The organism is Dokdonella immobilis, from assembly GCF_900115085.1.
Lineage (GTDB): Bacteria > Pseudomonadota > Gammaproteobacteria > Xanthomonadales > Rhodanobacteraceae > Dokdonella > Dokdonella immobilis.
In genome coordinates this window covers 1-41,972 of record NZ_FOVF01000036.1, presented here as the reverse complement: position 1 = coordinate 41,972, position 41,972 = coordinate 1, and the positions used below count along the sequence as shown (strand labels likewise).

Sequence of the window (41,972 nt, the reverse complement as noted above, 5' to 3'; positions counted from 1 at the left end):
CGAATGCTGCCCGCAGGGCGAGCGCCATGGAGGGTGCGAGTTCAGGTGCCGCAGGCGGATGAGGGGCATTGGCTCTGGCTTTGGCCTTTGCCTTTGCTTTTGCTTTTCGCTCTGGCGCGCAGGATGCGCGCTAACCGGGCCCCGTAAGCGGTGGCGGCCGGGCGAAGGAAAGGCCCGCAGGGTGGGCGCGAGGGATCGCGCCCAGTTCGCTGCCAGCACACGGAGGTGCTGTCAGCGAACCCCCGTAGCCCGGCCGCGCAGTCGCAGGGCAGGATGCCCGGAGACCACCGCTTTGGGGTGGCCTTCTCTTTGCCTACTTTCTCTTGGCCACGCAAGAGAAAGTGGGTCGCTCGCCGCAGGCGAGTGAAAGCTTTGCTCTTAACTCCACGAATGCGCCGCGAAGCGATGCCCGATTGTGCGCAAAGCAGAGTCACTGGGTCCCTGCCTGCGCAGGGACGACGGACCAGGGAATTGAAACGTCCGGCAAGAACAGGACCTCAATCCTGCCCTACGCCCATGCCACGCAACCGCTGCGACGACGACCAAGCCTCCGTCAAGCGAGCCCCAGCCAGGGCCCGCTTGCCTGCAAGGAGAACCTAAGACTCAGCGGACGAGCTTGCCGTCGGCGTCGAGCACCTTGACCTCGCCGAGCTTGAGCTCGCGAACCGGTTTCTCGATCTTGGCCAGGTCGCCGACGATGACCCAGGTGAAGGTGTCAGGTCGGATCACTTCGCGGGCTGCGGCCTCGACATTGGCGTCCTTGAGGCCTTCGATCCTGGCCTTGGCGGTGCGGATGTAGTCGTCCGGACGATCGTAGAGCGCGTTCGCCGAGAGCACGCTGAGGACTGCGCCGGTGGTTTCGAGACTGCCGGGCAGGGAACGCACGCGCTGGGTCTTGATCCTCGCGATTTCGGCATCGGTCAGCGGTTTGTCGCCGACGACTTCACGCGCTTCCTTGAGGATCTCGGCGACCGACTCGGCGGTCTTGTCGGTCTGCACCGAGGCGTAGGTCATGAACGGACGTTGCCCGATCGCATCCTGCAGGAAGCTCGAGGCGCCGTAGGCCCAGCGCTTGTCCTCGCGCAGGTTCATGTTCAGGCGCGAGGTGAAGGTGCCGCCGAAGGCGCCGTTCATGGTCTGGATCTCGAGGTTGTTCGGCGCCTTGGTCGAGGGCGCGAGCGAGCCGGTCAGGATCAGGGTCTGCGGCGAATCGGGCCGGTCTACGAGGAACACGCGGACCTGCTTCTGCGCATCGACGTGGCCGATCGCCTTTTCGGGCACCGGCGTCTCGGCGACACGCCAGTCGCCGAATACCTTGTCGAGCTCGGCAGTGATCGCCGGCAGCGTCGTGTCGCCGGCGACCAGGATGCGCACGTTGTCCGGGCGGATGAAATCATGGTGGAAGCGGCGCAGGTCCTTGGCCTTGATCGAGCGGATCGAGGCTTCGGTACCGCTGCCGGTGAACGGAATGCCATAGGCATGCTGGTCGCCGTACAGGAGCGGTGGCAGGGTGCGCAGGGCGATGCCGGTCGGCTGGGTCTTCTCCTGGGCGATGTCGGACAGCCACTGGCCGCGGATGCGTTCGACGTCGGCTTCGCGGAAGGCCGGGTTGCGCACGATGTCGGCGAACAGTGCCAGCGAGGGCGCGAGTTGCGAGCTCAGGGCGTTGAGGCTGACCGCCGAGCTGTCGAGACCCGAACCGGCGCCAATGCGCGCACCGAGGCGTTCGCTGCGCCTGGCGATCTCGACCGAATCGAGCGTGTTGGTGCCTTCATCGAGCAGGGCCATGGCGAACGACGAAGTGCCGAGTTTGCGACCCTGGTCGCTGGCGTAGCCGGCGTCGAACTGCAGCTGCATCTGCACCACCGGAATCGTGTGGCGCTCGGCGAGGACCACTTCGATGCCGTTCTTCAGGCTGCCGCGCTGGATGTCCGGAAAGCCGAGATCGGGGAATTCGCTGACCTTCGGCACGCCCTCGCTGCGATCGACCGGGCTCTTCGTCGTGGCGAACTCGCGCTTCGCCGGGAGCACCGGCGCCGGCTTGCCGGGTGCGGCCGGCAGGCCGTTCGGCGCGGACTCGTCGACCGTCTCGTCGTCACCGAGCGGCAGAACGGTCAGCGTGTAGTCGCCTTTCGCGATCCAGCGATTGGCCGCGGCCTTGACGCTCTCGGGCGTAGCCGCCTGGATGCGTTCGAGATCGAGTTTGTAGGCGCCCGGATCGCCGCGATAGACCTGGGATTCGGCCAGCACGGTGGCCTTGCCGCCGAAGCCGCCGACCTTCTCGAGGCCGCGGATGAAGCCGGCCCGGCTCGACATGCGCGAGCGGGCCAGTTCCTCGTCGGTCGGGCCGTCCTTGAGGAAGGTTGCCCATTCCTCGGCGATCGCCTTTTCGACGCGGGCCGGATCGACGCCCTGCTTGACGTCGGCGGTCAGGTTGAACTGGCTGGCCAGGGCGAAAGCCTGCACGTCGACCGAAACGCTGTCGACCAGCTTGTCCTTGTAGACGAGGCGCTGGTACAGGCGCGAGGTCTTGCCGCCGCCCAGGGCATCGGCGGCCAGCTCGAGCAGCGGCTCATCGGCGTGGCCGAGCTCGGCGACGTTCCACTCGCGAATGATGCGCACCTGGGCGACATGGTCCTTCTGCTCGCCGCGCGTGGAGGTCGAGCGTGGCGCCACCCACGGCTGCTGGCGCGGCACCGGCGGTCCGGCCGGGATGTCGCCGAAATAGCGCAACAATTTTTCGCGGGCGACCTCCGCGGTGATGTCACCGGCCAGGACGATGGTCGTGTTGGCCGCGCCGTAGTAGTCGTTGAACCACTGCTTGACGTCGTCCAGCGAAGCGGCATCGAGATCGGCCATCGAGCCGATCGTGTCGTGCTGGTAGGGATGGTTGGCCGGAAACGCGTTGGCGAGGATCACTTCGTCGGTGCGGCCGTAGGGGCGGTTCTCGCCCTGGCGCTTTTCGTTCTGCACGACCCCGCGCTGGGTGTCGAGCTCCTTCTGGCCGATCGCGCCGAGCAGGTGGCCCATGCGGTCCGACTCCATCCACAGCGCCATGTCGAGTGCGGTGGTCGGCACGGTCTCGAAATAGTTGGTGCGGTCGAACCAGGTGGTGCCGTTCATGTCGGTCGCACCGACCTGCTCGAACGGTTCGAAATAGGTGCCCTTGTGGTTTTCCGAACCGGAGAACATCAAATGCTCGAACAGATGCGCGAAGCCGGTCTTGCCGGCCGGCTCGTCGGCCGAGCCGACGTGGTACCAGATGCTGACGGCGACGACCGGCGCCTTGTGGTCCTCGTGCACGACCGCGGTCAGGCCGTTCGGCAGCGTGAACCGCGTGAACGGGATATCGACGCTGTCGCTGGCGGCGGTTGCCGAGCCGACGAAGCCAAGCGTCAGCAGGGCGGCGTACAGAAACTTGCGCATGCGGGGTCCTCACAGGGGAGATCGACGAAGCCGGGCAGGCTACCCCGCGTGCGCGGCGGCCGGCAACCGTCGATGGTCACGGGCTCGGGTAGACTGGGGCCGCGGCATGAAAGTTCACCGCCGCGAACCATTGCGAGGAGGACGACATGAGCCAGTTCATGGTCACGGGCGCGAATCGCGGTATCGGGTTCGGTTTCGTCCAGCAACTGCTGGCGCGTGGCGATCGGGTAATTGCCGCCTGCCGGCACAGCGGGCGTGCCTCCGAACTGAACCGGCTCAGCGGCGAGTATCCGGGGCATCTCAAGGTCCTGCCGCTCGATGTCGCCGAGCCGCGTTCGATTGCCGAACTGGTGCGCGAAGTCGAGATGCTCGAGCTGCGCATCGACGTGCTGATCAACAACGCCGGCATGCTGATTCCCGGTGAAGCCTTCGGCGAGGTTCAGGCAAGATCCCTGGCCGACAGTTTCGCGACCAATGCGATGGGCCCGTTCCTGCTGACCCAGGCGCTGGCTCCGCGCCTGGCCGAGGGCGGCAAGGTCGTGGCGATCAGTTCGGGTCTCGGTTCGATCGCGCGCACGAGCCGCTTCGGCACGCCGAGCTACAACATCAGCAAGGCTGCGCTGAACATGGCCATGCGCCTGCTCGGCCACGCCCTGGCCGAACGCCGGATCGCGGTCCTCGCCCTCAGTCCGGGCTGGGTCAAGACCGACATGGGTGGCGAGACGGCCGAGCTCGAACCGGCCCGCTCCGTGGCCAACATGCTCGGCGTGATCGATGCGCTGGCCTTCGACGCGGACGCGGTCGGTCGATTCCTCAGCCACAGCGGCGAGGTGCTCCCCTGGTAGGCGTGCCGCGTCATCCATGAAAGGTTCATGAGGGTCCGTTAGGCTCGACCATTCGTGATCGTCGATCAGCGTCGCGATCCGCAGACAATCCAACCCGACAAGGAGAACAGCATGGCAATCGTTCGCAAGGGTCAGGCCGAGTGGAAAGGTGGCGTGCCGGAAGGCAGCGGCAGTGTCTCGGTGCAGAGTGGCGCATTCTCCGGTTCCTACGGCTTCAAGTCGCGCATGGAAGACGGTCCCGGCACCAATCCCGAGGAATTGATCGGCGCCGCGCATGCCGCCTGTTTCTCGATGGCCCTGTCGCTGGCCCTGGCCCAGGCCGGCCATGTTCCGACCCGCGTCCAGACCACGGCCAAGGTGCATCTCGACAAGCGCGATGGCGGCTACGTCATTCCATTGATCGAACTCGTCACCGAAGGCGAAGTGCCGGGGATCAGCGATGAGGAATTCCAGAAGCTGGCCACGGCGACCAAGAGTGGTTGCCCGGTATCCAAAGCGCTCTCTGCCGTCGAGATGAAATTGACGGCGAAATTGCTCTGAGCGCCGCGTCCGGCGCGCCGCATGGCCAGACCACTCGCCGCTGCCTCGCACCGTCGCATTCTTGTAGGAGCGGCTTCAGCCGCGATGCTCTTTCGTGCCGGTGAGGACGTCGGACGTGAATGCCTTTGCACATGAATGCCAAGGTGACGGCGCTCTTGCTCGCGCTTGATCAGGCTTCCAATTCAAGCACGGCCGCGACGCGCCCGATCAGACTCGGCCATGGTTCGCCCGGTGCGAGGCGGAACAGGCGGGCGCTCGGGTACCACGGGGTCGTTTCGCCCTGCTGGCCCCAGCGCCAGTCCGGGTCGCTGCCGAGCAGGATCCAGACCGGCTTGCCCATCGCGCCGGCGAGGTGGGCGACGGCGGTATCCACCGTGATGATCCGGTCGAGTTGTTCGATGAACGCCGCCGTGCGCGCGTAGCCGAGGATTTCCGGCTCGAGGTTGCCGAAGTCGGCCGAGCGGAGGATTTCGACTTCCTTGCCGCTGACCGGGAATTGCAGACTGTAGAAGCGCGCATTTGTGGTGCGCGTCAACGGCAGCAGGTCGGCCAGTTCCAACGAGCGCTGCCGATCTTCCTTGTGTCCGGGGCTGCCTCTCCAGACCAGGCCGATCAGGCGCTGTCCCGGCAGTGCGCGAACCTGCACATGGGCCGGCGCGTGCACGTACGGCGCCGTCATCGGCAGCGGATCGTCCAGGCCCAGCCGCACAGGCAGGCTCAACAGGGGCACGTAGCAGTCGAAACGATCGCGCGGGATTTCGCCCGGCCCGCGGCTTTCGTCGACGCCGTCCACCTCGGCGGCCAGTTCGATCAGCGGCTCGGGTCCGGCGTAGATCAACTCGCGGCAACGCATCCGCGCCAGCTTGAGGTAACGCCAGAACTGGATCTGGTCGCCATGGCCCTGTTCGCTGTGCACGAGCAGGCGCTGGTCGCGGATATCCTCGCCCTGCCACTGCGGTTGCGGACAACGCAGCGGGGGGTTTGCTCCCGGCAACTGCCAGCGCGACTCGTAGTCGCTCCAGCCCTGGGCAAAGCGGCCGAGCTTGAGCAGTATCAGACTTCGATTGAAGCGGGCCAGGGCGAACTGGCTGTCGATCGCCAGGGCGCGCTGCCAGGCATCGAGCGCGGCCTCGTATCGACCCAATCGCGCATGGGCCAGGGCCAGGCTGTTGAGCGCCGGGGCGTTGCCTGGATCGAGGGCAATCGCTCTCTGCAATGCATCGACGGCCGCCTGCCAGTCCTCGGCATCGCTCAGGGCCAGGCCGAGCTGGTGCTGCGCCTGGGCCAGTTGCGGTTGCGCTTCGGCGATGCGGCGATAGGCGGCAATGGCCTCTTCGAGCGCACCGCCGGCCTGCAGTCGGGTCGCCGCAGCGAGGGCTTCCTGCACGGGATCGGCCGGGGCCAGCAGCCGCAGCGCGGCCTCGGGCAACTCATAGGTGCTGGCCAGCAGGGGCGACTCGGCATCGAGCAGGACCGGTGCGCGATGCGGCAGGATCTGCACATCGAAGATCTCCTGCACCTCGCCACTGAACCGGAGCAGGCCGACCACCGCGCCGCTTTCGATATCGATCAGATGCACGCCGCACTGGCGCTCCTCGACCCGCGCAGTCAGCGGCAGGCCGGCGAACACGGCGCTTTCGCGTACCTGTGACAGGCCGACCAGGGCATAGCGATCGAGGAACGCGAGTCCGCGCGCGAAGCCGGGCACCTCGGCGACGGTCTCCATGCTTCCATCGGCGCCGAGGCGCATCAGTCGGCCTTCGCCCGAGGCCAGGAACCAGAGCTGGCCGCGGTGCCAGCGCGGCGAATGCGGCATGCACAGGCCATCGGCGATGACCGAATCGTCGGTCAGGTCCATGATCCGGCCGCCCTTGGCCTTGTCGCGGCGCCAGCTGCCTGGTTCGTTGCCATGACCGAGCATGCTCACGTAACGTGGATGTCCGTCGCGAACGCCGAGGCCGTTGAGGTGGCAGCGGTCGAGCAGGTCGTAGCGACTGATGAAGGGCGGCTTCCAGCGTGGCACGACGCTGCTGTCGGCGGCCAGGGTGCACAGGCAGGACATGCGCGTGTTGACCAGCCACAGCTCGCCGTCGCGGTCGTAGCCCATTTCGTGCACGTCGATATCGCCGGTGACGTGCGTGGCCCGATGCACGAACACGGCATCGGGCCGCTCCGGCCCGAGTCGCTTGGCGACAGCCGGCATGTTGCGGAAGAACTCGATGCGATGCGCCGCGCCGAGGGTCAGTCGGGCGCCATCGACGGCGATGCCCATCGGGCGGGGCATCGCAATGAAGTGCGTGTCGAGGCCTTCGGCCAGCGGTCGCAGCAGAACCAGCTGGCCGCTCTGGTAGGTCGAAACCGCCAGCGACACACCGGCCGCGCGCAGGAAGGCAGCGAAACTTTCGGTGTGCTGGCTGGCGAATTGATGCATGGTCCGGGTCCGATGCGGGCCCCGACTGACGGGCCGTCGGTCGTCGGTGGGCTCAGCGGCGAGGCGGCCCGGCGGCGAAGCGCTCGTCAGCGCAATCCATCGACGCAGACCGCCTGTTCGACAACTGCGAGCGGCCGATCAGCCAATCCCCGGCGCCACCTTGAACGGGCAGCCGGTCTTGGCCTTGACTTCGTCGAGCGCGACGCCCGGGTGCAGTTCGGTCAGGGTCAGGCCGCCGCCTTCGGCGACCTCGAACACGCACAGGTTGGTGATGATCTTGTCGACCACGGCCTTGCCGGTCAGCGGCAGCTCGCATTGCCTGAGGATCTTCGGCGAACCGTCCTTGGCCGTGTGCTCCATCAGCACGACCACGCGCTTGACCCCCGAGACCAGGTCCATCGCACCACCCGGGCCCTTGACCATCTTGCCCGGCACCATCCAGTTGGCGAGATCGCCGTTCTCGGAAACTTCGAGGCCGCCGAGGATCGACAGATCGATATGGCCGCCGCGGATCATCGCGAACGAATCGGCGCTCGAGAAGAAGCTGCTGCCGGGAATCGTCGAGATGGTCTGCTTGCCGGCGTTGATCAGGTCGGCGTCGACGGTTTCCTCGGTCGGGAACGGACCGATGCCGAGCAGGCCGTTCTCCGACTGCAAGGTGACCTGCACGCCGGGCGGGATGTAGTTGGCGACCAGGGTCGGAATGCCGATGCCGAGATTGACGCAGTAGCCATCGCGCAGCTCGCGCGCGGCGAGCTGGGCCATCAGCTCGCGGACCGGATTTTCCTTGCCGCTCGGCGCCGCGCCCGAGAGCGTGCGGAACTCGATGCGCTTCTCGTACTTCGCGCCCTGGATGATGCGATCGACATAGATGCCGGGGGTATGGATCTGGTCCGGATCGAGCTCGCCGGTCTCGACCAGTTCCTCGACCTCGGCCACCGTGATCTTGCCGCAGGTGGCGATCATCGGATTGAAGTTGCGCGCGGTCTTGCGATAGACCAGGTTGCCGAACTTGTCGCCCTTCCAGGCCTTGACCAGCGACACCTCGGCCTTGATCGCCGGCTCGAGCACGTAGTCGAGGCCATCGAACTGCTTGGTCTCCTTGCCTTCGGCGAGCTTGGTGCCGAATGCGGTGCGCGTGTAGAAGCCCGGGATGCCGGCGCCGCCGGCGCGCAGGCGTTCGGCCAGGGTGCCCTGCGGCACGAGTTCGAGCTCGAGTTCGCCGGCCAGCACCTGGCGTTCGAATTCCTTGTTCTCGCCGACATAGGAGGCGATCACCTTTTTCACCTGACGCGTCTTCAGCAGCGGGCCCATGCCGAAATCGTCGACGCCGGCATTGTTGCCGACGATGGTCAGGCCCTTGGTGCCGGCATCGAGCAGGCCCTGGATCAGGTTCTCGGGGATGCCGCAGAGGCCGAAACCGCCGGCAGCGATCGTCATGTTGTCGGACAGCAGTCCTTCGAGCGCCGCGCTCGCGTTTGCGTAGACTTTCTTCACGTCAGGGTCCTTTCGGGGTTGATGTCGGCGCGGCCGCCTGCCTGGGCAGGGGCGTTGGCAGCAACAGGGAACGATGCGGGGCAGCGTAGTACGAGGCGCAAGGCGGTTCAATGCGGCCTTTCGGACAATGGCGGCGCCGATCGCGGGGAGATCGCCCTTTCAGGGTACCGGGTTCCCCGTGATCGGGCGAGTCCGGCCGGCGCTTCGACGAATCCGCAACGCGCGACTCGCCGCGCCCGTCAATGGGTGCTCGTCAACGCGGCCGGCAATCTGTCCGGCACCTTGCCGGCGCTGCAGTCGCCGCGCCTGCAGAGCAGGCGCCGTATCGGCCGGTTGGCCTGGACCATCAGGTGGAACAATGCGTTCTGCTCGAAGGATCCATGCACGCCCTCGGCACCCGGGCCACGCGCGAACACGACGACATCCTCGCCGCCGTGGGTCTCGTCCTTCATCGGCACCGCAGATTCCTGCAGATAGTCGGGCTCGGTCGTGTCGACATCATCGAGATCGGGCCGCTGCACGGCTGCGGCGTCGTGGTGGGCCGGTGCGTGCGGAAAGCGTTTGGTTCCCGCCGGTTGTCGGTTGGATGCGGCGAGATGGCCCGGTCCGTTGGCGTAGCCGAGGGTCGTATAGCTCTGTCCGGCACCGTCGCGACGCAGGCTGGCGGCGGATGGCTCGTCCTCGTCGAAGCCGCGGACCTTGCCGAGGATCGGATTGCCGCGCTTCGGATAGCCGGCCATGGTCAGGGTGTGGCTGTGATCGGCCGTGACCAGGATCAGGGTGTCGTCGGCGTCGGTCGCCGTGGCCGCCGCGCGCACGGCATCGGAGAAGGCCACCGTTTCCTCGAGCGCGCGGTAGGCGTTGCCGCGATGATGGGCATGGTCGATGCGCCCACCTTCGATCATCAAAAAGAAGCCGTCGTGATCGCGTTTGAGCAGGGCGATGGCCTTGGCGGTCATCTCGGCCAGGGTCGGTTCGCCGGCGCCATCCGCGGCGCGGTCGTGCATGTAGTGCAGGTGTTCGGGTTCGAACAGACCGAGTACCGGCCCCGGGCGGGCCGGGTCGAGGGCGGCGAACTGGGTGGCGTTCCAGACGAAGCGCGCATCGGGAATCCGATTCCACTGCGCGATCAGGTCGCGGTCATCGCTGCGCTTGCCGTGCTGCTGCGGGTATTCGGGATCGGCCATCGCCGCCGGCAGGAATCCGCACCGGCCGCCGCCGAAGGCAACATCGATCTGGCCATGGGCGGCGTGCTCGACGAACTGGCGGGCGATGTCGATGCAACCCGCTGCGCGGGCCTTGTCCGGCATGGCCGAATCGAACTCCCAATCGCGATCCGGCGTGTGCGCATAGGTCGCTGCCGGTGTCGCATGGGTGATGCTCGTGGTCGTGACGATACCGGTGGCCAGACCCGCCGCCGAGGCCAGTTCGAGTGCGCTGAGAGCGGCCTGGCCCTGACTCGACGCGCAATCGCCACGGCGCACGTTCTGGGTGACCCCGACGACGCCGAAGCGGGTCTTGATGCCGGTCATGATCGCGCTCATCGTGCCGGCCGACTCCGGAGTCTGCGCATCGACTTCATAGGTGCGGCTTAGCGCGGTGTACGGGAATTCTTCGAAGGCGAGGCGATGCTCCTCGCCGCTGGCGCCGTTGCGCTGCCCCTCGAAGATGCGCGCTGCGGTGATCGTGGTCAGGCTCATGCCGTCGCCGAGAAACAGGATGATGTTCCTCGCGCTGCCGGCATGCTCGCCACGGGCCCGACGAGCGGCGAGCGCGCCATCCCTGAACCAGCGTTGGGGCGTCTCGGCGGCGTTGGCTTCGGTCGGAGTCGCCTGTTTCGGTCCGGCCTCTTTCGCCGCCAGGTCAGCCGGTTGCGACAGGGACAGGACCGAGGCCATCAGGATGGCAAGCGGGATCGGCTGGTTGGGCATGCGCACAGGATTCTGATCGAGGTCGCCTATTGTCGCCATCCACGATGGCCGTTCCGTGACATCGCGCGCAGCCTGTCGCGAGTCCTGTCGGCCGACTGTCGCATGCACTTTGGTACAAGGGCGCAAAGCGCCCGGGCCGTGCAGACTGCGGCCATCGAGCCATCAGGCTCCCGGGGAGGGGTCAGCCATGTCCACACGTTTGCGAATCCTTGCATTGTGCCTCGGCGTCTGCGCGGCCGGGTTGGTCCACGCGGCCTGTCGCGACAATGTCGTACTGGTGCACGGCAATACCGGCAGTCCCGGCGACTTCGTCAACACGACCAATACCCTGCTCGCCCGCGGTTACAGTCCGGCGCAGATCTTCCGGCCCGGCTGGGGCAGCAGCTGCGCCGCCTGCAACGACCATCTCGGCAGCGAGGAGACGCCGGTCGAAAACGCCATGATCGATGCGATCGCCTCTTCGTGTACGGGTCGCATCGACGTGATCGGACATTCAATGGGCGCGACCCTGGCTGCGCGCGTGATCGACCGGCTAGCCATGAAGAACTACGTCGACAGTTTCGTCGGCATCGCCGGCGCGTTCCGCGGCCTGCGCAGTTGCGGAACGTATCCGTTCAACGTCTGGACCAGCACCTGTGGCGCCTGGGGCCTGTCGGTCAACAGTCCGTTCCTCAACGGCATCGACGGACAGCGCTTCGGGTCGCGCGAGACATCGATCAAGTCCTGGTATGACGAGATCGTCTGTTCGACCGGCATCTGCACGGTCGGCGGCGTGCACTCTTCGCAAATCAGCGGCGAGAACGCGACGCTCACCTATGCCTGGGGCCACTACGGCCTGCTCTGGTACACGGCCTCGAAACAGGCCGACCTGATCCAATAGGGCTTCCAAACGGAACCGGCTCGCCGGCTCAGATCATCTTGCTCCAGCGCAGCTCCGCGATGCCGGCCGGCGGGGCGAAACTGTCGGCTCGGGCGCTTTCCCAGAACCGCTGGAAAACGGCATGGTGCGGCAGGCCATCGATCAGGGCGCCGGGCGACACGAACGCGTAGAGGCTGCCGAGTGAACGGATTTCCTTGCCCGAGACGCGGCGGATGATGTGCTCGGGGCCGAGTTCCCCCGGGTGCTTCAGGCCGGCCGCGGCGATCATCTCCTTCAGCGCGCGCAAGGTGTTCTGGTGGAAGTTCTTGACCCGCTCGGCCTTGTCCGGCACGCGCAACGCGGACCAGCGCCGCGGATCCTGGGTGGCCACGCCGGTCGGGCAGGTGTCGGTATGGCAGGTCTGCGACTGGATGCAGCCGAGCGCGAACATGAAGCCGCGCGCGGCGTTGCACCAGTCGGCGCCGAGCGCGAGCGTGCGCGCGATGTCGAAGGCAGTGATGATCTTGCCGGCCGCGCCGATGCGGATATCGTCACGCAGGTTGAGACCGACCAGGGTGTTGTGCACGAGCATGAGGCCCTCGCGCATCGGCACACCGACGTGGTCGATGAACTCCATCGGTGCCGCGCCGGTGCCGCCTTCGCCGCCGTCGACGACGATGAAGTCGGGCCTGATGCCGGTCGAGAGCATGGCCTTGGCGATGCCGAACCATTCCCAGGGGTGGCCGATCGCGAGCTTGAAGCCGGTCGGTTTGCCGCCCGACAGTTCGCGCAGGCGGGCGACGAAGCGGAGCAGTCCTTCCGGCGTATCGAAGGCGGAATGGCGGGCCGGCGAGATGCAGTCCTCGCCCTCCGGCACGCCGCGCGTTTCGGCGATCTCGCGGGTCACCTTGACCCCGGGCAGGACGCCACCGTGGCCGGGCTTGGCACCCTGCGAGAGCTTGATCTCGATCATCTTGACCTGATCGAGCACGGCGCGCTTGACGAACTTCTCCTCGCTGAAGACGCCGGCGCGTTCGCAGGCGCCGAAGTAGCCCGAGCCGAGCTCCCAGACCACGTCGCCACCATTCTCGCGATGATAGGAGGAAAGCGAGCCTTCGCCGGTGTCGTGATAGAAGTTGCCGCGTCGTGCGCCTTCATTCAACGCGCGGATCGCGTTCGGCGACAGCGAGCCGAAGCTCATCGCCGAGATGTTGAAGATGCTCGCCGAGTAGGGCTGGCTGCATTGCGTGCCGCCGATCGGCACGCGAAAGTCGTGGTCGTCGATTTCGGCCGGCAGGACCGAATGGTTGATCCATTCGTAGTTTCCGGCATACAGGTTCAACTCGCTGCCGAATGGCCGCGTTTCCTGCGCTTGTTTGGCGCGCTGGTAGACGATCGAGCGCTGGTCGTGCGAGAACGGCACCTCGTCGTTGTCGCCCTCGACCACGTACTGGCGCAGCATTGGCCGCACCGATTCCATCAGATAGCGGCCATGCGCCGTGATCGGATAGTTGCGGCGCAGGGTATGGCGCTGCTGGGTCAGGTCCCAGATGCCGATCAGGCTCAGCGCACCGGCAATCACGGCGATCCACGGCCAGATTCCGCCGGCACTCCAGAAGACGATGCCTGCCGCGCAGGCGGCCAGCGCAATCGCGAAGCACCAGTAGCGGGTCGGCAGCGGATTATTCACAGGGATTTCCGTTAGCGGCGGACGCGCCGAGGATAGCGGAATCGCCGTTGGAACCCCACGCCGCGCCGATCGGGTGCGATCCGTACGCGCGCGATCAGGAGTTCGGCAGCGACACGCCGAACAGGATGCGGTCCTGGTACGGTGAGCCGTACACGGTCACGGTTCGTCCGCGCGCCTCGATGTTGCGGCGGATCTCGTCCCAATGGGTCTGCTTGCAGATGAACACGATGTCGGTATCAAGGTCTGCCAGTTCGGTATCGAGGTCGGTGTCGTACTCGCCATCGAACGGATCGAGCTTGATCGGCCGCAGCGACAGCTTGTCGACTCTGGCCTGCAGATGCAGGTGGACGCCATAGCGGGCCATGTCCTCGACGAAGGCGACCTCGGTGACCGGGTACGGCACGCGCGCGCGGATCGCCTCGGCCCACTCGGCGGCATCCTTGTGGGTCGACCAGAAGGCGCTGGCCAGGCGCAGGCCGACAAGCAGCAGCACCCAGACGCCGATCCAGCGCATCGACGGAAAACCTCGATCGTCGCGGTGGATCTGCCGGGCCACGATCAGGGCCAGCGGCGTGAACAGCGGCAGCAGGTAGAGCGGCAGGCGCGAGCGCGCCAGGCAGAACACGACCAGCGGTATCAGTACCCAGAGAAACAGGATCAGGCCGACGGAATCCTCGCTGCGCGTCTGCGCACTCTTCCAGCTGCGCAACGAGGCGCCGAGCGAACGCAGCCAGCGCCACAGGCTCACTGTCCACGGCAGGCTGCCCAGGACCAGGGTCGGCAGGTAGATCTCCAGCCAGCCGTACCATTCGCCATGCCGGCCGAAATCCGACGTGGCGACACGGGCGACCAGTTCACGGCCGAGGAAATAATCGAGCAGGCCCGGGGTGCGGTGCACGACGATCGCATACCACGGCATGGCCACGGCGATGAACACGAGCAGGCCCGACCAATGGAACACCGAGGCCGCGCGCGGAGCCGGCAGCAGCCGGATGCAGGCCACCACGACCAGCAAGGGCAGCAGGGCCGGCGGGCCCTTGGTCATGAAGGCGACGCCGAAGGCCGCCCACATCAGCAGCACCCAGCGCCGGGATCGCTGCGGATCGTCGTACCGCGATTCGATCCAGCCCATCATGGCTACGCTGAGCGCGGCGCTGAGCAGGAAATCCGTCGTGATCATCTGTGCCGCCCCGAAGGGCAGGAACATCGTCGCGTAGATCAGCGCGGCCCTGTTTTCCTCGCCCGGCAGCCAGCGCCGCGCGATACGCCAGACCGCCCACACGCAGGCCAGGTAGGCCAGCGCCACCGGCAGGCGCGCAGCCCACGGGTTGTAGCCGAACGCGCCGATGCTGGCGCCGACCACCCAATAGGTCAGCGGGGGCTTGGTCCAGTGGCCGATATGCTCATTGCGCATCGGATGCAGCCAGTCACCGCTCTCGAGCATGTTCAGGGCGACATTGGTGTAGCGGCCCTCGTCCGGATCCCAGATCGAGCGCGTGCCGAGAAACGCGAAGGCCAGCAGCACGGTGATGGCGACGGTCAGCAGCAGGGACGGGGACATCGTGGCGCGCATGGAATGCATCCGGGTGAGAGGCGGCAAGGCAACCGAGGATGTCGGCGACGGGACCGGTCCGACCCATTCGCAGGCGCGCCGGACCGGCGCACACAGCGACCGCAGGCAGGTCGATGAGTTCCGCAGCGACTGCGATTCTAGCCGACCCGGCCGGCGGGCGAGAGGCCGGGCAGAATGCCGCAGGCATCTGCCGCGTTCCCGGCGCGCCCGCCCGCGCGTTCATTCGACGAACCGGGACACGGGAGCCGCTGCGCCGATATCGCCCTGCATGCGGCGAGATGACCGCCATGCGCAGGCGCGCCGTCGGGTCCGGCGCGTCCACGGCCGAAACGCTGCAGGCCTCACAAATCGAGCGCGCGAGCGTGATCGGGCTCATTGGGCGCGGTGGCGCGCTACCCTTGGCCGGCGTCCTGCGATCCGGACGCGTCCTTTCCGGGAGTTTCATCGATGAGCAACCAGGCCGGCACGTCGCCGCGGCATCTCTACCTGTGGGTCCTGCTGGCCATCGTCGCGGGTGGCCTGATCGGCCACTTCCTGCCGCAAACGGGGGTTGCCCTGAAACCACTCGGCGACGGCTTCATCGCCCTGATGAAGATGCTGATCGGGCCGATCATCTTCCTGACCGTGGTCATCGGCATCGCCGGCGTGGCCGACGTGAAGAAGGTTGGTCGGGTCGGGGTCAAGGCGATCCTCTACTTCGAGGTGGTATCGACCTTCGCGCTGGTGATCGGCCTGCTCGTCGTCAATACGCTCAAGCCCGGTGCCGGCTTCAACGTCGATCCGGCCACCCTCGATGCCGACGCCGTGGCCCGCTATGCGACCCAGGCCGCCGAACGCAGTGGCGTGCAGTTCCTCCTCGACATCATCCCGAAGACCTTCCTCGATGCCTTCAGCGGCAACGGCGACCTGCTCCAGGTCCTGCTGGTCGGCCTGCTGTTCGGCTTCGCCCTGATCGGCCTCGGCGAACGCGGCAAGCCGGTGCTCGTGCTGTTCCAGGACCTCTCGAAGGTGTTCTTCCGCATGATGGGCCTGATCATGCGGCTCGCCCCGATCGGCGCCGGCGGCGCGATGGCCTTCACGATCGGCAAGTACGGCGTCGACAGCCTCGGCCCGCTGGCGAAACTGATGGGCAGTTTCTACCTGACCTGCGTACTGTTCGTCGTGCTCGTGCTCGGCACGATCGCGCGCCTTGCCGGCTTCAGCATCTTCAGGTTCCTGCGCTACATCCGCGACGAGCTGCTGCTCGTGCTCGGTACCTCGTCGTCGGAATCGGTACTTGTGCCGATGATGGAAAAACTCGAACGCCTCGGGTGTTCGAAGTCGGTGGTCGGTCTGGTCATCCCGAGCGGCTACTCGTTCAACCTCGATGGCACCAACATCTACCTGACCATGGCCGCGATCTTCGTCGCCCAGGCCCTCAATGTCGATCTGACCCTCGGCCAGGAGCTGAGCCTGCTGCTGATCGCCATGCTGACCTCGAAGGGCGCCTCCGGCGTCACCGGCGCAGGTTTCATCACCCTGGCTGCGACGCTTACCGTCGTGCCGACCGTGCCAATCGCAGGCCTCGCCCTGATCCTCGGCATCGACCGCTTCATGAGCGAGGCACGCGCCCTGACCAATCTCGTCGGCAACGGTGTCGCGACTATCGTCGTCGCGCGCTGGGAAGGCGAAGTGGATGTCGCCGAGCTCAGGCGGCAACTCGATGCAGGCCCGGATGCCGGTATGGCTCCAGAGTCGGCGCTCACGGAGCCCGCCGCATGAACGGGGCCCGCGGCCGGCATCGCGCCCAACGCCGAGCCGTTGCAGTGTTCGCCGTCACGGCATGGCTGTGCGCAGCTTCGACGGTGCTTGCCGCCGGGCATGCATTTTCGGTCGCCAACACGCAGGTGATCGATCTGCCCGTCTCCGCCAGTGGCATCAGATATCAGCTCTACGTGCATGTGCCGCCGGCCTGCAAGGCCGCGAAAAAGAGTTGTCCGGCCGTCTATCTGCTGGATGCCGAGTACTCCTTTCCCCTGGTCGCGACGATCGTTACCCACCTGGCCGATCGCAACCGCATTCCGCCGTTGATCAGCGTCGCCATCGGCTATCCCGACAAGTCGCACTACCATCTCGACCGGACGCGCGACTACACCCCGTTCTTCCATGCCGAGGGTGGCTATGGCGCGGAAATGCAGAAGGTCTCGGGCGGTGGTCCGGCCTTCCTCAAGGTGATCCAGAGTGAAATCATTCCCTATGTCGAGAAGCATTTTCCGGCGTCGGCCGAACATCGCACGCTGGTTGGCCACTCCTACGGCGGCCTGTTCGCGACTTATGCCTGGATCGATGCGCCGTCCTCGTTCGAGAATTTCCTGATCGTCTCGCCTTCGTTGTGGTACGCGAACGGCAAGCCGTTGCAGGCCTTGGCCAAGGCCTGCCGGGACTCGCCGTTTGCCGACGAGCGCAAGCTCTTCCTGGCTGTCGGCAGTTTCGAGGAGCAGCCGGAGAACGAGCGCCGCATGGTCAGCGACCTGCGCGCCATGAACGAGGAACTGAATCGCTGCGTTGAGCGCAAGGTCGCCACCCGTATCGAGGTCTTCGACGACGAAACCCATGCGAGCATTTTTCCGACGGCTCTTTCGACCGGCTTGCGCGCATTCTTCCAGTGAAGCCGGGGCGCCCAACGATGATTCAGGACATGATTACGCCGATTCGAACCGCAGACCGGGAGGTCCCTCCATGCATCGATCCGTTATCTACCCATCGTCCATCCTGCTCGCAGCCTGTCTGCTCGGGAGTCTCCCGATGAGCGCGCATGCCGAACAGCCCAGCAATCCGGCTGCGCCAGCGCAACCGGATTGCAGTTCCGCCAAGCACCAGAGGCTGCGCATGTTGCTCGGCCAATGGACCGTGAGCGAAGACGCGAAAGTCGTCGGCCACAACACGCTGACGCCCGTGTTCGGCGATTGCGCCGTCCGCGAGGAATGGAAATCGGCGAGCGGCAACGACGGCACCAGCCTGACCTTCTACGATTCCCAACTCGACATCTACCGGCAGACCTGGATCGACAACCATGGCATCGTCCTCGAACTGAGCGGCGGCTTCGAGGGCGACAGCCTGGTTCTCGAAGGCGAGCGACCCTCGGGCAGGGATCCAAAGACGACCGTGCACCACCGCATTCGCTGGACGCCGAACGACGGCGGTGGATTCCAGCAGGTCTGGACGGTCAGCACGGATGGCGACAAGACCTGGAAGACGATCTTCGACGGCCGCTACGCGAAATAGCCCGGAGCCGGTCCGGCCTACTCATTCGATTGACCGATCGCTCGCGATGTCTGGTGCGTGTCGTCGATCAGGTCCCGAAATGCCGTGCCTGCTTGCGCCACTTGTTCAAACTCTCCTCTGGGGGCAAATCACCGGTTTAGGCGCACGCGCATCAAGGCCTGGCTGGCGCGACAGAAATCGTCGCGCTTGCGGTTCGCGATACCGATGCGCTTCCGTACATCAGTTCACCCACAGCGGGCAGGGCGGCGTAGCGGCCGGCATGCGTGGCTCGGGCGTAGTAGTGGATCTCGTGGACACCGGGCAGAACCTGCTCGCTGAAGAATCGCGCATGGCGGTCGTCGACATCCCGTTCGGCGAACCAGGGGCTGCCGCCATTCGAGCCTTTCGGCAGCTCAAGATCGGCGCCGCTCGCCAGTTCGAGGTCGACCGCGCGCAATCCACCCGGCAGGTCATCCGATATCGCGACGAAGTAGCGCAAGCGCGATGTGGACAGGCGCAGCGTAACGCGCACCCATTCCCCTTCGCGTACGCTCGATGCGGATATTTCCTTCCAGGCATGGCCACGAATGACGCTGTAGTGGCGTTCGAGCTGAAACCCGACCGCAGCCGGTGCGGAAGCTCGTGCATCGATGTCGTATCCGACCTCGGCGACCAGGCTGATCGGATCGCTCGCGTCCGCGTCGGTGCGCGCGGTCAGCTCGGAAGGCTTGCGTGAAAGCGCGTGTGACCACGTTGTCATGGATTGACCGTGCGCAATTTCGAGGCGTGTCGACGCGCCCGGCATCGACATTTCGACATGGATCGAAGCGTCGGTCGGCGACGGTGCGAGCGACGGGTTCGAGAATACCATCAGGCACTGTGCGCGGGTCTGCGAGTCCATGGCCGGTTCGCCGCCGCTGTAGAGGTCCATGAATCCGCGCTGGTATTCGGCACGAAGCCCGGCCGCATCCTCGGCGTGATCGAGGTCGCGCAAGGTGTCAAGGACGACGCACTGGTCGAGCATGGCCGTTTCGAACGGCCATTCCGGGTCGCTGCCTGCGCCGATCGATCGACTCATGCCGCGGCTCGGCCCGGCGTGCCGGAGCGCATCGACGAGCGCGTGGGTCTCTGTGGTCTTGAGCAAGCGGGTGGACAGTATCCGGGCAAGACGGGCGCGGCCACTCCAGCTGAGCCGATCGTGCGCCGACCAGAGCGCATCGAGCGTCCCGATCGGAACGGCGCCGGTCACCGATGCAGCGAAGGCGACTTCCTCTGCCACGAACCGATCGGCCCCAATCCTTTCCACAAGTTGCTGATCGTTCAGTCGCGTCGCGAGGGCAGAACGTGCGGACTTCACGATGTCGGCTGAAACGCCATAGCCCAGGGATTCGAGAAAATTCAATCCCTGGATCGAGTAGGTAGTGAGCATCAGGTTCGGTGGGCGGTGATTGCGCTCATCGTCGACCGCCAGGAAATGGAAGTTGCCGTCGTGGTCCTGGTACTTCCGGGCGTTCTGCAGCGTCGTGTCGATGACCTCGCGCGCATCGGGCCAGTCGCTGTCGGCAAAGCCATAACGGATGGCGACCGCGGCCGCGATCGCGCGACCGAGCATCGGTCCCCAGTACGGGTGGGCGTCGTCGCGCAATCCGACTGCCCAGGTCCTGACCAGTGCTGCGGTACTCCGGCTCGTCATGACGCGAATATTCGGGTCGATGGCGGCGGCGGGAATGGTTGGCAACTTGAGTCGCATGCCGCCTTCCGGAATCCAGCCGGCGACCGGAAGAGTTTCATGACGCAGTGTCGGAGACACTTCGATCGCGGCGACCACGCCGTGTTCGTCCCCGTTGCCCGATGCGGTGGCGCTGACCTCTATCCGGCCCGCCTCGCTCGGATTCGCAACGAGCGTAATCGATTGCTGCGCATTCGCTGCAAGCGTTCCGTTCCAGCGTCGGGCGGCATCGACGCCGGCCCCTTCTGCCTGCAGCCGAGCGTCGATGTGGACGTCATCGCGGCGCGCGCGAATGCTGGCGCGGAGCGTGGCCCGATCACCCACAAACACGCGTGCCGGACCATCGCTGCGGACTTCGATCGGCAGTGAGGCGCTGACCGTTGCCTCGGTCAGCGTGAACGCGTCGGCGTCATCGTTCGCCCAGGCGAGGATGCGCCAGCGCGTGAGGTTGTCCGGCAACCGGATGTCGAATGATCGATCGGCTCCAGGCTTCATCACGATGTCCGATTGCCAGAATGGCGACTCCGAAATGGTTCGACGCAAGGCGGCCGAACTCGAGACTTCGGATGCGATTCGCCCGCGTGAGCGCTCCATCCCCACACCCATATCGAAAAGGTCGGCGGGTTGAGGAGTCGATCCCGACACTACTTTCGTGTCGAGACGCTCGCCAAGCGCAAATTGGTAGCCGGGCACGAAGACCTCCGACAATGGAAAACCGGATTGCCTGCCAGGCTGCCGTTCCCACGCTCCGAGCCCGAACCAGAAAGGACGGTCCCACCTGTCGAGCCTTCCGAGCCACGCATCACCCGCGGGGTTCATCGCATCGGCGAGCGCTGGCGCGAGTGCCCGAACCGCATCGTCGACCACGCCCAATGTGACCTGCACGGATTCGGCGCGCGGATTGTGCAAGTGGACCTGGATGCGGTCGCCCGGCCTGACCTCGGTGCGATCGGTATTGATCACGACGGGTGTCGGTGCGGGCGCCCCGGAAGGGTGGATTTCCAGGCTCGCGATTTCCACCAGAGCGCCCTCGAATGCGCGGGGACCAAACGCCTCGTCGGCGGCATCGAGGACGACCGCCTTGATCGTCACGCCGGGAACCCAGCTGCGATCGATCGTCAGCGGAATCCGTGTCAGCTCGGAATCGACGTCAACGGTCCAGTGCTTGAGAACCCGGGCATGTTCGATGCTGACGAGCACCCTGGCCTTCGCGAACGGCTGCCGCAGGTCCAGATCGATGGTCGAGCCGAGGGCCGGATGCGGGTCGAGCGTCGTGAGGCTGGCCGCGCCTTCGGTATCTGGCGCCGGTCGCGAGCCCTCGAGCCAGGCGTAGCGATCGATCGATGACGGGGCAGCGTCGCCGCTGCGAGCGACAAACCGGTAGATGCCCGAGTGGCGGGGCCGGAACGGGCAATGCGTCGGCTGGCCAGCCTCGACGCGGCAGTGCGCGACGGCACGAAAGCGGGGTTCCTCTGCGTTGTCGTCGTCGATGCGCTCCTCGATATCGACATCAACCGAGGCATGCTCGGTCGACTCGCCGGTCGCCTTGATGACGATCGCCTCCAGTTCCGGGTCCCGGTCCGGACCGAGCACCGCGGGTGTGACCATCAGACCGACGAAGCGCGGGTAGCGACTGAAGATCAGGGCGGTGGTTGCGACCGTTCGAATGCTGGGAGAAATCGAAACACCCGCGCTCAGATCGAGTTTGCCGAACGGAATCGGTTGCCGCCGCGGTTCCTGCCCGGCGCGGGTCGTATCTGGTGCGCGCAACATGAGCGTGCGCTGGGCGTGGCCGTCGCGGTCGATCGACTCGAGCACGGGCTCCGCGTCGATCAGCGATTCGCCGGCGTCGCCGGCCGTATCCTGGAACGGATCGATGAAAGTGTACCCAGCGAAGCGCGGGTAGGCGCGTTCGAGCCGCATCGGCGAGAGCAACGAGCGAAACTCCGTTCGGGCGCCGACGGCAGGCCCGCCCGAGTAGTAGCCGGCCTCGGCATCGAGCTGGACCGGCTGATTTTCAAGGAGGATCGGCCGATCGGTCTTCAAGGCTGCCCAGAGCGCGTTGGCGTGATAGCTGGTCACGCGAAAGCAGGCGCCGAGCGCGTGGTCGGAATATCCGAGTGCGTCGTCGACATAGGCAAGGTTCGGGGAGAGGCAGTAGTCGCCGTCGTGAATCGATTTCGGCAAGGTGAGAGACCCGGCGAAACTGCCAAAGGCATCGAGCGTCGCGTCGAAGGTCGTGATCGCCGTCGTGTCGCCCCGCCGTGTCAGACGTAGCTTGAACGGGCCCGCGTTCGGCAGTGGCCGCAGATGGTTCCCGTTGCGCTGGCGAATCCACACCCGGTAGCGCACGAAATCGCCCGGACGATACAGAGGGCGATCGGAAACGCCCCATTCGGCGACTTCTCCATCACGGAGGACGTCGACGAATGGCTCGCCCGGGTCCAGCCAGGTCTTGCCGAGCGGGCTGGAAAACGGCATGACCGCGCGTTGGCCCCGACGCGTCACGCGCACCAGCGAATAGCCGCGGGCGGCGTCCTTGCCAAGGCCGGAGAGATCGAACTGTGCGACACCATCGTCGCCGGTTCGTGCGGTTGCGACGACCGAGCTCGAGTTCGGTCCGGTCAGGCGCAGCAGCTCGACCTTTGCATCTGCAACCGCGGTCGCGCCGCTCCAGTGCGTCACCCATACCAGGGCTTGATCGCGGGTACGGGCTGTCGTGACGTTGAACGCCGCATATGCGATCGCGTAGCTCGTCGGGGAGTAGTAGAGCCTGGAAGGAAGATCCAGCTTTCCGTCGACAAGCCCGCCGTGACGCGCGATGTCCGCAAGCGGCAGCGGTGGCGACAGTCGAACGGCCATGTTGCGGGTGCTCTCGGCCAACGTGGCCGAGCGCGATCCGAACTCGCGACCGCCAATTTCCCTGATGTCGACATTGAGCGCCGGCATGTTCACCATCGAGATCATCGGCGGCGGTCGGCTGCCCGGCAGGAGCAGCAGCCTTGGCGATTCCACAGCGAGCGAGGGAATGAAATCAGTCGAGGTGACGGCGATGCGATGCGGCCGAAGGATTCGCGCTCCTTCTGCCGAGACCAGCGAAGATGGAAGGTCGAACGACAAGAGGCTGTTCGGCGCATCCGATACGAGGCTGGCAATGGCGGCGGGACGACCGAGCTCCGTGACGGGCTTGCCGGACCATCTGGACGGTATTCCTTTGGCCGCCGCTTCATAGCGCAACCCGCGTGGGAGATGCGATCGCAACCATTCGTTGGCATCGGTCGACAACGGTTGCGAGAACCCCAGCGAGATCGGTTGCCCGGCAGGGCAGGCAATCGCGACTTCCTGGCTCGAATCGCTTGTAGCTGCAACGAAATGAGGCCGAAATTGCGGAACGGCCGATGACGACGACGATCTGCCTTCCTGATAGCCGTCGCCGCAGGCGACGTACCGAAGCCCGAACACCTCGTTGACGCCTGCCCGAAGCAGGATCTCATCCTGCAGGCCGGGCAGCGGCCCCTTGCTCGAGCGCAAGCCCGGCTTGATTCGCAACGACAGCGCATGGGATTTCGAATCGGTCGGTCGATAGTCGATCCGCCAGAGCCGGCTTTCCTCAGCGATTGGAATTTCGCGCGACTCCGTTAGCGGTATCAGCTTGAACGGCACCTGTTGATCGTCTTCGGCCAGGATCAGGGCAGTCGACAGCGCCATGGCCGAGACCGGCACGCTGACCCAGATGTTGATCACCGGGACACCCGCCTCCCAATGGTCGATCACGGCACCTCCTTCAGGGATTGAAGGTCGTTCGGTGTCGAAAACCCTGTCCTGCCGAGCGATCTCCCGGCCTTGCTGCGACCACAGTCCGCCGCGAATCGACAGTCGGTAGCGCGTGGCCTGTTCGAGCGCAGCACCCTGCTCCTGATGACAGGTCAATAGCGTATCGTCGGTCCAGGCCCAGCTGCAGTCGATCGGAGGAGTCACGACGATTGCGGATGGCGAGCCGCTGCCGAGCCAGGTCAGCATCGGTTCGCTGAAGGTGACCTGCAGGAATGAGGAGCCTGCGTTGACCTCGGTGATCGTCGGTGCCGGAGGTTCGGAAGCGCTGGTTTGCAGGCAGGCGAGGGCGCAAGTCAGCAACGCTGCAATCCATCGCGTTTTCGACATTGATCCATTCTCCAGATCGCACGATGGCGGCGAAGGTGCTTGCATGATGCACGCCGCAGTTGGAAGAGGCCAGCCAGCGCCAGCCGGAAGACATTCGAACGAGCCACGAACGGGCGACGCCGGTTGCGTCGACGAGCTCCCATCAGTGCGCGTGATCCTTGCTCGGGCGCCGGCATTCCAGGGTGTTCTGGACCCCCGTTGGCGCACAGAAAGGGATGCGGGATGGCGCGCAGGCATGGGTCGAGCAACGCCGGATGCCTCGGCTCGCACCTCTTGACTGACCGATCGATCGGTCAGTCAAGAGGTGCGAGCCGCCGTCCGAAACCCGCGAACAAGCAGGAAGGTGCCCGCCGTTTCAAGGGCTTCTTCGGGCCGCAAAGCTGGTCCGGCGTCATTGCGCGCGAGGTCATGACTGCACTGGCGACAGTGCCGTTCCTGACCCGCCGCCTGCTGGGCGCCGGTCTCTCGGATTCTATGGCCTCGCCGGATTACGGCAGGCACTGAACGGACCAGGACGCCATGCGTTCGGGCACGCCCGGGCTGACCGTGACGGACACCTGCCGGTCGCGGCCAAGCGGATGTCCGGCTTCGGGTCCCAGCCGAACTCGCTGGTCGGCGATGTGTGCCTCGCCGATGGCGACCATGGGTTCATGATGCGATCAATGCCGGTTGCTTCGTCGCCGGCGGGCCAATCCATTCGAAAACGCAGCGATAGGGTAGACCATCGCGCGGTGGCCGATCTCAGCCATCCGGCCGAGCCGATGCCTTCTGCCGGAGGGACGACTGCTGGAAGCGGGCTGCCGTTCCCTCGGGCAATCATGAATGCACGATGCGCGGCCGGTCGGAGACGATGAACTTCGCCGCTGTTTCCGGCCCTCGCAGACATCTTTGAGCCCGTTTTCGCGGAAAGTAGCGAAAAACGCGGGAAAAGCTTAGATTTGCCCGGCCAGACGGCCATCGCTTCACAGGGAGCGGTGCACTTAATGAGACCAGAGATGATGGCTACAAAAACCACTGCCAAGAAGAACACAAAAGCGAAAGCTGCTCCGAAGCCCGCCGCCACCGTCAAGCCGATCAAGGACGCTTTCGGGAAATCGGCCCTGATCGCGCATATTGCCGAGCTGGCCAGCGTCGAGGCGAAGCACGTCAAGGCCGTGCTCGCAGCGCTTGAAAACACGGTGCTTGGCGCCGTACACAAGAAGGGTGCGGGCACTTTCACCCTCCCCGGCCTGTTCAAGATCAACGCCGTCAAGGTGCCGGCCAAGCCGAAGCGCAAGGGCAAGAATCCCTTCACCGGTGAAGAGCAGGTCTTCGCAGCCAAGCCTGCCACCGTCAAGGTCAAGGTGCGGCCGCTGAAGAAGCTCAAGGACGCCGCCGTCTGAGTTGCCGCGGGTGTTTGCGTGGCATTGCCGCGCAAACACCCGCAACCGCAGCTACTTCCGCACCGGCGCATTCGAGTGACGTGCGTCGGCTCCGGGACTCGGGGCCTGTCGATTGCCCGAAGCGCTTCGATTGGGCGGGAGCGGGCAATCCGCACCGGTGTTACGGCGAGATCATCCCGATGGATTCGAGCCAGGCGCCCAGCAGGTCGGGCCAGCGGGTGATGGGGGATGCCGTGCGACGGAGCCCGAAGGCATGCCCGCCCTCGGTGTATACATGCATTTCCGCAGGGACACCGGCCTTTCTGAGCGCCGCGAAATAGACCAGCGAATTCTCGACCGGGTCGACCGGATCGTCCTGCGCATGCAGCAGGAACGTCGGTGGCGTTTTCGTGGTGACGGCAATGTCCGGATTGAGCGCGAAATCCTTCGCCGGCACGGCCAGATGTCCGGGATAGAGGGCCACGGCAAAATCCGGGCGGCAACTCTCCGCATCGGCTGCATCGACGGCCGGATAAAGGCGCTGCTCGAACTGCGTGCTCAAGGCAACGACCATGTGACCGCCCGCGGAGAAGCCAAGCACGCCGATCCGGTGCGGATCGATGTGCCATTCCTCGGCATGCAGGCGCACCAGGCCGAGCGCCCGCTGCGCGTCCTGCAATGCAGTCAGGCAGTTCCGGTAAGGACCTGATTTCGCGCAGGGCACGCGATATTTCAACAACACGCAGGTCATGCCGCTGGAAGTCACCCAGTCGCAGGCTTCGGTACCCTCGAGATCGATGGCCAGCACGTTGTAGCCACCGCCCGGGAACACGACCACGGCGGCGCCGGATTTGCGACGCTTCGGTGGGTAGACGGTCAGGGTCGGTTGCGAGACCTGCGCAACAAAGGTCCACGGCTTCCCGGCGACCAGCCGTTTGGCCGCCGGTCCCGAGGTTTCAGGCCCCTTGACGGGCTCCGCATCCGGAGCGGCGCCGGGCCAGATTTGCAGTTGGACATGCCCCGGCGAAGCCTGCCAGGCGGTCTGCGCTGCGCAGGGAATGGCAGACGACAGCCAAAAAAACAGACCGGCGGTCGCGCAGATTGATCTTAGTGACATGGTCCTTCCCTGGTCGACAGGTCGCGCACCGATCGCTGCCCTTGCAAGGAATTGTAGCTTGAGGAAACAACGCCGGCGCACGTCCTGTCTGGATCCGGTTCGCCGTGGCGTGCCAGAGATGACCTGGCAGCCGTCGACTCCGTGGCGACGCCCGGGGCCCGGAACCGGGCTTCGGTAACTTATCCAAATGTTCCCCAGGAAATGGAGGCGCGCAGAGCCGGCACGTCCCGCACTGCCAGCGATCCGCTGAATCCGCGCCGACGCGCCGACGCATCGCCGATCCCGAACGGCTACCGGCATCCCTGAGCCAGGGCCGCTCGGATCCTCACCTCATTGCGCAAGCCCGCGCGAGGTGCCTTCCCGTCGGGGTGAGCGAGGTCGTCCATACGGGCTATAGTGTACGGATGACGGACTTGCGCGGCTCGCTCGCAGGACGTGCTCCTTTCGGAGAAATGGACCCATGAGAACTCGTCCGTGTTGACCTACGTGTTCCTGCTGCTCGTCGCGGTCATGCTCGGTGCACTGGTCGTGCAGGTGAATCGACGCGCGCGTCAGCGCAATTTTCGGGCCTTTGCCGTGGCGACAGGCCGCACCCTGCAGCTTGAGTCGTGCGGCGGCACCAAGACGACCAGTCTGTACGAGTACCTTTATGCGCTGGCCACGGCACTTCGCACGCAGGCGGAACTGCACAATCTCGAACTGCACCCGGGTGAATTCAGTCAGGTCGTGAGCGACGCCATCGATTCAGCTTACCTGCTCAAGCGGGATCAGCCGAACACGGAGGTTGGGCGAGGGACCCTTGGGCTGTTCGCATCGTGCCTGGACGGCATCATGAGCAGCACGCCGTCCGGCCAGGTCAACCGCGGCGACGAGGCGCATTTCGTCGGCACCGCAGGTGGGCTGACCCTGCTCGCGAGCGCGGAATGGCATCCCGAATCGAATGCGGACCTGGTCACCTGCGCGCTGTCGGAATGCGCTCCACCGAAAGGCATGATCGAGTACTGGCGCGGCGCGGACCCGGCCCATCGGGAGCAGGTCGAAGCGGCCTTTGAACGCGTTGTTCGCACGGCTCTCGACCCGGCCACGGCTGCCTATGTCAGGCACAAGGTCTTCACCGACCTGCCGGACGCCGCCCGAGCGGCCGGCTGACATCCGGCACTGAGGGGACGCATTGCCGGCTGCATGTTCGTGGCCACGGCGTGATCGAAGCGTACCAGCGAGTCAAATCGGCGCACTTGCCCTGCATCGATCGGACATGGGCCTCGCCTAACCGCTCGGTGATGGATCCAGACTGCACCTCGAATTCGGACACCTGATCGGCGCTCGCGAAACTCGATGGCGCGGAAATGGCGCGCCCGGAGGGATTCGAACCCCCGACCACTGCCTTCGGAGGGCAGTACTCTATCCAGCTGAGCTACGGGCGCGCGGTGCGGAGCGCTTCGGGACGGGGCGGCAAAGCCAGCCGCGGCCGAAGCGGGCCAAGATTATAGCCCAGCTCGGCGCGGGATCGCGAAAGCCGTCCAGTTCGGCGCGCAATGACACGAGTGCCTCCCGCATATGCGTGCCGAGCCATCCCCACGACCGGGCGACGCAAGAGCGGGTGACCTGGCCGCGGGGCACGAGTCTCCGGGCCATGCCCTGCCCGAGGTCGTTCGAGGGACGGCGCACCGGTGCGGGTCTCCACGCCCGAATTCGGCTTCGTCAGCGACGGGTTCAGGTCCGCTGCGGCGGATCAATCCCCGAGCAGCGCCGATGCATGCGACGCCGCCATCCATTCCTCGTTGGTCGGTTCGACTGCAACGACGCTGGCGCTGTCGGCGCCCGAGATGATCGCGGCGTGGGCGGCATTCGCGGCGGCATCGAGGCGGATGCCGAACAGGCCCAGTTCGGCGCAGACGCGCTCGCGGATCACCGCATTGTGCTCGCCGATACCGGCGGTGAAGACGAGCAGGTCGATGCCGCCGAGGATCGCGGCGAGCGCGCCGATCTCGCGGACGATGCGGCGCACGTAGAGCTCGAGGGCCATCTTCGAGCGCGGGTTGGTCGCCTCGGTCGCCAGCAGCACGCGCGGATCGGAGGACACGCCGGAAACGCCGAGCAGGCCCGATTCGCGGTACAGCAGCTGGGCCATGCGCTGAGTGCTGAAACGGCCGGTCTCCATCAGCGACAGGACCACGCCCGGATCGAGCGCCCCGCAGCGCGTGCCCATCATCAGGCCGTCGAGCGCGGAAAAACCCATGGTCGTGGCGACGCTGCGCAGGTTGCGCATGGCGCAGAGGCTGGCGCCGCTGCCGAGATGGGCGACCAGGGTGCGGCCGCGGGCCAGCTCACCATGGCGTTTGCGCAGGGCGATCGCCTGGTACTCGTAGGACAGCCCGTGGAAACCGTAGCGGCGCAGGCCACTCTCCCAGGCGTCGTAGGGCAGCGGCAGCAACTGCTCGACCATCGGCACGGTCTGGTGGAAGCCGGTATCGAAACAGGCGACCTGGGGCACGTGCGGGTGCGAGGAAAGCAGCGAATCGATCGCTTCGAGGATGAACGGCTGGTGCAGCGGCGCGAGCGGAATCAGCCGACGCAAGTCGGCGAGCACGGCGGCGGTGAGGCGGGTCGGCTTGAAATAGTGGCTGCCGCCGTGCACGACCCGGTGCGCGACCGCATGCAGGCCCCCCGCCGGCACGTGGTTCGCGATGACCCCGCGGATGTGCTCGAGGGCGGCATGGAACGGCCGTTCCTCGTCGAGGACGAGTGCGTTCGGCTGCGTTTGCTGCGAATCAACATAGGTCGTCGAGGTTCCGCCGATGCCCTCGATGCGGCCGCGCCAGTGCGGCTGCAGCGGCGGCTTGCGGTGGGCGGCGTCAAACAGGGCGAACCTCAGACTCGACGAGCCTGCATTGAGGACGAGGATGGAGGATGCGGGTCGGTTCATGGCGGATGCGCTCGATAGTGCTGCGCGACAAGGACGGCCACCGCGCACGAGGCAATGCGGGTCTCGCCCGAGTCGGCGCGGCTGGTCAGGATGATCGGCACGCGCGCGCCGAGGACGATGCCGGCACTGGCCGCGCCGCCGAGGAATTCAAGCTGCTTGGCCATCATGTTGCCGCTTTCGAGGTCGGGTACGACGAGGATGTCGGCCTGCCCGGCGACCGGCGAGACGATGCCCTTGATACGCGCGGCGGCCATCGAAATCGCGTTGTCCATGGCCAGCGGTCCGTCGAGGATGCCGCCGGTGATCTGGCCGCGGTCGGCCATCTTGCACAGGGCCGCCGCATCGAGTGTCGCCGGCATGCGCGGATTGACCGTCTCGACCGCGGCGAGGATCGCCACGCGCGGCTCGTGCACGCCGATGATGCGGGCCAGGTCGATCGCGTTGCGCACGATGTCGGCCTTGGCCTCAAGGTCGGGCGCGATGTTGATCGCCGCGTCGGTGATGATGAACGGGCGCGGATAGCCCGGCGTCTGCATCAGGTAGCACTGCGAGAAGCGCCGGGCCGTGCGCAGGCCGAGTTCGCGATCGAGCGCGGCACCGATGAACTCGTCGGTGTGCAGGCTGCCCTTCATCAATGCATCGACCTTGCCGGCGCGGGCCAGTTCGACTGCACGCGCCGCGGCCGCGTGGCTGTGCTCGACATCCTCGATCTCGACATCGGCCAGGTCGAGGCCGGCGGCTTCGGCGGTGGCTTCGAGCCGGGACCGTGGCCCGACCAGCACAGGCACGATCAGGTTCGCGTCGCGCGCCTCGAGCGCGGCCGACAGCGAGGCTTCGTCGCAGGGATGGACGATCGCGCAGCGCACGGCCGGCAGGTCGCGCACCGCATCGAGCAGGCGGCGCACGCCGTCGCCATCGCTCAGGCGCACGTCGGGCAGGGTCGCCCGGCGACGCACGATTTTCTCTTCAGGCGCGATCACGCTGGCCTCGCCGGTGATCACTTCACGGCCGTCCTGGTTGATGCAGCGGCAGGCCAGGATCAGCTTGCGGGTGGCTTCGTCGCGTGCGCTCACTTCGACCGAGATCTTCAGGGTGTCGCCAATCCGGACCGGGGCGAGGAAGCGCAGGGTCTGGCCCAGATAGATCGTGCCGGGCCCGGGCAGGCGCGTGCCGAGCAGGGCCGAGATCAGCGCGCCACCCCACATGCCGTGGGCGATGACACCATGGAAGCGCGTCGAGGAGGCGAACTCGGCATCGACATGCTGCGGGTTGTCATCGCCGGAAAGGACCGCGAACAGTTGCACGTCGCTGGCGCTCAGCGTGCGCTCGATGCAGGCGCGATCGCCGATCGCGATTTCGGCAAAGGTGCGATTGCGCACGTAGCGCAGGTCGTCTTCGGGGAAGCGATCCCCGGTTGGCACGGGGGGCTTCGGTGCGGTCGTCATGGCGCAGGCATCTCCATGGGTACGATCCTCGCCCCAATGTGAGCCGGCGTCCAGCACGTGGCGGTTGAGCCGGCGGCTTCGTGCAGTTCGCGGCAGACGCGGTCGCGCCGCTTCAATGGCACAACAGCACCGGCAATGCTGCGTGCTGGAGCACGTGGCGTGTCGCGCCGCCGATGATCCATTCACTGAAGCGGCCGCGACCGTACATGCCCATGATCAGCAGGTCGGCCGACAGTGCCGTGCATTCGGCGAGCAGCCGCGCACCTGCCTCGTCGCTGCCGGCGCTGAAGGCGCGGCTTTCGAAGGCGATGCCGTGGCGGGCCAGATAGCCGTCGAGATCGAGCGGCGGTTTCCAGGCGATTTCGCGTGCGGCGCGCTTTTGTTCGCCTTCGAGCACGACGACGCGCCTGGCCCGCTTGAGCAGCGGCAACGCGGCGCGCAGCGCACGGGTCGCTTCGGCCGAACCGTTCCAGGCGAAAACGAGGGTGTCCAGCGCCAGCGCGTCGACCGGCCCCGCGGGCACCATGATCGCCGGCAGGGCCGTGGCGAAGATCAGGCTGGCAATGTCGCTCGCCGAACCCCAGGGATACTCGTCGTCGTGACCGAGCACGAACAGGTCATGCCAGGTTGCGATATCGGCCATCGCGTCGGGCAGGTAATCCTCGGCGACATGCCAGGCCGCATTGGCGACACCCATGGAATGCGCCCAGGCGACGAATCCGTCGCCGCTCTGGCGAGCCTCCGCGGCAATCGCCTCGGCATTGGCGAGGACGGTGGAAACGAGATCGGGCGTGCTGAAGCGCGGAATCGCCTGCAGCAGCGAAGGGTAGACATAGGTGCCGGTGACCGCGGCACCGATCCGGGCGGCGAGCCTGACGCCGAACTCGACGCTGCTGGTCCGGCTGCGGCATTGGCAGGTATTGATCAGGATGTTTTGCATGGGGTGCGTCCGCAAGGTTCAAATCGTCAGACTGCAGCCTAGAGCCGGGCCGTCGCCGGAGGCCTGATCCAGATCAAGTTCGGGCGTTGTCGCATGAACGCCGACGGCATGCCCGCCGGATGATCCAGATCAACACGGCGGCCCTGCGCGGCACCGAGAATGGCGCCATCCTGCCAACGGAGTCTCCGCATGAACCGCACCGAAGCCGCTTCCCCCTCCGTCCGCGACAGCGCCGATCCCTACTGCTGGCGCGAAACCCTCGACAACGGGACGCAAATCACGATCCGCGCGATCCGCACTGAAGATGGCCCGCTGGAGCGCGAATTCATCGCCGGTCTTTCACCCGAGACGCGACGCATGCGCTTTCTCGGCCAGATCGGCGAGCCGAGCGATGACCTGATCCGAAGCCTGACCGATCTCGACTTCAGCCACGACATGGCCCTGATCGCGACGGTCGAACAACGTGGCCAGACCGTCGAGGTCGGCGTGAGCCGCTATGCGACCGGGGAGGATCGCAGCGTCGGTGAGTGCGCGATCGTGGTCGCCGACGACTGGCAGCACCGCGGCATCGGCACCCTGCTGATGCAGCGCCTGATCGAGGTGGCGCGCGGCCGCGGCATGAAGCGGCTGTTCTCGATCGATGACTCGGAGAACGCCAGGATGCGCGAGCTTGCCGAAGAGCTCGGCTTCAAGCGCCATTTCGATCCCGGCAATCCGCACGAGGTCGTGCACAGCCTCGACCTCGGCTGAGTCCCCAACACGATCCCGGGGACGCTCGCGAACGCCTGAAACATTCCGCCCGCACACTCCTGCGGCCGCAACGTGCGGAGTGGGCCGGGGCGAGGCGTGCAGTGAAGATCCTCATGCTGTCGGACGTGTATGTTCCGCGCGTGAACGAGGTGTCGACTTCGATCCGCACGTTTTGCCGCGAACTCGTCGGTGCCGGGCACGAGGTCACGGTCGTCGCTCCCGACTACGGTGGCAGCGTCGGCGCAGACGAATTCGAAGTCATCCGCCTGGGCTCGCGGCGGATTGCCTTCGACCCCGAGGACCGCCTGATCAAGGCCGGCGCCGTGCGCGCCCTGCTACCGCGCCTGGCCGAATGCCACTGAGATGTGATCCATGTGCACACGCCCTTCCGGGCCCACCAGCTCGGCGTGCGCCTGGCGCGATTGACCGGGCGGCCGATCCTCGAGAGCTACCACACCTATTTCGAGCAATACGTCGCCAACTACCTGCCGTGGGTGCCGAACCGGCTTGGCCGCTACGCCGTTCGCGGTTTTTCCCGGCGCCTCGGCCGCCAGGTCGACCACCTGCTCGTGCCATCGCGGCAGATGGCCGACGTGCTCGAGGGCTACGGCATCACGACGCCAGCGACGATCCTGCCGACCGGCATCCGCCTCGAGGAATTCGAGGGTGGCGACGGTGCCCGCTTCCGTCGCGAGCAGGGCATCGACGCAGGCGCGCCGGTACTGCTCACCGTCGGACGCCTGGCCATCGAGAAGAATGTCGCCTTCCTGCTCGAGGTGCTGGCGCGGCTGACTCCGGAATTCCCGCGTCTGCTGTTCGTGATCGCCGGTGAAGGTCCCGATGCCGGCCGCCTCGCCGAACTCGTCGCGACGCGCGGCCTCGCCGCCAACGTGCGCTTCGTCGGCAATCTCGATCGCCGCACCGGCCTGCTCGATTGCTATCGTGCCGCCGATCTGTTCGTCTTCGCCTCGGGCACCGAGACCCAGGGTCTGGTCCTGATCGAGGCCATGGCCCTGGGCCTGCCGATCGTGTCGACCGCCGTGATGGGCAGCGCGACGGTGCTGGCCGAGGCACGCTGTGCACGCATCAGTACCGAGGATGTCGACGAATTCGCCGGCCATGTCGCACCGTTGCTGCGCAATCCGGATCAGCGCCTGGCCCTCGCCCAGGCCGGCCCCGATGATGCCCGCGCCTGGGCCGCCCCGGCCCTCATGCAAAAGGCCGTGGCCCTGTACCGGCGTCTCGCCGATCGTGCTGGCGGCGCCCTCGAGGCCGCCCCGGTCGTCCCCGAGTCCCGGGCCGCGGAGCAGCGCCGGATCAGCCGCTGACTTCGCGCTCGAATCGCCGAATGTCGGCCCGTTGACATGGATCAAGATGGGCGCGGCCATGCCACGGCAAGATTCGCCCATGGCTACCCAGACCCTCATTCATCCCCAACTCGCCCGGGCCCCCGTGTTCGATGCGGAGCTGATCGCGCGCTATGACATCAACGGTCCGCGCTACACCTCGTATCCGACCGCGCCACATTTCCACGAGCGCTTTTCCGAAGCCGATCTGCGCAGCATCGCGCACGCCTCGAACGAGGATCCGATCCCGCGCGCGCTCTCGGTGTATGTGCACATCCCGTTCTGCCTGAGTCCGTGCTTCTACTGCGGCTGCACGCGCATCATCACGCGTGACCGCGGTCGCGCGGACGGCTATCTCGAGCATCTGTTGCGCGAGATCGAGATGACCGCGCCGATGTTCGATGCCGATCGCCCGGTCAACCAGCTGCATCTTGGTGGAGGTACGCCGAATTTCCTCGATGCCGGGCAGATGCGGCGCTTGCTGGATGGCCTGACCAAGGGCTTCACGCTCTCCGACGCGCCCGAGCGCGAATTTGGCATCGAGGTCGATCCGCGCTACTGCGATGCCGACACCGTGCGCATGCTGGCCGAGGTCGGCTTCAACCGCATCTCGCTGGGTATCCAGGATTTCGATAGCGACGTGCAGCAGGCGGTCAACCGCGTGCAGAGCGTCGAGCAGACGCGTGCAGTCGTCGAGGCGGCCCGCGAGCATGGCTTCCGCTCGGTCAGCGTCGACCTGATCCACGGTCTGCCGAAGCAGACGACGGAGAAGTTCGCGAAGACGCTCGAGCACGTCATCGCCCTGCATCCGGACCGCGTCGCGACCTATTCCTACGCGCACATGCCCGAGCGCTTTCGTGCGCAGAACCAGATCAATGCAGCCGACCTGCCCGACGCGGCCACGCGCCTGGCCCTGATCGGGCAGACCACGGATACGCTGATCCGGGCCGGCTATCGCTATATCGGTCTCGATCATTTCGCCCTGCCCGAAGACGACCTGTCGCGCGCCCAGCGCCTGGGCACGATGCAACGCAATTTCCAGGGCTACTCGACACATGGCGATTGCGATCTGATCGGCCTCGGCATGAGCTCGATCGGTCATGTCGGGCGCAGTTTCCACCAGAACGCGCGCACTCTCCTGGAATACTACGCGGCCATCGACGACGGCCATCTGCCGGTCCGGCGCGGGATGTTCCTGACCGATGACGACCTGGTCCGGGCCGACGTCATCCAGCAGCTCATGTGCCATGGCGACCTCGACATGGAGGCATTCCAGCAGCGTTACGGCGTGGCGTTCCGCGAGTACTTCGCGGACGAGCTGGTGCGACTGGCCGCCCTGCAGAAGGACGGCCTGGTCGACATCCTGCCGCAGGGTCTGCAGGTCACGTCCCGCGGCCGCTTCCTGCTGCGCATCATCGCCATGTGCTTCGATGCCTACCTCGGCAAGGACCGCGGAATGCCCGGAGCCAACCCGCCGAGCTATTCGAAGGCCCTGTAGGCGAATAGCCAGACCGATTCCCGGATTGCCGGTGTGTCCGGCGCGCCCGACGGCGACCGGCATGCGACAATGATCCGACCATGCCGAGCCCAAGCCCCATCGTCAACCTGCGGGAGTTGCGCCAGTCCTGCGCCGACTGCGCCCTGAGCCAGCTGTGCTTGCCGGCCTCGATCGGTGGTGACGATCTCGAGCGCCTGGACCATGTGGTCAAGCAGCGCGTGCCCCTCGAGCGGGGCGCCATCGTCTTTCATGAAGGCGCCCATCACCCGGCCCTGTTCATCGTGCGCTCGGGCTCCCTGAAAACCTACACGACGCTTCCGGAAGGCGACGTGCAGATCCTCGGTTTCCATATCGCCGGCGAACTGGTCGGCCTCGATGGTCTGGCCGGCAACGGTTTTCGCTGTTCGGCCGAAGCGCTCGAACATTCGAGCCTGTGCGAGGTGCCGTTCGATGCCCTGAGCGCGGTCGCGGCCAAGGTGCCGGGCCTGCAGCACCAGCTGTTCCGCGTCATGAGCCGGGAATTCGGACGCGAGCAGCAACATCCGGTCATGATGGGGCGCAAACAGGCGATGTCGCGCCTGGCCATCTTCCTGCGCAGCCTTTCCGAGCGCCTGCAAGGCCTCGGCCACGACCCCTACCAGCTCTCCCTCAGCATGTCGCGCCAGGAACTGGCCAACTATCTCGGGCTCGTCATCGAAACGGTCAGCCGCTTGTTCTCGCGCATGCAGACGCTCGGCGTGCTCAAGGTCGATCGGCGCCACGTCCATATCCTCGATCCTGCCGCCCTGGCCACACTGGCCGAGAAGCCCGACGAGGATTAGGGCCGCGGACCCGAAATTCGCCACGCTTCGCGTAGGAGCGCCTTCAGGCGCGATGCTAACAACGAAGCAGCAACGCGAGGGCGGCCATCGAAGCCCGCGCAAACCACCACGTTATCCGTAGGAGCGCCTTCAGGCGCGATGCTCTTTGCAAGGGCGAGAAAGACATCGCGCCTGAAGGCGCTCCTACGACCAACAATCAGAGCAACAATTTGACCCAGGGCCCGCCGCGCCCGACCCACTACGGCGCGCAATCGAACGGCAGCCAGCCATGAAGCCATGGGGCGTGGCCGATCAGCAGCGGCGAGGCCAGGGTCAGGGCCGCGCAGGCCAGCAGGAAATAGCCGGCCGACTGCCGCAGGCGCGGCTTCGAGGAAAGTTGCAACAACCGCGGTGCGCCCCAGGATGTCGCCAGCATCGCCGGCAGCGTACCGAGTCCGAACGCGGCCATGACGGCCGCCGATTGCAGCGGTTGCGCACTGAGCGCGGCGACCAGCAGGATCGTGTAGACGAAGCCGCAGGGCATCCAGCCCCAGAGTGCACCGAACGCCATTGCCCGAGGCAGGCTGGTCACCGGCATCAGGCGCCGGCCGAGCGGGGCCAGCTTCGGCCACAGCTTCCTGCCGAGCGAGGAGCCCGGATCGCGCAGGACGCCGAGCATGACCAGCGCCGCCAGCAGCAGCGCCGCCGCGCTGGCGAAACGCAGGGCCAGGCGTACGCGTTCGATGTCGAGCAGGGCGATCAGGGCGCCGCCGACGGTGCCGATCAGCAGGCCGGCCAGGGTGTAGGAAAGTATCCGGCCGAGCTGGTAGCCGAGCAGCAGCGAACGGCGCGGTCGTCCATTGGCGTCCTTGGCCGTGGCCACGCCGAGCGCCATCGAAATGCCCCCACACATCAGCATGCAGTGGCCGCTGGCCAGCAGGCCGAGCGCCAGTGCGGCGACGATGGTCAGCGAGCCGCTCACGATTCCCGCTCTTCGGTGCTGGTCTCGGCGTCCTCGCTGAGCGGTGTCAGCGCCGGCGTATCGAGATCGTCGAACTGGGCATGGTTGACCGCCCAGAAGAAGGCCCAGACGCCGACGCCGAGCAGGACCAGGCTGATCGGGATCAACAGCAGGATGATGTTCATGCCGTGGCCTCGCGCGCTGGCTTGTCGACCGCCAGCGCTGCGGTCGACGCCGGACCCGACGGACGCCGGCCGATGCGCAACGAATTGAGGATGACGACGATCGAGCTGGCCGACATGCCGATCGCAGCCAGCCACGGCGGTACCCAGCCGATTGCGGCCACCGGCACGACGGCCAGGTTGTAGGCCAGCGCCCAAGCCAGGTTCTGTTTCAGTCGCACGAGCATCTCGCCGGCGATCCGGCGCGCCTCGAGCAGGGTATCGATCCGGCTCGAGGCGAGCAGGATGCCGCTGGCGGCATGCGCCATCGCGCTGCCGTTGCCGATCGCGATGGCGACGTCGGCGCCGGCCAGCACCGGCGCGTCGTTGATGCCGTCGCCGACCATGGCCACGACATGCCCGGCCTCGCGCAAGGCCTCGAGGCGGGCCAGCTTGTCCGCCGGGCTGGCTTTGGCCAGGCGGTCGCCGATGCCAAGGCGGTCGGCCACCGCGTCGACCCGGGTCCGGCAATCGCCGCTGAGGATTTCGCAGGCGATACCCTGCGCCATGAGGCCGCGAATCAGCCCGGCGGCGTCGGCGCGCGGCTGCTCGCCGACCACAAAGCGGGCGATTTCGCCGGATTCATCGGCGAGGACCAACGCGTCGGATTGCGTGACGAATTCGCTCGCGCCACCGGCCAGCGCGAATTCCTCACGTCCAAGTCGATAGTGGATGCCGCCGACATCGCCTTCGACGCCGGCCCCCGCAATCTGTCGCAAGCGCTCCGCCGAGCGCACGGGCGCGGAGGCCGCCATGCGGCGCAGGGCCAGGGCGAGCGGATGCGTGCTGCCTTGCTCGAGCGCGGCGGCAATGCCGAGTGCATCGTCGAGCGTACCGCGCCTGATCTCGATGTCTTCGCGATCGAAGCTCGGCTCGGTCAGGGTGCCGGTCTTGTCGAAGACGAAGCGATCGGCGGTGGCCAGCGCCTCGAGCGCATCGGCATCGACGACCAGCACGCCGCGCTCGGCGAGCACGGCGACCGCGCGGGTCAGTGCCGCCGGCACGGCCAGGGCGAACGCGCAGGGGCAACTGACGACGAGCACGGCCAGCGCTGCCGGCAAGGCCCGCGCCGGATCGAACCAGGTCCAGGCCAGCGCCGTCAGCACGGTCACTCCGAGCACGCGCAGCACGAACCGGGCCGCGCGTGCGTCAGCGACGCGAGCCAGGCGCGGGCGTTCGCTGGCCGCCTGGGTGACCATGCGGACGATGCCGGCGAGCACGGTGTCGGCGCCGATGCGGCGGACCACGATTTCGATCGGTCCATCGATGACCAGGCTGCCAGCGATCACGGACTGTCCCGGATCGCGTCGAACCGGCGTCGATTCACCGCTGAGCAGGGATTCATCGATCCGGCAGGAGCGGTCGCGCAGCTCGCCATCGGCCGGTATGGCGGCGCCGCTGGCCACGCGAACGATGTCGCCGGCTTCGAGCTCGTGGACCGCGACGCTGACGAAGCCGGCAGCCTCGCGGCGCTCGGCCAGCGCCGGTTGCAGGCGCGACAGCGCATCGACGACGTCGCCGGCACGGTGCCGGGCGCGCATCGCGAGGTGGCGACCGAGCAGCAGGAACAGCACGAACATGCTGACCGAATCGAAATAGATCTCGTGGCCACCGACGATCACTCCGACCAGGCTGGCCGCGTAGATCAGGCCGATCGCCAGGGCTACCGGGGTATCCATCGACAGGCGTCGCGAGCGCCACTCGCGCAGCGCGCCGCGAAAGAACGGCTGCGCCGAATACAGCACGACCGGGGTGGCGACGAGGAAACCGAGCCAGCGGAAGAATTCGCGCACGGCCGGATCGATGCCGTCGAAGACGCCTGCGTACAGGGCCACGGCCATCATCATCGCCTGCATCGTGCCGAGGCCGGCCACGGCCAGGCGCTTCATCGCGTCGCGCGATTCGCGCTGGCGCTGCGAGTCGATCATCTCGGCAGTCAGCGGATGCGGCGCATAGCCGAGCCGGGCCAGTGCAGTCAGCAATCCGGACAGGGCGACCTGGCGCGGATCGAAGCCGAGCACGACGCGCCGCGCCAGCGCATTGACCCCGACATCGAGAACGCCTGGCGTACCGCGCATGGCGCGCTCGATCAGCCAGGCGCAGGCCGAACAGCGCAGGCCGTCGACGAGGACGATCACTTCGGCGCGATCGGCGGCCGCTTCGCGGACATGCAGGCGGCGCAGGGCGGGTCGGTCCCAGGCGCTGTAGTCGAAGTCGAGATCACTGCGCAGGGCCGGCTCGCTACGCAAGCGGTAGTAGTCGCCCAGGCCGAGCGTGTCGATCCATTCGGCAGCGGCCTTGCAGCCCGGACAGCAGACCGCGCGCTCCCGGCCCTGTACGCGGGCGAGGACGACCGGTGCCGCCGGATTCGGCTCGCCGCAGTGAAAGCAAGCCGTCGCGTTCACGACGCCTGCCCATGCTCCGTCGGTTTCGCCGCCTCGGTGGTCGGGGCGCGCTGGATCGGCGGGATGCGGCTCGGCCGCGGCACGTCGTTCGGGACCACGATATGGGTGTCGGGCGTGTGGATCGCGCTCGACAGCAGGGCGAACGAACCGACCACCATCGCGCCGAGCAGGACCAGCATCAGCCACACCTCGGGAACCCGGTACCAGGCCAGTGACGGTACTTCGCGCGCTGCAGTGTTCATGGCGACTCCGGAGCAAAGAAGTGGCTGTCGCCACGGACCAGCACGTTGCCCTGCGCATCGACGACGGTCACCGAAATCGGCTGGCGTCCGTGCACGGTGCCGCTCTCGGCGCGCAGCGTCAACGGAAGCGAGTACACCTCGTTCGGGGCCAGGGTGACGGACGGCCGGCCGATCATGCGTAGCGGCAGGTCGGTCTCGGTGCGCAGCGAGAGCAGCATGTCGGCATCGGTCTTGTTGACCAGCTTGACGTTGTAGCTGTTCTCGATGGCGCCCTGGCCGATGGTGCGGAACAGGGCGTTGCGGTCGTGCAGGACTTCGATGATGACCGCATCACGCGCCGACACCAGCCACAGGAAAGCGCCGATGACGCTGGCCAGGATGCCGGCGTAGATCAGGGTACGCGGTCGCAGCACGCGCTGCGGCTTGCCGACCAGTGAGTTCTCGGTGGTGTAGCGGATCAGTCCGCGCGGATACTCCATCTTGTCCATGACCGCGTCACAGGCGTCGATGCATGCCGCACAGGCGATGCACTCGATCTGCAGGCCTTCGCGGATGTCGATGCCGGTCGGACAGACCTGCACGCAGGCCAGGCAGTCGATGCAGTCGCCGAGCACGCGCTGCTGGCCATCCGGCACGGTGGCGTCGAGCGGATTGAACGCGACCACCGACTCCCCTGCAGGCACGAATCGCTCGGCAGCTCTCCTGCGATGGCCACGCGGTTCGCCGCGCAGCGGGTCGTAACTGATGACCAGGGTGTCGCGGTCGAACATCGCGCTCTGGAAGCGCGCATACGGGCACATGTACTTGCACACCTGCTCGCGCAGGAAACCGGCGTTGCCGTAGGTGGCAAAACCGTAGAACACGATCCAGAACGATTCCCAGCCGCCGAGGCCGCCGTTCAGCGCCTCGTGGCCGAGCTCGCGGATCGGCGTGAAGAAACCAACGAAGGTGAAGCCGGTCCACAGCGCGAAGACGATCCAGACGAACTGCTTGGCCGACTTGCGCAGGAGCTTTTCCGCGGTCCACGGCGCCTTGTCCAGGCGCATGCGCGCATTCCGGTCGCCCTCGATCTTGCGCTCCATCCACAGGAACACCTCGGTCCATACCGTCTGCGGGCAGGCATAGCCGCACCACAGGCGTCCGGCCAGCGCGGTGAAGAAGAACAGGCTCAATGCGGCGATGATCAGGAGCAGGGTCAGCAGGTAGAAATCCTGCGGCCAGAAGGTCAGCCCGAAGACATGGAAACGCCGTTCCGGCAGGTCAAACAGGACCAGCTGCTGGCCCCCGATGCTGATCCACGGGAACGCATAGAACATGCCGAGCAACCAGAACACGGCGGCCGTGCGCAGGCGCTGGAAGCGGCCGTCGACCTCGCGCGGGTAGACCTTGGGTTCCTTGGCATACAGGGAACCGGTGGCGTCGGCGACGACGATGTCGATTTTGGATTTATTGTTCATGATCTAGTTTGCCGCTGCCGCTGCCGCTGCCGCTGCCGCTGCCGCTGCCGCTGCCGCTGCCAGGCACCGTGGGCAGGATATTCCGCTCACTCGTCGTCCCGGCGCAGGTGGGGACCCAGTGGCTCTGCATTTCGCGCCCTTCAACATCGCTTCGCGGCGCATTCTTGGAGTGAAAGCCAAGCTTTCACTCGCCTGCGGCGAGCGAGTTACTTCTCTTTGCGTGGCCAAAGAGAAGTAACCAAGAGAAAGAGCACCCCGATGCAGCGGTCTCCGGGCATCCTGCCCTGCGACTTCGCGCAGCGGCTCCGGGGTTGGCTGACAGTCCATCCATGGACTGGCAGCCAACTGGCTCGCCTCCCTGCGAGCCACCCTGCGGGCCTTTTCTCCGCCGCTGCGCCACTGCATAGGGGCCCCATTCACTGCGCATCCTGCGCAGCCAAGACCAAGCAGATCCCCGCAAGCATGCAACTGGGCCGCCGCCGCGGCTCCTGATCTTCCTTCTCCCGCCTTGCGGGAGAAGGTGCCGCAGGCGGATGAGGGGCTTTGGCTTTGGCTGTCGCGTTTGCTCTTCGCTCTGG

At 66.4% G+C, this 41,972-nt stretch carries 29 protein-coding genes and 1 tRNA gene; 13 read left to right on the top strand and 17 right to left on the bottom strand.

Annotated features, from left to right (window positions below):
* Positions 1-603 precede the first annotated feature (603 nt).
* A complete protein-coding gene (locus BM125_RS17485; RefSeq protein WP_092410370.1) occupies positions 604-3,426 on the bottom strand; it encodes a M16 family metallopeptidase in 2,823 nt (940 codons plus the stop codon).
* Between the two features lie 146 nt (positions 3,427-3,572).
* Here BM125_RS17485 and BM125_RS17480 point away from each other — a divergent pair, with 146 nt between their 5' ends.
* Together BM125_RS17480 and BM125_RS17475 are read left to right on the top strand one after the other, a co-directional pair.
* On the top strand, positions 3,573-4,271 hold the full coding sequence (locus BM125_RS17480; RefSeq protein ID WP_092410368.1) for an SDR family oxidoreductase: 699 nt from the start codon (positions 3,573-3,575) through the stop codon (positions 4,269-4,271).
* 111 nt (positions 4,272-4,382) lie between these two features.
* On the top strand, positions 4,383-4,811 hold the full coding sequence (locus BM125_RS17475; protein ID WP_092410380.1) for an OsmC family protein: 429 nt from the start codon (positions 4,383-4,385) through the stop codon (positions 4,809-4,811).
* 169 nt (positions 4,812-4,980) lie between these two features.
* Here the strand turns inward: BM125_RS17475 and BM125_RS17470 are convergent, their stop codons facing one another.
* From BM125_RS17470 to BM125_RS17460, 3 genes are all read right to left on the bottom strand, one after another.
* Positions 4,981-7,242 carry a TIGR03032 family protein gene (locus tag BM125_RS17470; protein WP_092410366.1) on the bottom strand — a complete coding sequence of 754 codons (2,262 nt, stop codon included), beginning with the start codon at positions 7,240-7,242 and terminating at the stop codon, positions 4,981-4,983.
* Between the two features lie 138 nt (positions 7,243-7,380).
* The gene (locus BM125_RS20860) at positions 7,381-8,739 is read right to left on the bottom strand and encodes a 3-oxoacid CoA-transferase (RefSeq protein WP_092410364.1); all 1,359 of its coding nucleotides are present in this window, start codon (positions 8,737-8,739) and stop codon (positions 7,381-7,383) included.
* Positions 8,740-8,978: 239 nt separating this feature from the next.
* Entirely contained in the window at positions 8,979-10,709 is a 1,731-nt protein-coding gene (locus BM125_RS17460; protein ID WP_245778971.1) for an alkaline phosphatase, read from the bottom strand.
* A gap of 148 nt (positions 10,710-10,857) precedes the next feature.
* On the opposite strand from BM125_RS17460, the gene BM125_RS17455 reads away from it, so the two are divergent.
* Positions 10,858-11,550, top strand: a complete 693-nt coding sequence (locus BM125_RS17455; protein ID WP_092410362.1) for an alpha/beta fold hydrolase — start codon at positions 10,858-10,860, stop codon at positions 11,548-11,550.
* Between the two features lie 28 nt (positions 11,551-11,578).
* Here BM125_RS17455 and BM125_RS17450 read toward each other — a convergent pair whose 3' ends face one another.
* Positions 11,579-13,219, bottom strand: coding sequence for an FMN-binding glutamate synthase family protein (locus tag BM125_RS17450; RefSeq protein WP_425429639.1), 1,641 nt, complete (start codon positions 13,217-13,219; stop codon positions 11,579-11,581).
* A 94-nt stretch (positions 13,220-13,313) separates the two neighbouring features.
* A complete protein-coding gene (locus BM125_RS17445; protein WP_092410374.1) occupies positions 13,314-14,792 on the bottom strand; it encodes an ArnT family glycosyltransferase in 1,479 nt (492 codons plus the stop codon).
* A gap of 447 nt (positions 14,793-15,239) precedes the next feature.
* Here BM125_RS17445 and BM125_RS17440 point away from each other — a divergent pair, with 447 nt between their 5' ends.
* The 3 genes from BM125_RS17440 to BM125_RS17430 all read left to right on the top strand — a co-directional run bounded on the left by BM125_RS17440 (position 15,240) and on the right by BM125_RS17430 (position 18,056).
* Positions 15,240-16,553: a dicarboxylate/amino acid:cation symporter gene (locus tag BM125_RS17440; protein WP_092410360.1), complete on the top strand. Its 1,314-nt coding sequence runs from the start codon at positions 15,240-15,242 to the stop codon at positions 16,551-16,553.
* The gene (locus tag BM125_RS17435; RefSeq protein WP_092410358.1) at positions 16,550-17,440 is read left to right on the top strand and encodes an alpha/beta hydrolase; all 891 of its coding nucleotides are present in this window, start codon (positions 16,550-16,552) and stop codon (positions 17,438-17,440) included. The genes BM125_RS17440 and BM125_RS17435 overlap by 4 nt, the downstream gene beginning before the upstream one ends.
* A 70-nt stretch (positions 17,441-17,510) precedes the next feature.
* A complete protein-coding gene (locus BM125_RS17430) occupies positions 17,511-18,056 on the top strand; it encodes a DUF1579 family protein (protein WP_175498173.1) in 546 nt (181 codons plus the stop codon).
* A gap of 151 nt (positions 18,057-18,207) precedes the next feature.
* Here the strand turns inward: BM125_RS17430 and BM125_RS17425 are convergent, their stop codons facing one another.
* A complete protein-coding gene (locus tag BM125_RS17425) occupies positions 18,208-23,925 on the bottom strand; it encodes an alpha-2-macroglobulin family protein (RefSeq protein WP_175498172.1) in 5,718 nt (1,905 codons plus the stop codon).
* A 998-nt stretch (positions 23,926-24,923) separates the two neighbouring features.
* Here BM125_RS17425 and BM125_RS17420 point away from each other — a divergent pair.
* Complete coding sequence (locus tag BM125_RS17420; protein ID WP_092410372.1) at positions 24,924-25,307, top strand: HU family DNA-binding protein; 384 nt, start codon at positions 24,924-24,926, stop codon at positions 25,305-25,307.
* A 160-nt stretch (positions 25,308-25,467) separates the two neighbouring features.
* On the opposite strand, the gene BM125_RS17415 is transcribed toward BM125_RS17420, so the two are convergent.
* Positions 25,468-26,403: an alpha/beta hydrolase gene (locus tag BM125_RS17415; protein WP_092410352.1), complete on the bottom strand. Its 936-nt coding sequence runs from the start codon at positions 26,401-26,403 to the stop codon at positions 25,468-25,470.
* A 474-nt stretch (positions 26,404-26,877) separates the two neighbouring features.
* Between BM125_RS17415 and BM125_RS17410 the strand changes: the two genes are divergently transcribed.
* On the top strand, positions 26,878-27,552 hold the full coding sequence (locus BM125_RS17410) for a hypothetical protein (protein ID WP_092410350.1): 675 nt from the start codon (positions 26,878-26,880) through the stop codon (positions 27,550-27,552).
* 198 nt (positions 27,553-27,750) lie between these two features.
* Here BM125_RS17410 and BM125_RS17405 read toward each other — a convergent pair.
* The 4 genes from BM125_RS17405 to BM125_RS17390 all read right to left on the bottom strand — a co-directional run bounded on the left by BM125_RS17405 (position 27,751) and on the right by BM125_RS17390 (position 31,714).
* Positions 27,751-27,827: transfer RNA gene (locus tag BM125_RS17405), tRNA-Arg, on the bottom strand.
* A 308-nt stretch (positions 27,828-28,135) separates the two neighbouring features.
* On the bottom strand, positions 28,136-29,329 hold the full coding sequence (locus BM125_RS17400) for an acetate/propionate family kinase (RefSeq protein ID WP_092410348.1): 1,194 nt from the start codon (positions 29,327-29,329) through the stop codon (positions 28,136-28,138).
* Positions 29,326-30,774, bottom strand: coding sequence for a bifunctional enoyl-CoA hydratase/phosphate acetyltransferase (locus tag BM125_RS17395; protein ID WP_092410346.1), 1,449 nt, complete (start codon positions 30,772-30,774; stop codon positions 29,326-29,328). The genes BM125_RS17400 and BM125_RS17395 overlap by 4 nt, the downstream gene beginning before the upstream one ends.
* A 112-nt stretch (positions 30,775-30,886) precedes the next feature.
* Positions 30,887-31,714: a universal stress protein gene (locus BM125_RS17390; protein ID WP_092410344.1), complete on the bottom strand. Its 828-nt coding sequence runs from the start codon at positions 31,712-31,714 to the stop codon at positions 30,887-30,889.
* 189 nt (positions 31,715-31,903) lie between these two features.
* On the opposite strand from BM125_RS17390, the gene BM125_RS17385 reads away from it, so the two are divergent.
* The 5 genes from BM125_RS17385 to BM125_RS17370 all read left to right on the top strand — a co-directional run bounded on the left by BM125_RS17385 (position 31,904) and on the right by BM125_RS17370 (position 36,129).
* The gene (locus BM125_RS17385; protein WP_175498171.1) at positions 31,904-32,464 is read left to right on the top strand and encodes a GNAT family N-acetyltransferase; all 561 of its coding nucleotides are present in this window, start codon (positions 31,904-31,906) and stop codon (positions 32,462-32,464) included.
* A gap of 101 nt (positions 32,465-32,565) precedes the next feature.
* Complete coding sequence (locus BM125_RS21080; protein ID WP_217647909.1) at positions 32,566-32,826, top strand: glycosyltransferase; 261 nt, start codon at positions 32,566-32,568, stop codon at positions 32,824-32,826.
* 12 nt (positions 32,827-32,838) lie between these two features.
* Positions 32,839-33,792, top strand: coding sequence for a glycosyltransferase (locus BM125_RS17380; RefSeq protein WP_217647908.1), 954 nt, complete (start codon positions 32,839-32,841; stop codon positions 33,790-33,792).
* A gap of 79 nt (positions 33,793-33,871) precedes the next feature.
* Positions 33,872-35,308: an oxygen-independent coproporphyrinogen III oxidase gene (gene hemN / locus BM125_RS17375; protein ID WP_092410340.1), complete on the top strand. Its 1,437-nt coding sequence runs from the start codon at positions 33,872-33,874 to the stop codon at positions 35,306-35,308.
* Between the two features lie 80 nt (positions 35,309-35,388).
* Positions 35,389-36,129, top strand: coding sequence for a helix-turn-helix domain-containing protein (locus BM125_RS17370; protein WP_092410338.1), 741 nt, complete (start codon positions 35,389-35,391; stop codon positions 36,127-36,129).
* A 238-nt stretch (positions 36,130-36,367) separates the two neighbouring features.
* On the opposite strand, the gene BM125_RS17365 is transcribed toward BM125_RS17370, so the two are convergent.
* Genes BM125_RS17365 through ccoG form a run of 5 tightly spaced genes read right to left on the bottom strand, consistent with a single transcriptional unit; the run spans position 36,368 to position 41,394 of the window.
* On the bottom strand, positions 36,368-37,090 hold the full coding sequence (locus BM125_RS17365) for a sulfite exporter TauE/SafE family protein (protein ID WP_092410336.1): 723 nt from the start codon (positions 37,088-37,090) through the stop codon (positions 36,368-36,370).
* Positions 37,087-37,254, bottom strand: coding sequence for a cbb3-type cytochrome oxidase assembly protein CcoS (gene ccoS / locus BM125_RS17360; protein WP_092410334.1), 168 nt, complete (start codon positions 37,252-37,254; stop codon positions 37,087-37,089). The genes BM125_RS17365 and ccoS overlap by 4 nt, the downstream gene beginning before the upstream one ends.
* Complete coding sequence (locus BM125_RS17355; protein ID WP_175498170.1) at positions 37,251-39,695, bottom strand: heavy metal translocating P-type ATPase; 2,445 nt, start codon at positions 39,693-39,695, stop codon at positions 37,251-37,253. Before BM125_RS17355 ends, ccoS begins: the two co-directional genes overlap by 4 nt.
* Positions 39,692-39,937 (bottom strand): hypothetical protein, encoded by a 246-nt coding sequence (locus BM125_RS20350; protein WP_175498169.1) that lies wholly within the window; start codon positions 39,935-39,937, stop codon positions 39,692-39,694. The genes BM125_RS17355 and BM125_RS20350 overlap by 4 nt, the downstream gene beginning before the upstream one ends.
* The gene (gene ccoG / locus BM125_RS17350; RefSeq protein ID WP_092410330.1) at positions 39,934-41,394 is read right to left on the bottom strand and encodes a cytochrome c oxidase accessory protein CcoG; all 1,461 of its coding nucleotides are present in this window, start codon (positions 41,392-41,394) and stop codon (positions 39,934-39,936) included. Before ccoG ends, BM125_RS20350 begins: the two co-directional genes overlap by 4 nt.
* Between the last annotated feature and the right edge of the window lie 578 nt (positions 41,395-41,972).

What these genes read in the sequence shown, in the direction of transcription:
- BM125_RS17485 (WP_092410370.1), bottom strand. Translation starts at nt 3,426, where the DNA reads ATGCGCAAGTTTCTGTACGCCGCCCTGCTGACGCTTGGCTTCGTCGGC.
- BM125_RS17480 (WP_092410368.1), top strand. Translation starts at nt 3,573, where the DNA reads ATGAGCCAGTTCATGGTCACGGGCGCGAATCGCGGTATCGGGTTCGGT.
- BM125_RS17475 (WP_092410380.1), top strand. Translation starts at nt 4,383, where the DNA reads ATGGCAATCGTTCGCAAGGGTCAGGCCGAGTGGAAAGGTGGCGTGCCG.
- BM125_RS17470 (WP_092410366.1), bottom strand. Translation starts at nt 7,242, where the DNA reads ATGCATCAATTCGCCAGCCAGCACACCGAAAGTTTCGCTGCCTTCCTG.
- BM125_RS17460 (WP_245778971.1), bottom strand. Translation starts at nt 10,709, where the DNA reads ATGGCGACAATAGGCGACCTCGATCAGAATCCTGTGCGCATGCCCAAC.
- BM125_RS17455 (WP_092410362.1), top strand. Translation starts at nt 10,858, where the DNA reads ATGTCCACACGTTTGCGAATCCTTGCATTGTGCCTCGGCGTCTGCGCG.
- BM125_RS17445 (WP_092410374.1), bottom strand. Translation starts at nt 14,792, where the DNA reads ATGCGCGCCACGATGTCCCCGTCCCTGCTGCTGACCGTCGCCATCACC.
- BM125_RS17440 (WP_092410360.1), top strand. Translation starts at nt 15,240, where the DNA reads ATGAGCAACCAGGCCGGCACGTCGCCGCGGCATCTCTACCTGTGGGTC.
- BM125_RS17435 (WP_092410358.1), top strand. Translation starts at nt 16,550, where the DNA reads ATGAACGGGGCCCGCGGCCGGCATCGCGCCCAACGCCGAGCCGTTGCA.
- BM125_RS17430 (WP_175498173.1), top strand. Translation starts at nt 17,511, where the DNA reads ATGCATCGATCCGTTATCTACCCATCGTCCATCCTGCTCGCAGCCTGT.
- BM125_RS17425 (WP_175498172.1), bottom strand. Translation starts at nt 23,925, where the DNA reads ATGTCGAAAACGCGATGGATTGCAGCGTTGCTGACTTGCGCCCTCGCC.
- BM125_RS17420 (WP_092410372.1), top strand. Translation starts at nt 24,924, where the DNA reads ATGGCTACAAAAACCACTGCCAAGAAGAACACAAAAGCGAAAGCTGCT.
- BM125_RS17415 (WP_092410352.1), bottom strand. Translation starts at nt 26,403, where the DNA reads ATGTCACTAAGATCAATCTGCGCGACCGCCGGTCTGTTTTTTTGGCTG.
- BM125_RS17400 (WP_092410348.1), bottom strand. Translation starts at nt 29,329, where the DNA reads ATGAACCGACCCGCATCCTCCATCCTCGTCCTCAATGCAGGCTCGTCG.
- BM125_RS17395 (WP_092410346.1), bottom strand. Translation starts at nt 30,774, where the DNA reads ATGACGACCGCACCGAAGCCCCCCGTGCCAACCGGGGATCGCTTCCCC.
- BM125_RS17390 (WP_092410344.1), bottom strand. Translation starts at nt 31,714, where the DNA reads ATGCAAAACATCCTGATCAATACCTGCCAATGCCGCAGCCGGACCAGC.
- BM125_RS17385 (WP_175498171.1), top strand. Translation starts at nt 31,904, where the DNA reads ATGAACCGCACCGAAGCCGCTTCCCCCTCCGTCCGCGACAGCGCCGAT.
- hemN (WP_092410340.1), top strand. Translation starts at nt 33,872, where the DNA reads ATGGCTACCCAGACCCTCATTCATCCCCAACTCGCCCGGGCCCCCGTG.
- BM125_RS17370 (WP_092410338.1), top strand. Translation starts at nt 35,389, where the DNA reads ATGCCGAGCCCAAGCCCCATCGTCAACCTGCGGGAGTTGCGCCAGTCC.
- ccoS (WP_092410334.1), bottom strand. Translation starts at nt 37,254, where the DNA reads ATGAACATCATCCTGCTGTTGATCCCGATCAGCCTGGTCCTGCTCGGC.
- BM125_RS20350 (WP_175498169.1), bottom strand. Translation starts at nt 39,937, where the DNA reads ATGAACACTGCAGCGCGCGAAGTACCGTCACTGGCCTGGTACCGGGTT.
- ccoG (WP_092410330.1), bottom strand. Translation starts at nt 41,394, where the DNA reads ATGAACAATAAATCCAAAATCGACATCGTCGTCGCCGACGCCACCGGT.